This window comes from Salmonella sp. HY31, assembly GCF_042604575.1.
GTDB classification, from domain to species: domain Bacteria; phylum Pseudomonadota; class Gammaproteobacteria; order Enterobacterales; family Enterobacteriaceae; genus Salmonella; species Salmonella diarizonae.
The window spans coordinates 975,371-1,033,041 of the sequence record NZ_CP170479.1 but is presented as its reverse complement, the minus strand read 5'-3'; the positions used below and the strand labels follow the sequence as shown (position 1 = coordinate 1,033,041).

Annotated in this window: 51 protein-coding genes, 3 pseudogenes and 1 riboswitch (2 of these 55 running past the window's edge); of the genes and pseudogenes, 21 read left to right on the top strand and 33 right to left on the bottom strand. The window is 54.1% G+C overall.

Annotation, left to right across the window (positions count from 1 at the left end):
* Both ACE15A_RS04825 and ACE15A_RS04820 read left to right on the top strand, forming a co-directional pair.
* On the top strand, nucleotides 1-1,053 hold the 3' portion of the coding sequence (locus ACE15A_RS04825) for a glycoside-pentoside-hexuronide (GPH):cation symporter (RefSeq protein ID WP_053508803.1). Its footprint begins 354 nt before the window's first position; the window shows 1,053 of its 1,407 coding nt (coding positions 355-1,407); the start codon falls outside the window, past its left edge; its stop codon occupies nucleotides 1,051-1,053.
* Nucleotides 1,053-2,003, top strand: coding sequence for a family 43 glycosylhydrolase (locus tag ACE15A_RS04820; protein ID WP_023245732.1), 951 nt, complete (start codon nucleotides 1,053-1,055; stop codon nucleotides 2,001-2,003). Before ACE15A_RS04825 ends, ACE15A_RS04820 begins: the two co-directional genes overlap by 1 nt.
* A 115-nt stretch (nucleotides 2,004-2,118) precedes the next feature.
* Here the strand turns inward: ACE15A_RS04820 and ampE are convergent, their stop codons facing one another.
* Nucleotides 2,119-2,973, bottom strand: coding sequence for a beta-lactamase regulator AmpE (ampE, locus tag ACE15A_RS04815; protein ID WP_023245731.1), 855 nt, complete (start codon nucleotides 2,971-2,973; stop codon nucleotides 2,119-2,121).
* Nucleotides 2,970-3,533 carry a 1,6-anhydro-N-acetylmuramyl-L-alanine amidase AmpD gene (ampD, locus tag ACE15A_RS04810; protein ID WP_023245730.1) on the bottom strand — a complete coding sequence of 188 codons (564 nt, stop codon included), beginning with the start codon at nucleotides 3,531-3,533 and terminating at the stop codon, nucleotides 2,970-2,972. The genes ampE and ampD overlap by 4 nt, the downstream gene beginning before the upstream one ends.
* A gap of 87 nt (nucleotides 3,534-3,620) precedes the next feature.
* Here ampD and nadC point away from each other — a divergent pair, with 87 nt between their 5' ends.
* From nadC to hofC, 4 genes are all read left to right on the top strand, one after another.
* Entirely contained in the window at nucleotides 3,621-4,514 is an 894-nt protein-coding gene (gene nadC / locus ACE15A_RS04805) for a carboxylating nicotinate-nucleotide diphosphorylase (RefSeq protein ID WP_023245729.1), read from the top strand.
* Nucleotides 4,515-4,735: 221 nt separating this feature from the next.
* On the top strand, nucleotides 4,736-5,173 hold the full coding sequence (ppdD, locus tag ACE15A_RS04800; protein ID WP_053508807.1) for a prepilin peptidase-dependent pilin: 438 nt from the start codon (nucleotides 4,736-4,738) through the stop codon (nucleotides 5,171-5,173).
* Nucleotides 5,174-5,182: 9 nt separating this feature from the next.
* Nucleotides 5,183-6,568: a type II secretion system protein GspE gene (gene gspE / locus ACE15A_RS04795; protein WP_064055699.1), complete on the top strand. Its 1,386-nt coding sequence runs from the start codon at nucleotides 5,183-5,185 to the stop codon at nucleotides 6,566-6,568.
* Nucleotides 6,558-7,760: a protein transport protein HofC gene (gene hofC / locus ACE15A_RS04790; RefSeq protein WP_129382370.1), complete on the top strand. Its 1,203-nt coding sequence runs from the start codon at nucleotides 6,558-6,560 to the stop codon at nucleotides 7,758-7,760. Before gspE ends, hofC begins: the two co-directional genes overlap by 11 nt.
* 31 nt (nucleotides 7,761-7,791) lie before the next feature.
* Here the strand turns inward: hofC and ACE15A_RS04785 are convergent, their stop codons facing one another.
* Nucleotides 7,792-8,835, bottom strand: a complete 1,044-nt coding sequence (locus ACE15A_RS04785) for a GMP reductase (RefSeq protein ID WP_023245725.1) — start codon at nucleotides 8,833-8,835, stop codon at nucleotides 7,792-7,794.
* A 225-nt stretch (nucleotides 8,836-9,060) separates the two neighbouring features.
* Between ACE15A_RS04785 and coaE the strand changes: the two genes are divergently transcribed.
* Genes coaE through yacG form a run of 3 tightly spaced genes read left to right on the top strand, consistent with a single transcriptional unit; the run spans nucleotide 9,061 to nucleotide 10,625 of the window.
* Complete coding sequence (coaE, locus tag ACE15A_RS04780; RefSeq protein WP_064055698.1) at nucleotides 9,061-9,681, top strand: dephospho-CoA kinase; 621 nt, start codon at nucleotides 9,061-9,063, stop codon at nucleotides 9,679-9,681.
* Nucleotides 9,681-10,424, top strand: a complete 744-nt coding sequence (gene zapD / locus ACE15A_RS04775; RefSeq protein ID WP_023245723.1) for a cell division protein ZapD — start codon at nucleotides 9,681-9,683, stop codon at nucleotides 10,422-10,424. Before coaE ends, zapD begins: the two co-directional genes overlap by 1 nt.
* A 9-nt stretch (nucleotides 10,425-10,433) precedes the next feature.
* A complete protein-coding gene (gene yacG, locus ACE15A_RS04770) occupies nucleotides 10,434-10,625 on the top strand; it encodes a DNA gyrase inhibitor YacG (protein WP_023245722.1) in 192 nt (63 codons plus the stop codon).
* Here yacG and ACE15A_RS04765 read toward each other — a convergent pair.
* Nucleotides 10,622-10,735 (bottom strand): annotated as a pseudogene (locus ACE15A_RS04765) (LysR family transcriptional regulator); the annotation flags it as partial. The gene yacG and the pseudogene ACE15A_RS04765 sit on opposite strands and share 4 nt — an antisense overlap.
* A 42-nt stretch (nucleotides 10,736-10,777) precedes the next feature.
* Between ACE15A_RS04765 and ACE15A_RS04760 the strand changes: the two are divergent.
* A pseudogene (locus ACE15A_RS04760) lies at nucleotides 10,778-10,906 on the top strand (aldo/keto reductase); the annotation flags it as partial.
* 33 nt (nucleotides 10,907-10,939) lie between these two features.
* On the opposite strand, the gene mutT reads toward ACE15A_RS04760, so the two are convergent.
* The 25 genes and pseudogenes from mutT to leuO all read right to left on the bottom strand — a co-directional run bounded on the left by mutT (nucleotide 10,940) and on the right by leuO (nucleotide 40,421).
* Nucleotides 10,940-11,335, bottom strand: a complete 396-nt coding sequence (mutT, locus tag ACE15A_RS04755) for an 8-oxo-dGTP diphosphatase MutT (RefSeq protein ID WP_023245719.1) — start codon at nucleotides 11,333-11,335, stop codon at nucleotides 10,940-10,942.
* Nucleotides 11,336-11,486: 151 nt separating this feature from the next.
* Nucleotides 11,487-14,192, bottom strand: coding sequence for a preprotein translocase subunit SecA (gene secA, locus ACE15A_RS04750; protein WP_023245718.1), 2,706 nt, complete (start codon nucleotides 14,190-14,192; stop codon nucleotides 11,487-11,489).
* Nucleotides 14,193-14,253: 61 nt separating this feature from the next.
* Entirely contained in the window at nucleotides 14,254-14,751 is a 498-nt protein-coding gene (gene secM / locus ACE15A_RS04745; RefSeq protein WP_023245717.1) for a secA translation cis-regulator SecM, read from the bottom strand.
* Between the two features lie 245 nt (nucleotides 14,752-14,996).
* A pseudogene (locus ACE15A_RS04740) lies at nucleotides 14,997-15,162 on the bottom strand (3,4-dihydroxy-2-butanone-4-phosphate synthase); the annotation flags it as partial.
* Between the two features lie 12 nt (nucleotides 15,163-15,174).
* Nucleotides 15,175-16,449, bottom strand: a complete 1,275-nt coding sequence (locus tag ACE15A_RS04735; protein WP_053508814.1) for a hypothetical protein — start codon at nucleotides 16,447-16,449, stop codon at nucleotides 15,175-15,177.
* A 569-nt stretch (nucleotides 16,450-17,018) separates the two neighbouring features.
* Entirely contained in the window at nucleotides 17,019-17,936 is a 918-nt protein-coding gene (lpxC, locus tag ACE15A_RS04730) for a UDP-3-O-acyl-N-acetylglucosamine deacetylase (protein WP_000595487.1), read from the bottom strand.
* A 100-nt stretch (nucleotides 17,937-18,036) separates the two neighbouring features.
* Complete coding sequence (gene ftsZ, locus ACE15A_RS04725; protein WP_000462785.1) at nucleotides 18,037-19,188, bottom strand: cell division protein FtsZ; 1,152 nt, start codon at nucleotides 19,186-19,188, stop codon at nucleotides 18,037-18,039.
* Between the two features lie 60 nt (nucleotides 19,189-19,248).
* On the bottom strand, nucleotides 19,249-20,511 hold the full coding sequence (gene ftsA / locus ACE15A_RS04720; RefSeq protein WP_000588463.1) for a cell division protein FtsA: 1,263 nt from the start codon (nucleotides 20,509-20,511) through the stop codon (nucleotides 19,249-19,251).
* Nucleotides 20,508-21,338: a cell division protein FtsQ gene (gene ftsQ / locus ACE15A_RS04715; RefSeq protein WP_058799149.1), complete on the bottom strand. Its 831-nt coding sequence runs from the start codon at nucleotides 21,336-21,338 to the stop codon at nucleotides 20,508-20,510. The genes ftsA and ftsQ overlap by 4 nt, the downstream gene beginning before the upstream one ends.
* Nucleotide 21,339: 1 nt before the next feature.
* A complete protein-coding gene (locus ACE15A_RS04710; RefSeq protein ID WP_053508818.1) occupies nucleotides 21,340-22,260 on the bottom strand; it encodes a D-alanine--D-alanine ligase in 921 nt (306 codons plus the stop codon).
* Nucleotides 22,253-23,728, bottom strand: a complete 1,476-nt coding sequence (gene murC / locus ACE15A_RS04705; protein ID WP_023245714.1) for a UDP-N-acetylmuramate--L-alanine ligase — start codon at nucleotides 23,726-23,728, stop codon at nucleotides 22,253-22,255. Before murC ends, ACE15A_RS04710 begins: the two co-directional genes overlap by 8 nt.
* Before the next feature lie 118 nt (nucleotides 23,729-23,846).
* Nucleotides 23,847-24,914 (bottom strand): undecaprenyldiphospho-muramoylpentapeptide beta-N-acetylglucosaminyltransferase, encoded by a 1,068-nt coding sequence (gene murG, locus ACE15A_RS04700; protein WP_023245713.1) that lies wholly within the window; start codon nucleotides 24,912-24,914, stop codon nucleotides 23,847-23,849.
* Nucleotides 24,911-26,155 (bottom strand): cell division protein FtsW, encoded by a 1,245-nt coding sequence (ftsW, locus tag ACE15A_RS04695; protein WP_001239803.1) that lies wholly within the window; start codon nucleotides 26,153-26,155, stop codon nucleotides 24,911-24,913. Before ftsW ends, murG begins: the two co-directional genes overlap by 4 nt.
* Nucleotides 26,155-27,471 carry a UDP-N-acetylmuramoyl-L-alanine--D-glutamate ligase gene (murD, locus tag ACE15A_RS04690; protein WP_053508820.1) on the bottom strand — a complete coding sequence of 439 codons (1,317 nt, stop codon included), beginning with the start codon at nucleotides 27,469-27,471 and terminating at the stop codon, nucleotides 26,155-26,157. Before murD ends, ftsW begins: the two co-directional genes overlap by 1 nt.
* 2 nt (nucleotides 27,472-27,473) lie before the next feature.
* A complete protein-coding gene (gene mraY, locus ACE15A_RS04685) occupies nucleotides 27,474-28,556 on the bottom strand; it encodes a phospho-N-acetylmuramoyl-pentapeptide-transferase (RefSeq protein WP_000964138.1) in 1,083 nt (360 codons plus the stop codon).
* Nucleotides 28,550-29,908, bottom strand: a complete 1,359-nt coding sequence (gene murF / locus ACE15A_RS04680; protein WP_023245711.1) for a UDP-N-acetylmuramoyl-tripeptide--D-alanyl-D-alanine ligase — start codon at nucleotides 29,906-29,908, stop codon at nucleotides 28,550-28,552. The genes mraY and murF overlap by 7 nt, the downstream gene beginning before the upstream one ends.
* Nucleotides 29,905-31,392, bottom strand: coding sequence for a UDP-N-acetylmuramoyl-L-alanyl-D-glutamate--2,6-diaminopimelate ligase (gene murE, locus ACE15A_RS04675; RefSeq protein ID WP_053508822.1), 1,488 nt, complete (start codon nucleotides 31,390-31,392; stop codon nucleotides 29,905-29,907). Before murE ends, murF begins: the two co-directional genes overlap by 4 nt.
* Nucleotides 31,379-33,133 carry a peptidoglycan glycosyltransferase FtsI gene (gene ftsI, locus ACE15A_RS04670; protein WP_000196885.1) on the bottom strand — a complete coding sequence of 585 codons (1,755 nt, stop codon included), beginning with the start codon at nucleotides 33,131-33,133 and terminating at the stop codon, nucleotides 31,379-31,381. Before ftsI ends, murE begins: the two co-directional genes overlap by 14 nt.
* A 152-nt stretch (nucleotides 33,134-33,285) precedes the next feature.
* The gene (gene ftsL, locus ACE15A_RS04665; protein WP_000625651.1) at nucleotides 33,286-33,651 is read right to left on the bottom strand and encodes a cell division protein FtsL; all 366 of its coding nucleotides are present in this window, start codon (nucleotides 33,649-33,651) and stop codon (nucleotides 33,286-33,288) included.
* On the bottom strand, nucleotides 33,648-34,589 hold the full coding sequence (gene rsmH / locus ACE15A_RS04660) for a 16S rRNA (cytosine(1402)-N(4))-methyltransferase RsmH (RefSeq protein ID WP_023245708.1): 942 nt from the start codon (nucleotides 34,587-34,589) through the stop codon (nucleotides 33,648-33,650). Before rsmH ends, ftsL begins: the two co-directional genes overlap by 4 nt.
* Before the next feature lies 1 nt (nucleotide 34,590).
* Entirely contained in the window at nucleotides 34,591-35,049 is a 459-nt protein-coding gene (mraZ, locus tag ACE15A_RS04655; RefSeq protein WP_000488294.1) for a division/cell wall cluster transcriptional repressor MraZ, read from the bottom strand.
* 596 nt (nucleotides 35,050-35,645) lie between these two features.
* On the bottom strand, nucleotides 35,646-36,650 hold the full coding sequence (cra, locus tag ACE15A_RS04650; RefSeq protein WP_023245706.1) for a catabolite repressor/activator: 1,005 nt from the start codon (nucleotides 36,648-36,650) through the stop codon (nucleotides 35,646-35,648).
* A 286-nt stretch (nucleotides 36,651-36,936) separates the two neighbouring features.
* Complete coding sequence (gene ilvN / locus ACE15A_RS04645; protein WP_023245705.1) at nucleotides 36,937-37,428, bottom strand: acetolactate synthase small subunit; 492 nt, start codon at nucleotides 37,426-37,428, stop codon at nucleotides 36,937-36,939.
* Nucleotides 37,429-37,430: 2 nt separating this feature from the next.
* Complete coding sequence (ilvI, locus tag ACE15A_RS04640; protein WP_053508828.1) at nucleotides 37,431-39,155, bottom strand: acetolactate synthase 3 large subunit; 1,725 nt, start codon at nucleotides 39,153-39,155, stop codon at nucleotides 37,431-37,433.
* A gap of 321 nt (nucleotides 39,156-39,476) precedes the next feature.
* Entirely contained in the window at nucleotides 39,477-40,421 is a 945-nt protein-coding gene (gene leuO / locus ACE15A_RS04635; RefSeq protein ID WP_023245703.1) for a transcriptional regulator LeuO, read from the bottom strand.
* A gap of 655 nt (nucleotides 40,422-41,076) precedes the next feature.
* On the opposite strand from leuO, the gene leuL reads away from it, so the two are divergent.
* The 5 genes from leuL (at nucleotide 41,077) to leuD (ending at nucleotide 45,934) form a co-directional block, all read left to right on the top strand.
* The gene (gene leuL, locus ACE15A_RS04630; RefSeq protein WP_023245702.1) at nucleotides 41,077-41,163 is read left to right on the top strand and encodes a leu operon leader peptide; all 87 of its coding nucleotides are present in this window, start codon (nucleotides 41,077-41,079) and stop codon (nucleotides 41,161-41,163) included.
* An 88-nt stretch (nucleotides 41,164-41,251) separates the two neighbouring features.
* A complete protein-coding gene (gene leuA, locus ACE15A_RS04625; RefSeq protein WP_053508830.1) occupies nucleotides 41,252-42,823 on the top strand; it encodes a 2-isopropylmalate synthase in 1,572 nt (523 codons plus the stop codon).
* On the top strand, nucleotides 42,823-43,914 hold the full coding sequence (leuB, locus tag ACE15A_RS04620) for a 3-isopropylmalate dehydrogenase (protein WP_023245700.1): 1,092 nt from the start codon (nucleotides 42,823-42,825) through the stop codon (nucleotides 43,912-43,914). The genes leuA and leuB overlap by 1 nt, the downstream gene beginning before the upstream one ends.
* Nucleotides 43,915-43,916: 2 nt before the next feature.
* The gene (leuC, locus tag ACE15A_RS04615; protein ID WP_023245699.1) at nucleotides 43,917-45,317 is read left to right on the top strand and encodes a 3-isopropylmalate dehydratase large subunit; all 1,401 of its coding nucleotides are present in this window, start codon (nucleotides 43,917-43,919) and stop codon (nucleotides 45,315-45,317) included.
* 11 nt (nucleotides 45,318-45,328) lie between these two features.
* Nucleotides 45,329-45,934 carry a 3-isopropylmalate dehydratase small subunit gene (leuD, locus tag ACE15A_RS04610; RefSeq protein ID WP_023245698.1) on the top strand — a complete coding sequence of 202 codons (606 nt, stop codon included), beginning with the start codon at nucleotides 45,329-45,331 and terminating at the stop codon, nucleotides 45,932-45,934.
* Between the two features lie 138 nt (nucleotides 45,935-46,072).
* On the opposite strand, the gene ACE15A_RS04605 is transcribed toward leuD, so the two are convergent.
* Nucleotides 46,073-47,251: a sugar efflux transporter gene (locus tag ACE15A_RS04605; RefSeq protein ID WP_023245697.1), complete on the bottom strand. Its 1,179-nt coding sequence runs from the start codon at nucleotides 47,249-47,251 to the stop codon at nucleotides 46,073-46,075.
* Between the two features lie 118 nt (nucleotides 47,252-47,369).
* Nucleotides 47,370-47,492 (bottom strand): glucose uptake inhibitor SgrT, encoded by a 123-nt coding sequence (gene sgrT / locus ACE15A_RS04600; protein ID WP_023245696.1) that lies wholly within the window; start codon nucleotides 47,490-47,492, stop codon nucleotides 47,370-47,372.
* Between the two features lie 92 nt (nucleotides 47,493-47,584).
* Between sgrT and sgrR the strand changes: the two genes are divergently transcribed.
* The 4 genes from sgrR (at nucleotide 47,585) to thiQ (ending at nucleotide 52,672) form a co-directional block, all read left to right on the top strand.
* Entirely contained in the window at nucleotides 47,585-49,243 is a 1,659-nt protein-coding gene (gene sgrR, locus ACE15A_RS04595; RefSeq protein ID WP_053508833.1) for an HTH-type transcriptional regulator SgrR, read from the top strand.
* Nucleotides 49,244-49,289: 46 nt separating this feature from the next.
* A riboswitch (TPP riboswitch) is annotated at nucleotides 49,290-49,389 on the top strand.
* A 31-nt stretch (nucleotides 49,390-49,420) separates the two neighbouring features.
* Entirely contained in the window at nucleotides 49,421-50,404 is a 984-nt protein-coding gene (thiB, locus tag ACE15A_RS04590) for a thiamine ABC transporter substrate binding subunit (protein WP_023245694.1), read from the top strand.
* A complete protein-coding gene (gene thiP / locus ACE15A_RS04585) occupies nucleotides 50,380-51,990 on the top strand; it encodes a thiamine/thiamine pyrophosphate ABC transporter permease ThiP (RefSeq protein WP_053508834.1) in 1,611 nt (536 codons plus the stop codon). Before thiB ends, thiP begins: the two co-directional genes overlap by 25 nt.
* On the top strand, nucleotides 51,974-52,672 hold the full coding sequence (gene thiQ, locus ACE15A_RS04580; protein ID WP_023245692.1) for a thiamine ABC transporter ATP-binding protein ThiQ: 699 nt from the start codon (nucleotides 51,974-51,976) through the stop codon (nucleotides 52,670-52,672). Before thiP ends, thiQ begins: the two co-directional genes overlap by 17 nt.
* A gap of 103 nt (nucleotides 52,673-52,775) precedes the next feature.
* Here the strand turns inward: thiQ and ACE15A_RS04575 are convergent, their stop codons facing one another.
* Both ACE15A_RS04575 and araC read right to left on the bottom strand, forming a co-directional pair.
* Complete coding sequence (locus ACE15A_RS04575; RefSeq protein WP_023245691.1) at nucleotides 52,776-53,543, bottom strand: DedA family protein; 768 nt, start codon at nucleotides 53,541-53,543, stop codon at nucleotides 52,776-52,778.
* Between the two features lie 118 nt (nucleotides 53,544-53,661).
* Nucleotides 53,662-54,507, bottom strand: a complete 846-nt coding sequence (araC, locus tag ACE15A_RS04570; protein ID WP_023245690.1) for an arabinose operon transcriptional regulator AraC — start codon at nucleotides 54,505-54,507, stop codon at nucleotides 53,662-53,664.
* A gap of 340 nt (nucleotides 54,508-54,847) precedes the next feature.
* On the opposite strand from araC, the gene araB reads away from it, so the two are divergent.
* Complete coding sequence (araB, locus tag ACE15A_RS04565; RefSeq protein ID WP_053508836.1) at nucleotides 54,848-56,557, top strand: ribulokinase; 1,710 nt, start codon at nucleotides 54,848-54,850, stop codon at nucleotides 56,555-56,557.
* Between the two features lie 10 nt (nucleotides 56,558-56,567).
* Nucleotides 56,568-57,671: the 5' portion of an L-arabinose isomerase gene (gene araA / locus ACE15A_RS04560; RefSeq protein WP_023245688.1), read on the top strand. The gene runs 399 nt beyond the window's last position; only the first 1,104 of its 1,503 coding nucleotides appear in the window; it begins with the start codon at nucleotides 56,568-56,570; its stop codon lies off the right edge, out of view.

Genomic DNA, 57,671 nt, shown 5'->3' with positions numbered 1-57,671 from the left:
CTTTCCGTAACCTACACCGCCATCAATATTCCCTATTGCTCGCTGGGCGGCGTGATCACCAACGATCCAAAAGAGCGCGTGGCCTGTCAGGCTTATCGTTTTGTGTTAGTCGGCATCGCGACGCTACTGCTATCGTTAACGCTACTGCCGATGGTGGACTGGTTTGGCGGCGGCGACAAAGCCAAAGGCTATCAGTTGGCGATGACCGTGCTGGCGATTATCGGTATGGGTATGTTTCTGTTCTGCTTCGCCAGCGTCCGCGAACGCGTTCGCCCTGCCGTTCCGACACACGATGATATGAAGAATGATTTCAAGGACGTGTGGAAGAACGATCAGTGGGTACGTATTCTGCTATTGACCTTATGCAACGTCTGTCCGGGGTTTATCCGCATGGCGGCAACCATGTATTACGTCACCTGGGTGATGGGGCAAAGCACCCATTTCGCCACGCTTTTTATTAGTCTCGGCGTGGCCGGTATGATGATCGGCAGTATGCTGGCAAAAGTCTTAACCGATCGCTGGTGTAAATTGAAGGTATTTTTCTGGACCAATATCGCGCTGGCGATTTTCTCCTGCGCGTTCTATTTCTTTGATCCGAAAGCCACCGTGATGATTGTGGCGCTCTATTTCCTGCTCAATATTCTGCATCAGATCCCTTCCCCATTGCACTGGTCGCTGATGGCGGACGTCGATGATTATGGCGAATGGAAAACCGGCAAACGGATTACCGGTATTAGCTTCTCCGGTAATCTGTTCTTCCTGAAACTGGGCCTGGCGATTGCCGGAGCGATGGTCGGCTTTTTGCTTTCCTGGTACGGTTATGACGCCAGCGCTAAAGCGCAAAGCGCCTCGGCAATGAACGGTATTATGCTGTTGTTTTCCATTATCCCCGGGGTTGGCTATCTGATTACCGCAGGCGTTGTACGTCTGCTGAAAGTTGACCGTGAACTGATGAAACAAATCCAGGACGATTTGGAAAAACGTCGCACTAATTACCGCGAATTGAGTGAGTTGCAGGAAGTTAAAGCCGCTGAAAGCGTAAGGAAAGCCTGATGACAAACTGGCCAAACCCGTTCATTGAACAACGTGCCGATCCGTTTATTTTACGCGACGGCAGCGATTACTACTTTCTTGCCTCCGTACCGGAATATGACAGGCTGGAAATCCGCCGGGCCGATTCGCTGGAAGGGTTGCGCGCCGCCGACCCCGCCGTGGTATGGCGCAAGCCGAAAACCGGCCCGATGAGCGAACTGATCTGGGCGCCGGAAATGCACCGCATCAACGGTAAGTGGTACCTCTATTTTGCCGCGGCGCATACCCGGGCGCTGGATAAATTAAATATGTTCCAGCACCGCATGTTTGCCCTTGAGTGCGCCGATGCCGACCCGCTCACCGGCGTCTGGACTGAAAAAGGTCAAATTAAGACGCCGTTTGATACCTTCGCCCTCGATGCAACCACTTTTTATCATCAGGGAAAACAGTGGTATCTGTGGGCGCAAAAAGCGCCGGATATCGCCGGTAACTCAAATATTTATCTGGCTGAACTGGAAAATCCGTGGACCCTTAAAGGCGAACCGGTAAGACTCAGTAAGCCAGAGTACGACTGGGAGTGTCGGGGTTTTTGGGTTAACGAAGGCCCGGCTGTACTGGCGCACGGCGATAAACTGTTTATCAGCTACTCCGCCAGCGCCACCGATGAAAACTACTGTATGGGCTTATTGTGGATTGATCTGCGCGCCGATCCGCGCGATCCGGCCAACTGGCATAAGTCACCACGTCCGGTTTTTACCACCAGCATTGAAAATCGTCAGTTTGGTCCCGGTCACAACAGCTTCACTACCACGCCAGACGGTGAAGAGGTATTGGTTTATCACGCCCGAAACTATACTGAAATAGAAGGCGATCCGCTGTACGATCCCAACCGCCATACCCGCCTGAAGCTGATTCGCTGGGATGAGCATGGAATGCCTGATTTCGGCATCCCTCCGGCCGATACGCCCTGACCCCTTTACCCGCCATCCGGCACAACTCGCGTCTGCCGGGGGCGCTGCGCTTACCCGGCCAACAATGCGCACCGTAAGCCGGATAAGGCGCGTGCGCCACTCCGGCAAAACCGCGTTACACCAGCGCGCCGTAAAGGGTCAACACGGCAATAATCACTACCACGACAAATGAGGCCTTCTTCGCCATCGACACCGCCGCTTTGGGCGTTTCCACTTTGTCTGTATGCGGTTCGCGCGCCAGTGAGAACTGTGCCAGACGTGTGAGTACCTGATATTGCGAAGTATGCAGATCCGCCAGCGAGGCAAACCAGGCCGGTAACGCTTTCTCGCCATGCCCCAGTAATGCATACACTACGCCCGCCAGACGTACCGGAATCCAGTCCAGCACATGAAGAATAGCGTCAATGCCGGATTGCAAACGTTGGTGCGGCGTCTGATAGCGCGCCTGCCAGGTCTGCCAGGCCCGTAAAAACGCATAGCCCACCAGCGTTACCGGCCCCCACGGACCACCAACGATAAACCAAAATAGCGGCGCGAGGTAAAAACGGAAATTTATCCATAACAACGCGTTTTGCAGCTCACGCAGAAACTCACGCTCATTACAATCCGGCGGCACACCGTGAATTAGCGTAAGCTCGCTGGCCATCGCCTCGCAAGGATGCGGATCGTTACGGGACGCCGCTTTCAGCCAGGCGTGATAATGTACTCGCACTTTACCCGCGCCGATACACAGCACGCCCAGGAGAATCCACACCACCAGCGTCGGCACGTTAAATAGCAGCCCTTTCAACGCCTGAAGCAGTATAAAAGTCACCGCCATCGCGATCGCCGTCATTCCCATCGTGCGCAGCATCGAAAAATGCGTAATCCGACGGAATAGCGCCTCCAGCCGGTGATCGAGCTGCCAGTGCTCGCCCAGCTTAAACAGGCGCTCGACAATCAGCACCAGTAATGTCGTAAACAACGTCATGTCATCTCCTTGTGCGACGAAGGGGCTACCAAAGCACGAAACCGCGGCCAGTCAAAGGCGGGGCCAGGGTCCGTTTTGCGGTCAGGCGCAATGTTGCAGTGTCCGGTCATATTGTCGGCGATCGCCGGATAGCAAGCGATGAGCGTGCGCGTCACGGCGGCTAACTGCTGATACTGCGCATCGGTATAGGCCAGCGTATCCGTCCCCTCCAGCTCAATACCAATGGAAAAATCATTACAGCGTTCCCGCCCTTGATAGTTTGACACGCCCGCATGCCACGCACGCTTATCAAAAGGCACATACTGGACGATTTCACCGTCACGGCGAATCAGACAATGGGCCGAAACGCGAAGATGAGCGATTTCCGCAAAAAAAGGATGGGCATCTGGATCTATTGTTCCAGTAAATAACGCATCAATCCACGGACCGCCAAACTCGCCGGGAGGCAGGCTGATATTATGCACCACCAGCAAAGACGGTTTTTCGTCATCCGGACGGCAATCATAATGCGAGGAAGGGACGCGTCGCGCCTCTACCAACCAACCCTTGTCTAGCAACATGCGGAGCCTCCTTTTGAGTGGTGCTTATAGCTGCTTCAGAGTAGCATGTTTCTACCTTATGATTCGTTAGCAATTTGGAGTTTTATCATGCCGCCTCGCCGTTATAACCCAGACGACCGACGTGACGCGCTACTGGAACGCATTAATCTGGATATCCCTGCCGCCGTTGCTCAGGCGCTGCGTGAAGATTTAGGTGGAAAAGTCGATGCCGACAACGATATCACCGCGCAACTTTTGCCGGCAGATACGCGGGCCCATGCCGCGGTGATCACCCGTGAAGACGGTGTTTTCTGCGGCAAGCGCTGGGTTGAAGAGGTTTTCATCCAACTGGCGGGCGATGATGTGTGCCTCACCTGGCATGTCGAGGACGGCGACGCTATTCACGCCAACCAAACATTGTTTGAGCTGGACGGCCCTGCTCGCGTATTGCTGACCGGCGAGCGCACGGCGCTCAACTTTGTCCAGACCCTTTCCGGCGTCGCCAGCGAAGTACGCCGTTACGTTGAACTGTTGGCTGGCACCCAAACCCAGTTGCTCGACACGCGTAAAACGCTGCCGGGTCTGCGCACTGCGCTAAAATACGCGGTCTTATGCGGCGGCGGCGCCAATCATCGTCTTGGCCTTACTGACGCCTTCCTGATTAAAGAAAACCATATCATCGCCTCCGGTTCTGTTCGTCAGGCGGTGGAAAAAGCGTTCTGGTTACATCCGGACGTGCCGGTAGAAGTCGAGGTCGAAAATCTGGATGAACTGGACGATGCGCTGAAAGCGGGCGCGGATATCATCATGCTGGATAATTTCGACACCGACCAGATGCGCGAGGCGGTGAAACGCGTCAACGGCCAGGCGCGGCTGGAAGTGTCCGGCAACGTCACCGTGGAAACCTTACGCGAATTTGCTGAAACCGGGGTGGATTTCATCTCCGTTGGCGCACTGACCAAGCACGTGCGCGCGCTCGATCTCTCCATGCGTTTTTGCTGATCCTCTCCACCCGATGGCGCTGCGCCGTCGGGTTTATAAATCACCTGTCCGTAGATCCGCATCGTTATTCGGTAAAATATTCGTAGCGCCTCGCAATAACGTTGCCGTGTCATGTAACGCAACAAAAATCTTCAGAATCCGCATTCCCGTTTTACCTTTTGCCGCTCGCCCGTTATTCCCTCGTTTGCCAAAGTAGCGCCAGCTAACTCAAGGAGCGAACAATGGAAAAACAACGCGGTTTCACGCTTATTGAACTGATGGTCGTTATAGGCATCATCGCCATTTTAAGCGCCATCGGCATTCCGGCTTACCAGAACTATCTGCGTAAAGCGGCGCTGACGGATATGTTGCAAACGTTTGTCCCCTACCGTACCGCCGTCGAACTCTGCGCTCTGGAACATGGAGGGACGAGCACATGCGATTCGGGCGTCAACGGTATCCCCTCGCCCGTCGTCACCCGTTATGTTTCGGGCATGAGCGTGGAAAAAGGCGTCATCACGCTTACCGGCCAGGAGAGCCTGAACGGGCTTAGCGTCATCATGACGCCCGCCTGGGACAATGCTAACGGCATTACCGGCTGGACGCGTAACTGCAATATTCAAAGCGACAGCGCGTTACAACAGGCTTGTGAAGATGTCTTCCGTTTTGACGCCAACTAAGGAGACAAGATGAAAGACGCACAGCTCAACACATTGTGTCAACGTCATCAGGCTGTACTGATAAATAGCGCCAGCAACAGCATCACTGTTGCGGTGGTCGACGCGCCCTCTCATGCGTTACTGGACGCTCTGCATTTCGCCACGCAAACACAGATTGATATTGTGTGCTGGACTCGTCAGCAAATGGAAAGTCATCTGCATAAGCCGGATCAGGCACCCTCGGCAAACGCCGCGAAAGGCGGAGAAACCGCGGCCCAGCTTCTCAATCAGACATTACGCTCGGCAATGACGAAACGCGCCTCTGATATCCATCTCGAACCAGGCGCCAGCCGCTACCGGATAAGGCTCCGCATCGATGGCGTTCTTCATATCCTGCAGGACATCCCCAAAGAGACGGGGCTTGCGCTGACAGCCAGATTGAAAGTTCTGGGAAATTTGGATATCGCCGAACATCGGCTGCCGCAGGACGGGCAATTTACCGTTGACCTGACGGGCGACAGCATCTCTTTTCGTATCGCCACGCTTCCCTGTAAAGAAGGCGAAAAAGTCGTCTTACGGTTATTGCATCAGGTTGAACAAACGCTGAAACTGGACACGCTGGGCATGTACGGGGCGCAACTTACCGCTTTTAGACAAGCCCTACAGCAACCTCAGGGACTGGTACTGGTGACTGGCCCCACCGGCAGCGGAAAAACGGTCACGCTATACAGCGCGCTACAAACCCGGAATACGCCGGGTATCAACCTCTGTAGCGTTGAAGACCCGATAGAAATTCCACTGGACGGGATTAACCAGACCCAGATCCATCCCCGCGCCGGGCTCACCTTTCAAAATGTGCTACGCGCGCTATTACGCCAGGACCCCGACATCATCATGGTGGGTGAAATTCGGGACGGCGACACCGCGGAAATCGCCATTAAGGCGGCGCAAACGGGCCATCTGGTGCTTTCAACACTCCATACGAACTCCACCAGCGAAACCCTAATACGTTTGCAGCAAATGGGCGTAGCACGCTGGATGATCTCATCAGCGCTTACGCTGGTGGTAGCGCAACGTCTGGTAAGGAAACTTTGCCCGCACTGCAAACAGTGCCTGAGCGATCCCGTGGTGCTATCGCCCAATCTTTGGCCCAGCGCGCTACCGCGCTGGCAGGCTAGCGGCTGTCAGCATTGCTACCACGGCTTTTATGGCCGAACTGCGTTATTCGAAGTATTAACCGTTACCCCGGCATTACGTCAGTTAATTGCGAGCGGCGCATCGGCGCAAGCACTGGAAGCCCACCTCCAACAGACCGGTATAGGAACGCTTTTTGAAAATGGCTGTCGCGCCGTTGAGCAAGGCATGACGTCCTTTGAAGAGATACTGCGCGTTCTGGGAATGCCCCATGACCGTTAAACAGCTCTGGCGCTGGCAAGGCGTTAACGATAAAGGTCAACTGGAACAAGACGTTGTATGGGCAGACAATCGTCTGGCGCTGATCATCACCCTACAACATCAGCGCATTATGCCGCTTCGCATCAAGCGCATGGGCGTTAACGCCGCATTGTGGAAAGAAGAGAAAAGCGCTGAAATTATTCACCAGTTGGCAACGCTCCTTCATGCCGGGCTTACGCTTTCTGAAGGGCTGGAACTTCTTGCAAAACAGCATCCCCACCGACAATGGCAAGCACTGTTGCGCACGCTGGCTCAGGAGCTTGAACAGGGCGTCCCTTTTTCCAGCGCATTAGTCTCCTGGCCGCAGGTATTTCCGCCGCTCTACCAGACGATGATTCGCACCGGAGAACTGACCGGTAAACTGGCCGAATGCTGCTTTGAACTGGCCCGTCAGCAGAAAGCGCAACGGCAGATTACGGTTAGCGTGAAAAAGGCACTGCGCTATCCCGCCATTATTCTGACAATGGCCGCCCTGATCGTTTTCGCCATGCTGCACTTTGTCCTGCCGGAATTTGCCGCCATTTACCGTAGCTTCGATACGCCGCTCCCTCTTCTGACACGCGGTATTATCGCGATAGCGCAATGGGGGGCGACATGGGGTTGGCTCATCTTGCTCCTGACGATTCTCGTTGCTATCGCTCACCGCAGGGTAAAACAAAAACCATCCTGGCAGGCGCAGCGCCAGTGTCTTCTGCTACGACTCCCCATCATGGGTCGCCTGATAAGAGGCCAGAAGCTAGCGCAAATATTCACCGTACTGGCATTAACCCAAAGCGCAGGCATTCCTTTTCTTCAGGGGTTGGAAAGCACTATCGACAGTCTCGGCTGTCCCTACTGGTCACCGCGTTTAACGCAGGCACATCAGGAGATCGCCGCGGGCAACCCGGTCTGGTTGGCGCTAAAAAATACCCAGGAATTTAGTCCGCTATGCCTGCAACTAGTCAGAACTGGCGAAGCGTCCGGTTCACTCGATATCATGCTGCATAACCTTGTCCGTCACCACAGTGAAACTACGTTGGCGCTGGCCGATAATCTGGCGTCGCTGTTGGAACCGGCATTATTGATCATTACTGGTTTAATTATCGGTACGCTAGTGGTGGCGATGTATTTGCCGATTTTTCATCTGGGAGACGCGATGAGCGGGATGGGATAAGGCTGGCGCGCATTTTACGCCAGCCAAAATATTAGAGATTATTAAAAATGCGGTTTTCTTGTTCCTGCACCCGAATAAAGGTGGTGCGTTTGGTCAACTCTTTCAGGCGAGACGCGCCGACATAAGTGCAGGCTGAGCGCAGACCGCCCAGGATATCGCGGGCGGTATTGCCCACCGGCCCGCGTAGCGGCAATTTAACCGTTTTACCTTCTGCAGCACGGTATTTCGCGACGCCGCCGACATGACGGTTCATCGCGGATTCCGAACTCATGCCGTAGAACAGCATAAATTTCTCGCCGTTTTCTTCCACCACGCTGCCGCCGCTCTCTTCGTGGCCCGCCAGCATGCCGCCCAACATAACGAAATCCGCGCCCCCGCCAAAGGCCTTTGCTACGTCGCCTGGCATGGTGCAGCCGCCATCGCTGACGATCATACCGCCCAGGCCATGCGCCGCGTCAGCGCATTCGATAACCGCTGATAATTGCGGATAGCCGACGCCGGTTTTTACACGCGTCGTGCATACGGAACCGGGACCAATGCCCACTTTCACGATATCGGCGCCGGAGAGGATAAGCTCTTCGCACATCTCGCCCGTTACCACATTACCTGCGCAGATTGTTTTTGTCGGCCATGCTTCACGCGCTTTCGCGACGAACTGCGCAAAATGTTCTGAATAGCCATTGGCCACATCAATGCAGACAAAGTTCAGCACAGGACTCAGCGCCAGAATCTGCGCGGTTTTTTCGAAATCAGCATCAGAGGTCCCGGTGGAAACCATCACATGCTTCAAAACATCAGCCGAAGCAGTGTTGATAAAAGCCGCCCATTCTTCAACGGTATAATGTTTATGTACAGCGGTCAGAATATCGAACCCGGCCAACGCTTGCGCCATTTCAAACGTCCCGACGGTATCCATATTTGCCGCGATAATCGGTACGCCAGACCAGGTCTGACCTGAGTGTTTAAAGGTGAATTGACGTTCCAGTTCGACATCGGAACGGCTTTTGAGGGTAGAACGCTTAGGACGGATAAGAACGTCTTTGAAACCTAACTTCAGATCTTCTTCGATACGCATGTACGGATTCCTGGGGTTAATGGCGAAAAATCGAAACTCACAACTCCAGTGACGCTATCATACGCACTAATCATGGCCGTACAAGACTGCGAAATTCTCTTTTTTTACGTTACAATCCCATAAATTTACCTGGCGAATAGTAGGTTAATGCTCAGACCGTATCGTCTTTGCATGCTTAAAATTTAACCTTTTGATTATCAAATTAAAATTCCGGAAGCTGGAGATATGAGGTATACCGTAGCCTTAACCGGCGGTATTGGCAGCGGTAAAAGTACCGTCGCTGATGCCTTCGCTGACCTCGGAATAACCGTCATCGACGCGGATATTATCGCGCGCCAGATGGTTGAGCCAGGGCAGCCTGCCCTGAACGCAATAGCGGAACATTTTGGTTCTGAACTTATCACCTCCGACGGCACGTTACGTCGCCGGGCGCTGCGTGAGCGTATTTTTTCGCATCCGGAAGAAAAAGCCTGGCTTAACGCTCTGCTTCACCCCTTAATTCAGCAGGAAACCCAACGACAGTTTCAACAGGCAACGTCGCCCTATGTGTTATGGGTTGTGCCTCTGCTGGTTGAAAATAGGCTGTATCAAAAGGCCAACCGCGTTCTGGTGGTTGACGTTACGCCCGAAACGCAGCTCATGCGCACAATGCAGCGTGATGATGCTACACGCGAGCATGTTGAACACATTCTCGCTGCGCAGGCGACGCGTGAAGCGCGCCTTGCCGTAGCGGACGATGTTATTGATAATAACGGCGCACCGGATGCTATCGCATCAGATGTGGCCCGCCTGCACGCCAGTTATCTTAAGCTCGCGTCGCAGTTTGTCTCACAGGAAAAACCGTAATGCACACCCAGGTCCTATTTGAACACCCTCTCAATGAGAAGATGCGTACGTGGCTGCGCATAGAGTTTTTGATCCAACAGCTCTCCATCAACCTGCCAATTGCAGACCATGCTGGCGCACTGCATTTTTTCCGTAATATCAGCGACCTACTGGATGTTTTCGAACGGGGCGAAGTCCGTACCGAACTGCTGAAAGAACTGGAGCGCCAGCAGCGTAAATTACAGGCCTGGGTTGAGGTTCCCGGCGTCGATCAAGACCGTATTGAAGCCCTGCGCCAGCAGTTAAAATCCGCGGGCAGCGTGCTGATCTCTGCCCCGAGGATTGGCCAGCAGCTACGCGAAGATCGCTTGATTGCCCTTGTGCGTCAACGCCTAAGTATTCCGGGCGGCTGTTGCAGTTTCGATTTACCCACTCTGCATATCTGGTTACACCTACAACAGCCGCAGCGCGACGCCCAGATTGACACCTGGCTTGCCAGCCTGAAGCCCCTCACGCAGGCGCTGACTCTGGTGCTTGATCTGATCCGCAATTCAGCGCCTTTCCGTAAGCAAACCAGCCTGAACGGTTTTTATCAGGATAACGGGGACGACGCCGATTTGCTGCGTCTTATACTGACGCTCGATTCTCAACTTTATCCGCAAATTTCCGGTCATAAGAGCCGTTTTGCCATTCGCTTTATGCCGCTGGATAGTGAGAATGGTCTGGTGCCGGAGCGTCTTGATTTTGAACTGGCCTGTTGCTAAGGAATAAAAATGTCTGACGTGACCGTCGTAAGCTGTCCGACCTGCGGTAAACCGGTCGTCTGGGGGGAAATTAGCCCCTTCCGCCCATTTTGTTCTAAACGCTGTCAGTTAATTGATTTGGGCGAATGGGCCGCCGAAGAGAAGCGAATCGCCAGCAGCGGCGACCAGTCTGATAGCGACGACTGGAGCGAAGAGCGCTAACGGCGATGGTTCTCTGGATACGGCAATATCGCCTTATGACAAAAATAATCAATAAATACGCGTAGTTTTGGCGCCATATGCGTGCGGCCGGGATAATACAAATAAAACCGGTGAGATTAGGCTGTAACAGAAGTGTAGCCGCCATTGCACCAGAAAACCCTGGCGCGTTATCACTGACCCTAAGTCCGCAGGAGCTGGCGGCAATTGAGGCGGTTTTTCCTCACGACGCCGCGGCCGGCCCCCGCTACTGGCCGGAAATTATGTCCACATTAAATCGATAATAACATCGAGGGGGATCGTGTTGAGATCCCCAACTAATGCGCAAATTGGCGTAATTTGCGAATAATCGGTTCATTGGCTGGCGGAAAATCGTCCGTATTCAACGCGCTTTGCGCGATCCACTGTCCCGGCTGCCCTTCTTTCCCCCACGGTTCGCCCTCCCAGCGTTCAACCAGCCAAAACCACAGCGTGATGTGTCGGTCCGGGAATTGATATTCCAGAGTATCGAATAAGGTCACCTGTGTTGGCGTAATCCCTACCTCTTCCTGTAGCTCACGGATCAACGCCTGCTCTGGTGTTTCTCCGGCTTCAATTTTTCCGCCGGGAAATTCAAGCTTGTTCGCCATATGCGCATCCGCGGCGCGTCGGGTAATAAAAATTTCGTCGTTCGGGTTGCGGATAATCCCAACCGCAATTTGCAGTTTTTTCATCTTGTTGCATCCATAAAAAAGGCGCAGTCGCCTGCGCCTTTTTATCTGTGTTCAATGCCAGGCCGAATAAGCGTAGTGCCATTCGGCAATAATGCCAGCATCGGCCTGATGGCAACACATTATGTCTTATCAGGCCGATAACTTTATCGCATTAGCTCAGGCGACCGTGACACTGTTTGTATTTCTTACCGGAACCGCAAGGGCAAGGATCGTTACGTCCAATCTTACGTTCGCCTGTTTGGGCGGCCAGATCGGCAGCCACGGCGGCATCGTCATCCTGATGGCTTAGCTGCTGCATCTGCGCCAGGCGCTCCGCCTCTTCGCGACGCTGCATTTCCATCGCTTCGACCTCTTCCGGCATACGTACCTGGACTTTGCTCAGGGTACTGATCACTTCATATTTCAGCGATTCCAGCATCGCAGCGAACATAGCGAAGGATTCGCGCTTGTACTCCTGCTTTGGATCTTTTTGCGCATAGCCGCGCAGGTGAATACCCTGACGCAGGTAATCCATTGCCGCCAGATGCTCTTTCCACAGGGAATCGAGAGTTTGCAGCATCACGCCTTTCTCGAAATGACGCATCATTTCAGCGCCAACCACCTCTTCTTTACGCTGATACACCTCAATAGACTGCGCCAGGATGCGCTCACGCAGCGTCTCCTCGTGCAGTTCCGGCTCTTTATCCAGCCATTCGGCAATCGGCATCTCCAGGTCGAAGTCGTTTTTCAGGCGTTCCTGCAAACCCGGGATGTCCCACATCTCTTCCAGCGACTGCGGCGGAATGTAGGCGTCAATGGTCGCCTTAAAGACATCTTCGCGAATGCTGTTAATGGTGTCGCTTACGTCAGACACATCCAGCAGTTCGTTACGCTGGGTATAAATTGCACGGCGCTGATCGTTCGCCACATCATCATATTCCAGCAGTTGCTTACGAATATCGAAGTTACGGCTTTCTACTTTACGCTGCGCGTTAGCAATAGCTTTAGTCACCCACGGGTGCTCAATCGCTTCGCCCGGCTTCATCCCCAGTTTACGCATCATACCGGAGACACGATCGGAGGCGAAAATACGCATCAGCGCATCTTCCATCGACAGGTAGAAACGGGAAGAACCTGGATCGCCCTGGCGACCGGAACGGCCACGTAGCTGGTTGTCGATACGGCGAGACTCATGGCGCTCGGTACCAATGATATGCAGACCGCCTGCAGCCAGAACTGCGTCGTGGCGTACCTGCCAGTCAGCCTTAATCTGCGCAATCTGTTCTTCCGTCGGCGCTTCCAGCGCGGCGACTTCCGCCTGCCAGCTACCACCCAGCATAATATCGGTACCACGACCCGCCATGTTAGTAGCGATAGTGACCGCCGCAGGATAACCGGCCTGCGCAACGATGCCTGCTTCGTTGGCGTGGAATTTAGCGTTCAGTACGTTATGTTTGATGCCCGCTTTGGTCAGCTCTCTGGAGACCACTTCAGACTTCTCGATAGAAATCGTCCCGACCAGCACTGGCTGACCGTTCGCGGTACGCTCTTTAATATCTTCGATAATGGCCTGGATTTTTTCCGCTTCGGTCATGTAGACCAGATCCGGCAAATCTTTACGGATCATCGGACGGTTAGTCGGAACAACGACGGTGTCCAGCTTATAGATAGAGCTAAATTCGAAGGCTTCAGTATCCGCCGTACCGGTCATACCGGCCAGCTTTTCATACAGACGGAAGTAGTTCTGGAAGGTGATAGACGCCAGCGTCTGGTTTTCATTCTGAATTTCAACGCCTTCTTTCGCTTCTACCGCCTGGTGCAGGCCGTCAGACCAGCGACGCCCCTGCATGGTACGACCGGTATGCTCATCAACAATGATGACTTCACCGTCTTTCACAATGTAATCCACGTCGCGGGTAAACAGCGCGTGCGCGCGCAGCGCGGCGGTAACGTGATGCATCAGCATAATGTTGGCAGGGGAGTAGAGCGACTCGCCTTCATCCATGATGCCTTCTTGCACCAGTAGCTCTTCAATCAACACCAGACCGCGTTCGGTCAGGTTAACCTGGCGCGCTTTCTCATCAACGGAGAAGTGGCCTTCGCCCTGGAAAGTGTCAGAATCTTCTTTCTCCTGACGAATCAGGTGCGGAATGATTTTGTTCACTTTTTTGTACATTTCCGAGCTGTCTTCCGCCGGGCCGGAAATAATCAGCGGGGTACGCGCTTCATCGATCAGGATGGAGTCAACCTCATCCACCAGCGCATAATGCAGTTTACGCTGCACGCGCTCTTCCGGGCTGAACGCCATGTTGTCGCGCAGGTAGTCAAAACCGTATTCGTTGTTAGTGCCGTAAGTGATGTCGGCAGCGTAAGCTTCACGCTTGGCTGGCGCAGGCATACCTGGCAGGTTGATGCCAACGGACATACCGAGGAATTCGAACAGCGGACGGTTGTTTTCGGCGTCACGCTGAGCCAGATAGTCATTCACAGTCACCACGTGAACGCCTTTGCCGGACAGCGCGTTCAGGTAGGCTGGCAGCGTTGCGGTCAACGTTTTACCTTCACCGGTACGCATTTCCGCGATGCAGCGATCGTTGAGCACCATACCACCCAATAGCTGAACGTCGAAGTGACGCATCCCAAAGACGCGTTTACTGGCTTCACGCACCACCGCGAACGCTTCCGGAATCAGGCTCTCTACGCTTTCGCCTTTTTCAATACGTGCGCGAAATTCATTGGTTTTCGCTTTCAGTTCGTCATCGGAGAGTTTTTCCATCTCCGGTTCCATCGTATTAATAAGGCTGACGGCCTTACGCATACGACGCAGTGTACGATCGTTACGGCTACCGAATACTTTCGTTAATAGTTTGATTAGCATAATAAAGTCTCAAACGCCCCGCGCCGCGGAGCTACAAATAAAGTTAAAAGGTCTTTTTTCGTTAGCTGAGACGTTGAGGCCCTGCGCGGATACCCTGTGCCTGACTTATCCAGGCCGGGATGCTAAACGCGGTTCGCGGCGCGAAATATGCCAGGGAGACGTGACGAACAATAGCAGGCGGCGTCCGCTCCTGCGTGAGCATCGCGCTGAGCGTATTCAGTAAGGCGATATGATGCGCCTGTAATGGCGACGGCGCGTCGGCAACGGGCAGCGTTTGCGGCGCCATTGCAAAAGAAAGGTGGCGAATCACCGTGCGAATAGCGTGCTGATGCCAGTAGTCTACGGTGAAATTAGGACGACGGTTAGAGGCTTCTAACAGCGCAAGATGGCTAAAGTTAACTTTAGACGCGGTGCTGGCGGTCGCCCTTGCAGGCGTATTGGTTTCGGCGGCGTTACTGAGCGCGGGCAAACCAAAACTCGCCGCGACCATCCCTAATAAGAGATGCGGCCAGAAGTATCGTCTGCCTAACTGTCGCCAGCGCGTCAGTATTCCACTCACGTCATTGCCACCTGATATGCCCCTCGTGGGCTTACGAAATCAAAACAATTTGCGCACACATCTTATCATTAAAGCGTACGCGCTACAGCAGTAATGACGAGAAACAAAGATAAAAAATGGCTAAGAAAACAGCGAACGCGCCGTATTTCGATTTAATCCTGCTAAACAGGCGCGGATATAGAGAGAAACATTGTCTTCCGGCACCAGGCTACCTTGACCAAAAAACAGCGTTGGCGTTGTTTCCCCACTATCATCGGCAGATCAAACAGTTTACAACGTTCTTCGGTCAGGTATAGACGCTACCGTGGCGGATGGTTAGCGTCATCTGTTCAACCGTCATGATTTCAGCGGCGAAAATTATATTGCCTCGTTGGTACGATTTTCATCATCCAGCGTCATTACACTGCGGCCTTTATGAATACTCTAACGTCGAGATTCCACAGCGTCCTTAATACTTTCGCGGATAGCAGCTAATCGCTCGCAAATCACTGCATCCCGTTCAAGGATCTTATTTTTACGTCGCTGGTTATCCGGTGTCGGATTCTCTTCGAGATACCCGAGCACCTGTTCATATTCTTTATTCAGCTTGCTATGATACTTTACCAGTAAGGCTTCAATCTTAGACGCTTTTTCAGGTGTTAATCCTTCACTGGCTCTTTCATAATCATAACAAGCAGTGGCTATATCATGAATAGGTAACGAGACCCCTTTTATTACTGAAGAGATAAGGCTAGCCACGAGGATACCGCCCGCCCGCGAGGGTTCCACAACGAGTGACTTTATTTTTGCCCCACACTCCCAGACGGTACCTTTCTCGGCAGATTTTATTTTCCGGTCAATTTCCTGGGTTTTTAAATGCGGGTTAGGATTTATTTTATTGCTTACAACGCCTGCGGCATAATCGTAAAGCTTTTTACCTGCCCACGCTAATCCTGCGCCAATCCCCGCGCCGATGAACGTCCCCAAGCCGGGAACGATTGCCGTGCCGATGACAGCGCCCAACACGCCACCAGCGATACCAATCCCAGTGTGTACCCCCGTTTGCAACAAGAGTTCGAGCGTTTTATTCTCTTTAAAACGCTCAACAGCTTCATGGTTATTAAGCACGTTTAACGATTTCTGAATGGAGTGCAACTCGTGCTTGAAGGCAGATTGTATTTTCTTGAAATTCATCACATCCTTCAACGTCATTTTCTCTTCTTCAAGAGAACTCGTTTCTCCCAGCACAGATACAGGCATGATATAAGGCGAACACAGAACCTTTTCAGCTTTTAAAGTTCCACTTAAATTTTCTTCAGCGAACGTTCTCCATAACGAATTCAGCCCATTACATATATCGGGGAAAGTCATTTTTACATAACCATTGGCATCAACGACATGTTGATAAAGAAAATCTTTCATCAATTCACTAATCTCAGAGACATACAAAGGGAGCTGCCCTGTAGATACCGCCAATTGGTAGGCATTACTCTCACCGCAGCATGGGGTCACCGCGTTTATAGAAACGCACAATGGATCTGCTGTTTCATGTGGATAAAGTTTAAGCTGGTCAAGTAACATACCAAATTGCACTGTTCGTTCTTCATCGCCTCCAATAATAACAGGCTCAACGAACTTATTCTCATCTAAAGGAAAATGAGCGCGCGCAGGTAATAACACACCATCGTTTACGGCAGATATTAGAGAGAAAATCATCATACTGCGTGCTCCCCTTTATTAGAGAAGTTATAATGTAAAAAATTATTCCATATCTTTCCCCTTTTAGTTACCAGGCATTTACCTGATTTATATTTCTCATTTCCAACCATGGCTACAGGTCATCCTGTACCGGTCTGGTCACTGGCTGATTTTCTCTGCTGCTGCAACAGCTCTTGCCCGGAGAGACAGGGCATATCCGCCATGTTCATTTGCCCGGTTTTCAATTTTTACGTTACTTTTTGGCCATTCGCGAAGGATGTGAAGGGAATATCGTTGAGTTCACAGTATTACTGGTCAGTCAGGTTACTGCGCGACAGATAATAACATGTTGTTTTTTATTCAATGGTTCAGCATGGTTTTGACATCAACTGATGCCATCAGAGTTGTGGTTAGAGGCCGCTAATATTATCTGCTGAAATTATTATGAAAAAATGAATTCGCCGGGAGTCCACGCTAAAATGGCCGTATTAAGAGAAACGCAGATAACGAATAGTAAAAAAAACGACTGGCTCGCCTGGCCGGAGAGAGTGCCAGGTTTACCAGTCGAATTTATACGACAGCGTATGTCGTTATGCCAGTACCGTCGAAGGCGCTTTGAAAGCCAACGGCAGTTCTGCGTCGTCCTGGAAGGTCACAAATTCCCAGGCTTCCTGTTTTGCCAGGACTGCCTGTAACAGTTTGTTATTCAATGCGTGACCGGATTTATACGCGGTAAACGCACCAATAATATTGTGACCACACATGAACAAGTCACCGATCGCGTCAAGCATTTTGTGACGAACGAATTCATCTTCAAAACGCAGGCCGTCTTCGTTCAATACGCGATAATCGTCAACAACGATGGCACAATCGAAGCTGCCGCCCAGGCACAGGCCGCGGGACTGCAGATATTCGATATCACGCATAAAACCGAAGGTACGCGCACGGCTGATCTGGCGCATGAACGCATCCGCAGAGAAGTTCATCGCATAGCGCTGGCTGCTGGAATCGATAGCCGGATGGTTAAAGTCGATGGTGAAATCCAACGTAAAACCATTGTACGGTCTGAATTCAGCCCATTTATCGCCATCTTCAACCCGAACAGTCTCTTTGATGCGTACGAATTTTTTGGCGCAGTTCAGTTCATCAATACCGGCATCAAGCAGCAGGTAGACAAACGGAGCGGCACTGCCATCCATGATCGGGATTTCCGGGGCATTAACCTCAATAACGATGTTATCGATACCTAACCCCGCCAGAGCAGCATTCAGGTGCTCAACGGTTGAAATCCGTACATCATGCTCATTCACCAGACACGTACAGAGCATGGTATCACGCACAGATTTGGCATCGGCCGGGAAATCTACCGGTGGATTCAAGTCGGTGCGACGATAGATGACCCCGGTATTGGCCGGCGCAGGGCGTAATGTCAGAGTGACTTTTTTGCCGGTGTGTAAACCGACGCCAGTCGCCTGAACGATACGTTTAAGTGTCCTTTGTTTGATCATCGTATAATCTCGCCAAATTACCTATCCAACCGAAGTGTACTATACATTCGGCGGGCCAGTTTAGCACAAAGAGCCCAGAATCCCAAATTCCAGCTAATTCTTAATCAGCTTGCTTACGCAGGAATGCGGGGATATCCAGATAATCCGGCTCTTTCGCCGCCTGTGGCGTATTGTCGTTAACCACTTTCGCGACCGTTTTTTGCTCCTGCGTCAGCGGCGCCATACCGTGCTGCTGATAACGATCCAATACCGGCTGCTGCACCTGTTTGTTGGTCACCAAAGTGATTTCCGGACGTTTGTCCATACCAATACCGGTCGCCACCACGGTCACGCGCAGTTCATCATTCATATCCGGGTCCAGAGAGGTACCGATAACCACGGTGGCGTTATCCGACGCAAACGCGCGAATGGTGTTACCGACGGTTTCAAACTCGTCCAGACGCAGGTCGAAGCCCGCCGTAATGTTGACCAACACGCCGCGCGCGCCGGACAGGTCGATATCTTCCAGCAACGGAGAAGAAATAGCCATTTCAGCCGCTTCTTCCGCACGGTCTTCACCGCTCGCCACGCCGGAGCCCATCATTGCGTAGCCCATTTCAGACATCACGGTACGCACGTCAGCAAAGTCGACGTTCATCAGGCCCGGACGGGTGATCAGCTCTGCGATACCCTGAACCGCGCCTTTCAGCACGTCATTCGCCGCGCCGAACGCGTCGAGCAGGGAGATACCACGGCCCAGCACTTTCAGCAGCTTGTCGTTCGGGATGGTGATCAACGAATCTACATGTTTGGACAGCTCGGTGATACCCTGCTCCGCAAATGCCATGCGCTTTTTGCCTTCAAAATTGAAAGGCTTAGTCACCACGGCAACGGTCAGAATACCTAAATCTTTTGCCACTTCAGCAACCACTGGCGCCGCGCCGGTTCCGGTACCGCCGCCCATGCCTGCCGCGATAAATACCATGTCTGCGCCCTCAAGCGCCGCACGCAGCGCTTCACGGTCTTCGTCCGCCGCATTACGACCGACTTCCGGGTTTGCGCCGGCGCCCAGACCTTTGGTAATGCCGCTACCAATTTGGATGGTCTGGCCAACCGCCGTTTTACGCAACGCCTGCGCGTCGGTATTCACCGCGAAGAATTCAACACCTTCGATGCGCTCGCGCACCATGTGTTCAACAGCGTTACCGCCGCCGCCACCGACGCCGATGACTTTAATCACCGCGTCGTTGGTTAGTTCCATAGGTTCAAACATAATCTCTCTCCGTCATGTGCCTGTCGCCTGAGGCCGTAATATCTGGCGGCCTCATAAAAATTAAAACTCTTTTCGCAGCCAGCTATTAAGTCGCTTGATCCACGAGCCAACTGATGCCGTAACACGTTTTTCCACTTCTGCCTCACCGTTTAAGTGGGACTCTTTCCCGTAGTGAAGCAATCCCACCGCCGTTGAGTAATACGGTTCCTGGGCATAATCCGTCAGACCAGTGATATTCAGCGGCGCGCCGATACGCACCTGCGTATGGAACACACGCTGAGCGCAAGCAGCAAGCCCTTCGATTTGCGCCGCGCCGCCGGTTAACACAATCCCCGCCGCCAGGTGATGTTTTACCCCTTGTTGGCGAAGCTGTTCCTGTAATTGCAATATTTCTTCGTTGACCAGATTGAGCAGCTCGGTATAACGCGGCTCAATTACTTCCGCCAGCGTCTGGCGTTGCAGGCTGCGCGGCGGACGCCCGCCTACGCTCGGCACTTCAACGCTCTCGTCTTTACCGACGATAGAACCCAGCGCGCAACCGTGGCGGACTTTAATGGCTTCGGCATCGCTCGGCGGCGTACCAAAGGCATAAGCGATATCACTGGTCACCACGTTCCCCGCGTAAGGGATCACTTTGGTATGACGCAGCGCGCCGCCAGTATAAACGGCGATATCCATTGTACCACCGCCGATATCCACGACACAGACGCCCAGTTCACGTTCATCTTCCGTCAACACGGAATAACTGGCCGCCAGTCCGGCAAATATCAGTTGGTCAACTTTCAGACCACAACGTTCAACAGCTTTGACAATGTTTTTTGCCATATCGTTGTGGCAGGTAATCAAATGTACTTTCGCCTGCATGCGCACACCGGAAAGACCGACCGGATTTTTAATGCCCTCCTGGTAGTCAATGGCGTACTCCTGAGGAATCACATGCAGCACGCGATGCTCATCGCGCACGCGCACTGACTTCGCAGTATGCACGACGTTTTCCACATCTTCCTGCGTCACTTCTTCTTCAGAGATAGGCACCATGCCTATCTCATTCTGACAGCTAATATGCTTTCCAGAAAGCGCCAGATATACCGAGGAGATCTGGCAATCGGCCATCAATTCCGCCTGGTCAATGGCGCGCTGAACGCATTTCACCACTGACTCAAGGTCATTCACCCCGCCTTTATCCATACCCCGCGATGGGCAACTGCCCACGCCAATGATATTGACCATACCGTCGGGCAGAACTTCCCCTACTAAAGCGGCAACCTTCGCGGTGCCGATCTCCAGTCCTACTACCAGTTTTCTGTCCGTCGCCTTGATCATTGTTGTTCTGCCTGTGCCTGATTCTGTTGCTGATTAGATTCCTCAGGGGGGAGCGGCGCCCAGCCAACCGCCGCACCTGAGTCATAACGCAAATCAACGTAGCTAATCCGTTTGCCATCGGTTTGCGCCTGCTGCTGTAAAACCGGATAGAGTTCTACAAAGCGAGCCAACCTTTTCATCGTATCGCCCCTGCCGAGATTGAGCTTAATGCCGTTATTAAGCGTCAATTGCCAGGAGCGACGTGCGGTCATCGCCGCTTCCTTCAGAGTGAATTTATCCTTAGCCAGCACCTGCCCCATCTCGCGGTATCCCTGCAACACTTCACTCGCGCTGCCTTCCGGGCCGTACAACATGGGTAAAACCTGTTTGCCGATGCGATCTGACGGCACACTGAAGGTATTCCCTTCAGCATCGACCATATGTTGATCATTCCAACGCGCAATCGGCACATATTCAACCAGATGAATCTTCAATTCATCAGGCCACTGTTTTCTGACGCTGGCCTGTTTAATCCACGGCAAACGCTCAATCTGGATCTGGATAATGTTCACATCCTGCGTCATGAAGGTTCCCGGCGCGCCCAGAGCCAGTATCGCCTGGCGGATATCATCGTTACGCGTGTAGTGACGCTCGCCGGTTAACACCAGCTTTGATAACGGTAAACGCTGCGCATCTTCCATCCACCCTAACACGACCCACCCGCTAACAAACACGGTGCACAGTACCGTCAGCAGGAATAAAATTCCCGCAAGACGCGTTCCATTATTGCGGCGTGAAGAAGGTGTCTCTTCGTCACTGTTTCGCGTGTTCAGCGCAGCCTGCGACATATCAGTCCGCCAACTCCAGTATTCGTACCACTAACTGCGAGAAGCTCATTCCCGCCTGACGCGCCGCCATCGGCACCAGACTATGGCTGGTCATACCCGGAGAAGTATTGGCTTCCAGCAGATAAAACTGACCATCGCTGTCCAGCATGACGTCAATACGCCCCCATCCCGTGCAGCCTAAAGCTTTCCATGCCTGCAGGACGAGCGACTGTAGCGCGGCTTCCTGAGGCGCTTCTAAACCGGCAGGGCAGAAATACTGTGTCTCATCAGAGAGATACTTCGCCTCATAATCATAGAAGGTTCCTGCCGGTTGGATACGAATTGACGGTAAAATTTCTTCGCCAACTATCGCCACCGTAAATTCCGGACCGCACAGCCATTTTTCAATCAGTATTTCGTCATCATGCTGAAAAGCCAATGATAACGCACCCTGCAAAGCATTTTCTTCTACCACTTTCGTCATACCGACGCTGGAGCCTTCACGGCTGGGTTTGACGATCAGCGGTAAACCCAGCGCCAAAATTCGCGCTTTTTGTTCTTCGCTAAGGCCTTTTTCAAACCCGGCGCGCGTCAACGCGACCCACGGCGCGACGGGTAACCCTGCGCCCTGCCACAGCAATTTACTGCGCAGTTTATCCATTGAAAGCGCCGAGGCCATCACCCCGCTGCCGGTATAAGGCAGGCCGAGCAGTTCAAGCATTCCCTGTAAGGTGCCATCTTCACCGCCACGGCCATGCAACGCAATAAAGACCTTCTGAAAGCCCATTGCTTTAAGCTGCGCGACATCGACCTCTTGCGGATCGACGGGATACGCATCAATGCCGCCTTCACGTAACCCTGCCAACACTGCCGCGCCGGAATTTAACGAGACCTCCCGCTCCGCAGAGGTTCCGCCCAACAGGACCGCGATTTTATCAGCCATGTTGCTCTTCCTCCTGGATTTGCGGCTTCAGCTTGATTTCAGATAAGTAACGCGCAATTTTGCCAACATTTCCTGCGCCTTGCACTAATATCAAGTCGTTACCCGTAAGCACCGGTGCTAACATTGTCGCAACCTGAGCCGGATCGGAAACCAGAATCGGGTCAATTTTTCCCCGATTACGAATCGTGCGACATAAAGAACGGCTATCCGCGCCCGGAATCGGCGCTTCGCCCGCCGGGTAAACGTCCAGCATCAGCAGCGCATCGACCTGCGTCAGCACATTAGCGAAATCGTCATACAGATCGCGCGTGCGCGTGTAACGGTGCGGCTGAAACAGCATCACCAGGTTTTTATCCGGCCACCCCGCCCGCGCGGCTTTAATGGTGGCGTCTACTTCGGTCGGATGATGACCATAGTCATCCACCAGCATCGCCGTCCCGGCTTTACCATTCACCGGCTCAAGCGGGAACTCGCCGAGGAAGTCAAAGCGACGCCCGGTCCCCTGGAAGCTTTCCAGCGCCCGCAGGATAGCATCATCGTCGATGCCTTCTTCGGTCGCTACCGCCACTGCCGCCGCGGCATTCAAGGCATTGTGGCGACCCGGCGCATTCAACGTCACGCGCAGATCCGGCATTCCCTGGCGCAGCAGCGTAAAGTGCCCCTGCGGCCCTATCTGCTGATAATCTTCTACGCGGACATCAGCATCCTCGCTAAAACCATACGTCGTGGTCTGACGCCCCACCCGCGGCAGCAGCTCGCGGATAACCGGATCGTCGACGCACATTACCGCGCGACCATAGAACGGCAGGTTATGCAGGAAGTTAATAAACGTCTGCTTTAAATTTTCAAAGTCGCCATGATAGGTATCCATATGGTCAGCTTCGATGTTGGTGACAATCGCGACCATCGGCTGCAAATGCAAGAAAGACGCGTCGCTCTCATCCGCCTCGGCAATCAGGTAACGACTATGGCCCAGACGCGCATGAACGCCTGCGGCTTTCACCAGTCCGCCATTCACGAAAGTCGGGTCCAGCCCCGCTTCGGCATAAATACTGGACACCATTGCGGTCGTTGTGGTTTTACCGTGGGTCCCGGCAATGGCAATACCGTGGCGAAAACGCATCAGTTCCGCCAGCATTTCCGCACGGCGAATAACCGGAATACGCGCCTCATGCGCCGCGACAATTTCCGGGTTATCCGCGGAAATCGCGCTGGAAACCACAACCACGCTGGCATCGCGCACATTTTCCGGACGATGGTTAAAGAAAATCGTCGCCCCCAGGCTCGTCAACTGCTGGGTCACCGGATTCGGCGCTAAATCGGAACCACTGATCTGATACCCTTCATTGGCCAGAACTTCGGCAATACCGCCCATACCAGCACCACCGATGCCGACAAAGTGAATGTGCCGAACGCGACGCATTTCGGGCACGATGGAACGCAGTTTTGCCAGTTGTTGTGTATTCATTCTTTACGCCATTAACTCCAATACCCGTCATACTTCAAATTGCAGGTGCGTTGGCTTTCCTGCAACCCAAATTATTGAGGGTAGAAAAACCCTACGATGCAAAAGGCACCGCTACAAATTATGTCCGGGCAACCCGGCTGACTTCACTGGCGACGCGCTCGGTGGCATCCGGAATAGATACCGCGCGGGCACGCTCCGCCATGGTTAATAACGTCGCGCGCGACCACCCCGCCAGGGTGTCGGCGACAGCCTCTACAGTAAACTGCGGCTGCTCAAAAATCTTAGCTGCGCCAGCGTTTTCTAACGGCAGCGCATTCCAGTACTGCTGCCTGTCTTTATGTTGAAACGGCACGAATATCGCCGGTAACCCGGCGGCGGCGATCTCGCTCACCGTTAAAGCGCCGGAACGACACACCACCACATCCGCCCACGCATAGGCGGCGGCCATATCATCGATAAATTCCGTCACCTTATGCTGCGGTTGTCCCGCCCCGGCATACGCCTGCTCTACCGTGTGCTGCGCGCCTTTTCCACTTTGATGCCAGATTGTAACCGTATCGCCCAGTCTGGCGGCAACCTGCGGCAACGTCTGGTTCAGGACTCGCGCCCCCTGCGAACCGCCGACCACCAACACGCGAATCGGGCCGCCACGACCGGCCAGACGCGTCTGCGGCAGCGGCAACGCCAGTACGTCGGTACGCACCGGGTTACCCACCACTTCCGCGTTCGGAAACGCACCGGGAAACGCCTGCATCACCGTGGTCGCGATTTTGGCCAGCCACTGATTGGTTAGCCCGGCGATACCATTTTGCTCATGCAAGACGACCGGAATACCCAATGACCAGGCGGCAAGACCGCCGGGGCCGGAAACATAACCGCCCATTCCCAGCACGACATCCGGCTTAAACCGTTTCATGATCGCCCGCGCCTGCCGCCAGGCGTTAAAAATCCGCAACGGCGCCGCCAGAAGTGCTTTTACGCCTTTACCGCGCAGGCCGGAGATCCGAATAAAGTCAATGTCGATACCATGCTTCGGCACTAAATCCGCTTCCATACGATCGGCGGTACCCAGCCAGCGAACCTGCCAGCCCTGGGCCATTAAATGATGCGCAACGGCCAGTCCCGGGAACACGTGTCCGCCGGTACCGCCCGCCATCACCATTAACCGCTTCGGTTGACCACTCATCGAGAACCTCGTGTAAACGCCTGCGCTTTTTCCAGACGCGTTTCATAATCAATACGTAATAAAAACATAATGGCCGTCGACATAATCAACAGACTCGACCCGCCATAGCTGATCAGCGGCAGCGTAAGTCCTTTGGTCGGCAGCATCCCCGCAGCCGCGCCAACGTTTACCAGCGCCTGGAAGCTAAACCAGATACCGATAGAACACGCTAAAAAACCGGAAAAACGGTGGTCAATCTCCAGCGCCTTACGGCCAATCGACATCGCGCGAAAAGCGACGAAGAATACCATTAAAAGCGCCAATACCACACCGATATAACCCAGTTCTTCCCCAATAATGGCGAAGATGAAATCGGTGTGCGCCTCCGGCAAATACTCCAGTTTCTGCACCGAATTCCCCAGCCCTTGCCCCCATATCTCACCGCGACCAAAAGCCATCAGCGACTGCGTTAGCTGATAACCGCTGCCGAACGGATCTTCCCAGGGATTCCAGAAAGAGGTGACGCGGCGAATACGATACGGTTCGGCGAGGATTAGCAGAATCACCGCCGAGATGCCCATCCCGATAATGGCGATGAACTGCCATAATTTCGCCCCGGCGAGAAACAGCATCGCCAGCGTGGTGACAAACAGTACGACCACCGTCCCGAGGTCAGGCTGCGCCAGCAGTAACACCGCCAGCACCAGAATCACCCCCATTGGTTTTAAAAAGCCGCGCAGGTTGTTTCGCACCTCATCAACCTTACGCACCAGATAGTTCGCGAGGTAGCAAAACAGCGACAGCTTGGTAAACTCCGCAGGCTGAATACGCAGCGGCCCCAGCGCAATCCAGCGCGACGCCCCGTTGACCGAACTCCCGACGACCAGCACGATAAGCAGCATAATGATCGACGCAATCAGCATCGTCGTGCTGTATTTTTGCCAGAAAGTCATTGGCAAACGCAGCGTGACCATCGCCAGACAAAATGCCAGGAAGATATAGAGCGCATCACGTTTGGCAAACAAAAACGGATCGTTCGCCAGGCGCTGCCCGACTGGCATGGAGGCCGACGTCACCATGACAAAACCAATCGCCGCCAGCCCGAAGGTCAGCCATAGCAGCGTGCGGTCATACATGATCAGGCTGTCGGCGTCTTTATCGCGCGAAGCCATCACCCAGCCTTTAAGCGCCGCAAACAGCCAGGCCAGGAGGCCAAAACCTGGTACGCGCGGCATTCTCAGACGGGGGAGAGATAAACGCATCAACCTAGCTCCTTCGCCAGACGGGTAAAGACATCGCCCCGTTGCTCAAAACTTTTAAACTGATCGAGGCTGGCGCAGGCGGGCGACAACAGCACCATATCCCCCGGCTGAACGCGTGGCGCCAGCAGACGCATCGCCTCTTCCATCGTCTCAGTCTGTTGGGCGATTTCCGGGCGCAGCGCGGCAAGCTGCGCACCATCGCGCCCAAAGCAATACAGACGGATACGGTCGCCGGTCAAATAGCGCGCCAACGAAGAAAAGTCTGCCGACTTACCGTCGCCGCCCAGCAGCAGATGCAGCGTACCGTCCACATGCAAACCGTTTAGCGCCGCTTCGGTACTGCCGACGTTGGTCGCTTTCGAGTCGTTGATCCAACGTACACCGTTATGCTCCAGCGCCAGTTGGAAGCGGTGCGCCAGACCGGTAAATGTCGTCAACGCCTTCAAACTGCTGGCGCGCGGCAGGCCTGCGGCATCCGCCAGAGCCAGCGCCGCTAACGCATTGGTATAGTTATGCTGACCGGAAAGCTTCATCTCTTTCACGTTCAGCACCTTCTCGCCTTTGACTCGCAGCCAGGTTTCGCCCTGCTGACGATTAAGGTGATAATCACCCATATTGACGCCAAAGCTGACACAGCGTTCATCGGCCCCGCGTACCGGCATCGTCAGCGCGTCATCGGCATTCACTACGCACACTTTCGCCTTCTCGTAGACGCGCAGTTTCGCCGACCGGTATTGTTGCAGACCAAACGGATACCTATCCATATGATCCTCAGTAACATTGAGCACCGTTGCCGCCACCGCCTGCAAACTTGACGTGGTTTCCAGTTGGAAACTGGATAATTCCAACACGTACAATTCGCGATCGGCATCCAACAGCATCAGCGCCGGAAGACCGATATTGCCGCCAACACCAACACTGACGCCCGCCGCCTTCGCCATCTCACCCACTAATGTGGTCACGGTGCTTTTGCCGTTAGAGCCGGTGATGGCCACAATCGGCGCTTGCGCTTCGCGGCAAAACAGTTCGATATCGCCGACAATTTCTACTCCAGCGCTGGCGGCAGCGCTAAGAGAGGGATGCGCCAGGGCGATGCCAGGGCTGGCGACGATTAAATCCGCCGCTAAGAGCCACTCGTCGTTCAGACCGCCAACGTGACGCTCAACCTCTTGCGGCAGCTTATCCAGACCCGGCGGCGTCACGCGAGTATCCATCACCCGCGGCGTCACGCCGCGGGCGAGGAAAAAGTCCACGCAAGAGAGTCCGGTTAAGCCCAGACCGATAATGACGACGTTTTTGTCCTGATAATCAGCCATGATTAACGTACCTTCAGCGTTGCCAGGCCAATGAGCACCAGCATCAGCGAAATAATCCAGAAGCGCACAATCACGCGCGGTTCCGGCCAGCCTTTCAGTTCATAGTGGTGATGGATAGGCGCCATACGGAAAATACGCTGTCCGCGTAGTTTGAAGGAACCCACCTGCAGGATGACCGACAGGGTTTCCACCACAAAGACGCCACCCATGATCACCAGCAAGAATTCCTGACGCAGCAGCACGGCGATAATGCCCAACGCGCCACCCAACGCCAGCGATCCGACATCGCCCATAAAAACCTGCGCCGGATAGGTGTTAAACCACAAGAATCCTAATCCCGCGCCGACAATCGCCGTACAGACAATCACCAGCTCGCCCGCATGACGCAAATACGGAATATGCAGGTAATTGGCGAAGTTCATGTTCCCGGTCGCCCAGGCCACCAACGCAAAGCCGGCGGCAACGAAAACAGTCGGCATAATCGCCAGACCATCAAGCCCATCGGTCAGGTTCACGGCGTTACCCGTACCGACGATGACAAAGTAGGACAGCAGAATGTAAAACAGCCCCAATTGCGGCATAACATCTTTAAAGAACGGTACCACCAACTGGGTCGCGGGCGTGTCTTTCCCGACGAGATAAAGCGCAAAGGCCACGCCGAGCGCGATAACCGACATCCAGAAATATTTCCAGCGCGCAATCAGCCCTTTGGTATCTTTCCGCACCACTTTGCGGTAGTCATCGACAAAACCGATAATGCCGTAGCCAATCAGTACCACCAGCACGCACCAGACGTACGGGTTAGACGGGTAAGCCCATAACAGAACGGAAATCACAATCGCCGTCAGGATCATGATGCCGCCCATCGTCGGCGTACCACGTTTACTGAAGTGCGATTCCGGGCCATCATTACGTACCACCTGGCCAAAAGAGAGTTTTTGCAGACGAGCGATCATACGCGGGCCCATCCATAAAGAGATGAACAGCGCGGTCAGCAGGCTGACGATGGCGCGAAACGTCAGATAAGAAAAGACGTTAAAGCCGGAATAATATTTGACCAAATGCTCGGCCAGCCAAACTAACATGAACCTTTCTCCTGTAACGCATGAACCACGTCTTCCATCGCGGCGCTGCGTGATCCTTTCACTAAAATAGTCATCATCGGTTGCTCCTGAAGCAGAGCGTGTAAACGCGCAATCAGCGCGGCTTTATCGGCAAAATGTTCGCCGACGCCGCTGGCGTGACTGATAGCCTGACTGAGTTTTCCGGTACTTAACACGCGATCAATACCCGCCGCCTTTGCGGCCTCGCCAACCTGGAGGTGGCACGCTTCGCTTTCTGCGCCCAGTTCGGCCATATCGCCTACCACCAGCACGCGGTAGCCTGGCATTTCAGAAAGGACCTGCACTGCGGCGGTCATCGAACCGACGTTGGCGTTATAAGCGTCATCCAGCACCAGTTGTTTTTCACTTAGCTGAATCGGGAACAGACGCCCGGGTACGGCTTTTAACGTTGCCAGCCCTGCTTTAATCGCCGTAAGCGTCGCCCCCACCGCCATTGATAAAGCAGAGGCCGCCAGCGCGTTAGCAATATTATGCCGCCCCGGCAACGGCAGTAGCACATCAATGCTGCCCATCGGCGTTTGCAGGGTAAATTCGGTACCGTGTGACGTAACGTGGATATTCGCGGCAGTAAAGTCGCTGTTTGCCGCATTCGGCGAAAAGCGCCACACCTGGCGATCGCCAATAATGCTTTGCCAGTTCAGCCAGTCATTATTATCGGCATTCATAATCGCGATACCGTTCTCAGGCAAACCGGTATAGATTTCGCCTTTCGCTTTCGCCACGCCGGCCAACGAGCCGAAGCCTTCCAGATGCGCCGCCGCCAGGTTATTGACCAGCGCCGCTTCCGGGCGCGTCAGGCTAACGGTCCAGGCGATTTCCCCCTGGTGATTAGCGCCTAACTCGATTACCGCATAGTCATAATCATGGTTTAAGCGCAGCAGCGTTATTGGCACGCCGATGTCGTTGTTAAAATTGCCCGCGGTATACAGGGTATTTCCACACTGGCTAAGCATCGCGGCGGTCATCTCTTTGACCGAGGTTTTGCCGGACGAACCGGTTAACGCCACCACCCGCGCCGGTACCTGCATACGCACCCAGGCGGCCAGTTGGCCAAATGCCTGACGCGTGTCGTTTACAATCACCTGCGGAAGATCGATATCCAGAGGACGGCTGACCAACAGTGCGCCAGCGCCGTTCGCTTTTGCTTTATCGGCAAAATCATGTGCATCAAAGCGTTCCCCTTTCAGCGCCACGAACAGGCATCCCGGCGTCACTTTCCGTGTATCGGTAATGACCGTATCGAGAGTGAGATCCGCCCCGCGATGTTCGGCGCCAAGGACATCGGCAATTTTGCTGAGCGTTACGCTAATCATGCGATCACCCCCAGCAAACGCGCTGCGGTCACGCGGTCTGAATAATCAAGACGCTGCGTGCCGACAATCTGGTAATCCTCGTGCCCTTTACCTGCAATCAGCACGACGTCATTGTCTTTTGCCTGCATAATGGCGTTGGTTACCGCCTCAGCGCGGCCTTCCATTACCCTGACCTGCCCGGCGTCCAGCATTCCAGCCAGAATATCGTTGATAATGGCGCGCGGCTCCTCGGTACGCGGGTTATCGTCAGTCACCACGACGATATCCGCGAACTCTTCGGCAATGGCCCCCATGAGTGGGCGCTTACCTTTGTCACGATCCCCGCCACAGCCAAAGACGCACCATAATTTTCCGGCGCAGTGCAGACGCGCCGCCTGCAACGCTTTTTCCAGCGCATCAGGCGTGTGCGCGTAATCGACAACGACAGTGGCTTTGCCTGGCGCGCTAAAGACTTCCATCCGCCCGCAAACCGGCTGCAAACGCGCGGCGGTTTTCAGCAAATCCGTTAACGGATAGCCCAGCGCCAGCAGCGTCGACAATGCCAGCAGTAAGTTGCTGACGTTAAACGCGCCCATCAGGCGGCTTTCTATTTCGCCTTCACCCCAGCTTGAAGCAAAACGAATCGTCGCTCCGCGGTCGTGGTAGTCCACCGCCTCCGCTTTCAGCCAACGGCCGTGACAGTTAGGATTGATATGCCCTTCCATCGATACTGCGACCGCATCGGGTAGCGACGCCAGCCAGCGGCGTCCAACTTCATCATCGGCGTTGACGATTGCCTGCCCGTGATGGTGAGTTGAATAAAGCATCCATTTTGCCGCCTCGTAATGCGCCATATCGCCATGATAGTCGAGATGGTCGCGGCTCAAATTAGTAAATACGGAGGCAGCAAATTTCAGCGCCGCCACGCGATGCTGCACCAGGCCGTGAGAAGAGACTTCCATCGCGCCGAAGGTCGCGCCCTGCGCAACCAGACTGGCCAGCACATGCTGAACATCCACAGCGGAACCGGTTGTGTTCTCCGTCGGGATCACTTTGCCCAACAGTCCGTTGCCTACCGTTCCCATCACCGCGCTGGTTTCGCCGAGCAACTGGCTCCACTGCGCCAGCAGTTGGGTGGTGGTGGTCTTGCCGTTGGTGCCGGTCACCGCCACCAGACGCATGTTTTCAGATGGCTCATGGTAAAAGCGGCCCGCCAGCGCCGATAAACGCTCATTGAGCTGGCTGAGATAGACGACCGGTACGCCGTGCATTTCGCGAATCTCACCGTCGGTCGCCTCGTCTTTCGCCTCTGCAATAATGGCAGCTACGCCTTGCGCTATCGCCTGCGGGATATATCGACGCCCGTCCGCCTGATGACCCACCACTGCCACAAAGAGATCGCCCGCCGCAGCCACACGGCTGTCGAGCGTCATCTCTCGCAGTTCTCGCGCGGGTAGTCCAGCTACCCACGGAGCAAGAAGGTCGCGCAAATTACGATCTGCCACCTGTTCCCTCGCCTTGATTAATTACGAATTCATTTTTTTCGCCCGTTGCCAGCGCGTCCGGTTCGATGTTCATGGTGCGCAGAACGCCGCCCATGATGGCACCAAACACCGGCGCGGAAACGGCGCCGCCGTAGTATTTACCCGCCTGCGGATCGTTGATTACAACTACCAGCGCGAAGCGCGGCTGACTCGCAGGCGCTACGCCTGCGGTATAAGCAATGTATTTGTTGATGTAGCGACCGTCCGGCCCCACTTTTTTCGCCGTACCGGTTTTGATAGCGATACGGTAGCCTTTAATTGCCGCCTTCACGCCGCCGCCGCCAGGCAGCGCCACGCTTTCCATCATATGCACCACGGTGCGCACGGTGGATTCAGGGAAGATGCGTTCGCCGGGTACAGGCGGATCGACTTTGGTAATCGACAGCGGGCGATAAATGCCATAGCTACCGATCGTTGCATAGACTCGCGCTAACTGTAACGGCGTTACCATTAGCCCGTAGCCGAAAGAGAAGGTGGCCCTCTCTATGTCGGACCACCGTTGTTTTTGAGGATATAAGCCACTGCGTTCTCCGACCAACCCCAAATTGGTCGCCTTTCCTAGCCCAAAACGTGAGTAAGTATCTACTAACGCTGAGGACGGCATCGCTAACGCCAGTTTGGATACGCCGACGTTACTCGACTTCTGTAGAACCCCGGTCAGGGTTAATTCGCTGTAGCGCGCCACGTCTTTGATTTCGTGGCCGTTAATTCGGTATGGAACGGTATTCAACACCGTATTTTCGTTGACGATACCGCGCTGAAGCGCGGTCATCACCACCATCGGCTTAACCGTAGAACCCGGTTCAAACACGTCGGTGATGGTGCGGTTACGCATCGCGTCTTTCGGCGTACCGGCAAGGTTGTTGGGGTTATAGGAAGGGCTGTTCGCCATCGCCAGTACTTCACCGGTATTGACATCGACCAACACCGCGCTACCGGATTCCGCCTTGTTAAACGCCACCGCATTGTTCAGTTCGCGGTAAACCAACGCCTGTAAGCGTTCATCAATGCTTAACGCCAGGTTGTGCGCCGCCTGGCTGTCAGTGGAGGAGATATCCTCAATCACGCGGCCATAGCGGTCTTTACGCACGATTCGCTCGCCAGGCTGACCGGTAAGCCACTTATCGAAGCTCTTTTCAACGCCTTCAATCCCCTGACTGTCGACGTTGGTAAAACCGATGAGGTGAGCGGTTACTTCTCCTGACGGGTAGTAGCGGCGTGATTCTTCACGCAAATGAATACCCGGCAGTTTGAGTTTTTTGATGTAGTCTGCCATGTCGGGATTTACCTGGCGCGCCAGATAAATAAAACGCCCTTTCGGGTTGGCGTTGATACGGGCGGAGAGCTGATCGAGCGGAATATTGAGCGCAGTAGAAAGCGCTTTCCAGCGATCGCCGACGCTGATGCCGCCAGCGTCATGAACTTCTTTCGGATCGGCCCAGATCGCCTTAACCGGTACGCTGACCGCCAGTGGACGCCCGGAACGGTCAGTAATCATACCGCGTGAGGTGGAGACTTCCTGAACACGCAGCGAACGCATATCACCCTGACGCACCAGCATATCCGGAGCGATAATCTGTAGCCACGCCGCGCGCCCGAGTAAAAAAACCAGCGCCAGTAAAATACAGCCGCACAGCAACGCAAAACGCCAACTGATGAAGTTGGTCTGTTCTTCCTGGCGTTTCGATTTTATACGCGTCATCCTTCAAGCTGCCTCTGCGTTGCCTGCGCATACTCGCCCCTGTCACTTACCTGAGTAAGCTCCTGAGGATTCATACGCTTGCCGCTTTGATGCACCATGAATGCTTTCGCGTATAGCGTTTTTGCCGCTGCTTTCATGCGTCGCGTTTATCCTTATTTTTGCACTACGATATTTTCTTGGGACGGATCAACATGCTGCATTTGCAGCTTTTCCGTTGCGATCCGCTCCACCCGGCTATGATCGCCGAGCGCGTTTTCTTCAAGGATCAGGTTGCGCCATTCAATGTCCAATGCATCGCGCTCCAGAACCAGTTGTTCACGTTGCGCGGTGAGTAAGCGAGTATGGTGCGCCGTCGTGACCACCGTCACCGCCGTTAAAATAATGCAAATGAACAAGCAGAGTGGCAGCTTCCCGAACCGCAAAAGATCGTCACCGATCACGCCAGGCAAGGCATGGCGCTCGTTGCTTCCTATCGATCCCTTAACTTTGCTTAGGGCTTCTGTCACTCTGCTGATCATGCGTTCGTCCTCTCTGCGATACGCAGAACTGAACTACGGGCCCGAGGATTTTCAGCTACCTCTTTTTCACCCGGCATCAACTTGCCTAACGCTCGTAACTCACGACCGCCCAGTTTTTTGAGCTGCGCTTCCGTCATCGGTAATCCGGCCGGCACTTGCGGACCGCGGCTTTGCTCACGCATAAAGCGTTTCACAATACGGTCTTCCAGCGAGTGGAAACTGATGATTGAAAGCCGCCCGCCCGGGGCCAGCACGTTGAGCGAGCTTTTTAGCGCCTGCTCTATCTCCTCCAGTTCACTGTTTACCCAGATGCGCACCGCCTGGAAGGTACGGGTCGCGGGATGTTTGAATTTGTCTTTTACCGGGGTCGCCGCCGCAACCACTTCCGCCAGCTCTTTGGTGCGGGTCATCGGCTGTTCGCGATTGCGCTCAACAATGGCGCGAGCAATACGTTTGGCAAAACGCTCCTCGCCGAATGTTTTTAACACCCAGGCGATATCCGCCTCTTCCGCCGTTTGTAACCACTCGGCGGCAGACTGGCCGCGCGTCGGGTCCATTCGCATATCCAGCGGACCGTCGCGCATAAATGAAAAACCGCGCTCCGCATCATCAAGCTGCGGAGAAGAGACGCCAAGATCGAGAAGGACTCCGTCAATCTTGCCGGTAAGCTCGCGCTCGGCCACATAATCAGCCAACGCGGAAAAAGGTCCATGAATGATGGAGAAGCGAGGATCATTAATGGTCTGCGCAACGGCGATCGCCTGAGGATCGCGATCGATCGCCAACAAACGCCCCTCTTCGCCCAGTTGCGAGAGGATCAGGCGCGAGTGGCCGCCGCGACCAAATGTGCCATCAATATAGATACCATCCGGACGAATATTCAGCCCATTAACGGCTTCATCCAACAGTACCGTAGTGTGTTTAAAATTTTCCATCATCTTATAGAGACAAGTCCTGCAGCCGCTCCGATAACGTTTCGGTAGCTGACTGTTCAGCGTCGATATCTTCCTTGACCTGTTGATACCAGGTCGTTTCATCCCACAGCTCAAATTTGTTGAACTGTCCAACCAGCATCACTTCTTTCGTCAGTCCGGCATGTTGCCGCAGAACTGGCGCGATCAGTAATCGACCTGCACCGTCCATCTGACATTCGCTGGCATGGCCCAACAGTAACCGCTGTACGCGACGTTCTACCGGGTTCATGCTCGACAGACGAGATAACTTTTGCTCAATAATTTCCCATTCAGGCAGGGGGTAAAGCAGCAGGCATGGGTGATGAATGTCAATGGTACATACCATTTGACCGGTAGCGCTCTCGATCAGTTGCTCCCGATAACGGGTCGGCACGGTCAGGCGCCCTTTACTGTCGAGATTGACTAACGTTGCCCCCCGGAACATGCCAGTCTCACCCCTTCTTACCACTTTATCCCACAAATTCCCACTCGAAGGAGTTTACGGAGCGGAGGAAAAGCTTGTCAAGCAAGTCACAACGCTTACCGAAGTAAAAAAGCCAATGTTTATGACGAATATCTGCGTTGATTAATTTCCGTCCAGCGCACCAGACAAATTAACGTTATGAATATTTGTAAGAAAAAAACCAAAGACCCACCACCGTTTAAAACGGACTCAATATAATCCGAGAAAAATATAAAGTGTCAGTTTGCGACGCGAGCGGCATTTTAGGACATATTGCACTGTGTTAACAATGTCTGTTTAACGTGTGCGGCACCTGCTATACCAGCGCCTACGGGCGTCTGTTGCGCCAGAGAGAGAAAGTGGCTGTTAATTCGACGATTTCTTGCCCACCTGTAACAAAACAAGACAAAGGAAAACACTTGTTACGTCTTAATTATCGGAATGCGGACAAAAGAAAGGTAATAAAAAAGAATTTTCGGATAATTTTAAGGAATAATCTTAATTATTCGAGGGATATTTTTACTGATACGCTTTTTGTTTGACGGCGGCAGAAGAGAGGGTCTTTTACCGCCGGTCCGTTAGGTACGGCTTAGAATGCCACGACGATACAGGTTTCGCCGAATACGCGTTAAGCCCGGTTTCGGTTTACGCGGTTCATCAAGGCTTGCCAGCACAATCTCCAGCACGCGTTCCGCGACATCGCGATGACGCTGCGCCACCGCCAGCACCGGACATTGCAGAAAATCCAGCAGCTCATGATCGCCGAAGGTCGCAATCGCCAAATCCGAGGGCAGTTTTCCATCGCGCCGCAGCGTAACGTCCATCACACCCTGTAATAGCGCGAACGATGTGGTAAAGAGCGCCTGCGGCATAGGATGCGTTTCCAGCCATTTCTCAAATAGCTGTGCGGCGGCTTCGCGTTCATAGCTGTTGGCATATAAGAAATTCACCTCCCGCGGATCGTCTTTCCATGCGGTACGGAATCCCTGTTCGCGCAGGAAGCTGACAGACAACTCCGGCAGCGCGCCCAAATAAAGCACCGTTTCCGCCGGGAATTTACGCAGTTCTTCCGCCAACATCTCGGCATCATCCTGATCGGCGCCGACCACGCTGGTGAAATGTTCACGATCCAGCGCACGGTCGAGCGCGACGATGGGGAACGGATCGTTAGCCCAGCGCTGATAAAAGGGATGTTCCGGCGGTAACGAGGTTGAAACAATGATTGCATCCACCTGGCGTTGTAAAAGGTGCTCAATACAGCGCATTTCGTTATCCGGCTGATCTTCAGAACAGGCGATCAGCAGTTGGTAGCCACGCTGGCGCGCCTGGCGCTCAAGATAGTTTGCGATACGGGTGTAGCTCGTGTTTTCAAGGTCCGGGATCACCAGACCAATGGAACGTGTGCGTCCAGCACGTAGCCCGGCAGCCACAGCATTAGGATGGTAATTGTGCTCACGCACCACCGCCATGACTTTTTCTACGGTTTTGTCGCTCACGCGGTATTGCTTTGCTTTACCGTTTATAACGTAGCTTGCAGTTGTACGCGAGACACCGGCCAGCCGAGCGATTTCATCCAGTTTCACAATTGCCCCTTGTGTAAATTGTACAAACCATAACCTTTATGTCGGCATGGGTTAAAATCTTTAACATCTAAGCGCAGTTTGATCACTCCGGCAACCGCTTTTATTCCGGGTTACCACGGATTTCGCAAAAAAAAAGCCCAACCGGTGATATTGGGTTGGGGGCGATAATTCCTGTTGGCTGATATCCGGCAAATCTGCCTGATGGCGCTACGCTTATCCGGCCTGGGCCAGATATCAGCCTGTAGGCCGGATAAGACGCGACCGCGTCGTCATCCGGCAAATCTGCTCAGCGCATAATCTTATCGCCGCGCGAAAGCCCGACGACGCCTGAACGCGCCACTTCAACAATTTTCGCCACGTCTCGCAGCGAGGCCAGAAAAGCATCCAGTTTATCGCTGGTGCCCGCCAGTTGGACGGTATACAGCATTGGCGTGACATCAATAATCTGGCCACGGAAAATTTCCGTATTACGCTTCACCTCTTCTCGTCCGTAGCCGCTGGCCTGGATTTTCACCAGCATGACCTCCCGCTCAACGTGCGCTCCCTGTCCCAGCTCGCTGACGCGCAGCACATCAACCAGCTTGTGCAGTTGCTTTTCAATTTGCTCAAGCACTTTTTCATCGCCTACCGTCTGGATTGTCATGCGTGACAACGTCGGATCGTCTGTCGGCGCGACGGTCAGGCTTTCAATATTATATCCGCGTTGCGAAAAGAGGCCGATAACCCGCGATAACGCCCCAGATTCGTTTTCCAGTAATACCGATAATATCCGGCGCATCATCAGGTCCTCTCCGTTTTGCTTAACCACATTTCGTCCATCCCGCCCCCGCGAATCTGCATCGGATAGACATGCTCGCTGCCATCAACAATGACATCGACGAACACCAGCCGGTTATTACGTACCTGCTCAAGGGCTTCGCTGAGTTTGCTTTCCAGCTCATCCGGACGGTTAATCTGAAGTCCGACATGGCCATACGCTTCCGCCAGGCGCACAAAATCCGGCAACGACTGCATATAAGACTGAGAATGACGACCGGAATAGATCATGTCCTGCCACTGTTTCACCATCCCCAGATAACGGTTGTTCAGGTTCAGAACCAGCACCGGCAGTTCATACTGTAAGGCTGTCGACAGCTCCTGAATGTTCATCTGTATACTGCCATCGCCGGTCACGCAGACCACCATTTCTTTCGGCAGGGCCATTTTAACGCCCAGCGCAGCCGGTAGGCCAAAACCCATCGTGCCGAGCCCGCCGGAATTAATCCAGCGACGCGGTTTATCGAACGGGTAGTAGAGGGCGGCAAACATCTGGTGTTGTCCTACATCGGACGTCACGTACGCGTCGCCCTTCGTCAGACGCCAGAGGGTTTCAATCACCGCCTGGGGTTTAATGCTTTCGCTTTCCGCGTCATATTTCAGGCACTGACGGGCGCGCCAGATCTCTATCTGCTGCCACCAGTCGCGAATATCATCCCGCGGCTGAGACGGCGCATCCTGCGCCAGCATCTCCAGCATTTGTTCGAGTACCAGACGGGCATCGCCTACCACCGGGATATCAGCATTCACCGTTTTGGATATAGAAGTCGGGTCAATATCGATATGTAATACCGTCGCGTTCGGACAATATTTAGCGAGATTATTCGTCGTCCGGTCGTCAAATCGTACGCCAACAGCAAAAATTACGTCAGCGCTATGCATGGTCATATTGGCTTCATAAGTGCCATGCATTCCCAGCATTCCTAACGACTGGCGATGAGTAGCAGGAAACGCGCCCAGTCCCATTAATGAAGAGACCACCGGCAGGTTAAAAGTTTCGATTATGTGGCGCAGCGGCGCATAGCAGGCTGCGCTTATCGCCCCTCCCCCGACATAGACCACCGGTTTTTTCGCCGACGCCAGCGTTTGCAACGCACGCTTAATTTGTCCTTTATGTCCTGACGTTGTGGGATTGTAAGAGCGCATACTGACCGTTTCCGGCCAGGCATACGGCATTTTTTTCGCCGGATTCAAAATATCTTTCGGCAGATCCACAACCACCGGCCCGGGACGCCCGCTTGCCGCCAGCCAGAAGGCTTTTTTAAGTACCTGCGGAATATCTTCCGTCTGTTTGACCAGGAAGCTATGTTTGACCACTGGTCGGGAAATCCCCACCATATCGCACTCCTGAAAGGCATCATAGCCAATCAATGAGGTAGCGACCTGGCCGGAAAGAATCACCAGCGGAATGGAATCCATATAGGCCGTAGCAATCCCGGTAATCGCATTGGTCGCCCCCGGCCCGGAAGTCACCAGCACCACGCCAACGTCGCCAGTGGCTCGCGCCAGACCATCCGCCATATGCACCGCGGCCTGTTCATGGCGAACCAGTACATGCTCGATCCCCCCGACGGTATGTAGCGCATCATAAATATCAAGCACTGCGCCTCCAGGATAGCCGAACACCTGTTTTACGCCTTGATCGATAAGCGATCGGACGACCATCTCGGCTCCAGACAACATCTCCACGGCTTGCCTCCACTTTATACCTGTCATCACGGTTTGATGGACACCTTAACCGCTCGCTATCACGCCTGGCAATTGGGGGGAATGACGTAAAGGGGAAGAAGATTAGAATAATCAGGAAGCAATAAGAGAAGAAGTGGAGAAATACTCCGTCTGAATCACACCAGGTAATAAATAATCGCTTATAAATGCAGACTTACAGCAATTCATCTATTTTTCATAGTGACGGAAAGAATCGCCAGGCGCTAATTCAGCATAAAATTTTTGATATACGACAAAAAGCAGAATAAACCAGAAAGTATTTCTGATTTATTCTGCCCGGTTTTATCGCTTACAAACAGAGACTAATAACTCTTCCATCCATTGGTGCCCTTTATCACGCCCAGCCGCTTCATGCCAGGAAAGGTAGCATGTCCGGCTATTCAGTTTTAAAGGCAACGGCAATATTTGCAGATCCAGCGACTCCGCAAACTCTTCCGCCAACCAACGCGGGGCAATTGCGACCAAATGTGTCTGCGAAACCACATTCAGAACGCTGATAAGCGCCATGCCCTGATAAGCCACGCTCGACTGTTTATCCGACGTGTCATACCATGGCTGACTAAATGAAGCATAACGTTCGAGAGAAACAACCGCATGTTGTTCACTATAAACATCGCTTTCCAGCAGGGGGCCGCTAATACGCGGATGTTTCCGGCTGGCGACTAATACCATTTCATCTTTAAATAGCGGTACGCTGGTAAATTCAGGGCGACGGAATTCTTCATAACTAATAACGAACTCGGTTTCCTGATAGCGTAGCTGATGCTCGGTATTCTGATTCAACGATGCTTTAAAAACGACATGAATATTCGGCGCAATTTGTTCTACGTGATTATAAATCTGTGACGTCAGGATATTATCCAGCGGACTGCACACGCAAAGGTTGAATACACGTTCGCTACTGGTCGGCTCAAACCCCGATCCCGGCAATTCATTTTGTACCAATTGCAATGCCTGACGGACTGAACCAAATAATTGAAATGCACGGGCAGTCGGCTGAATTCCTCGTCCATACCGAACAAAAAGTTCGTCATTAAACATAACCTTCAGACGCGCCACGGCGTTACTGACCGCAGGCTGCGACATTCCGAGCGTGTGGGCGGCGCGCGTAATATTCTGCTCTTGCATCACCGCATCGAACACGGTTAATAGGTTCAAATCAACCATGCGAAGCTGCGGTTTGCTCATCTCTAAAAAATGCGGCTTTTCGGTTTTGACCTCTGGCATATCTAACTCCACTGTCACGCTTAACTCCCTTTTTCTGGCTGAAAGCAGAAATAATTCCTGAAAATATGATTTACCATGCATATAAAATAAGAAAAAGGGAAAGCGTTAAAATTCGGAAAACATAAAGACGCTGACAGAGACAAATAGAATGCCAGCGCAAGCGTAATGTACCCTGAGCCACATCATCGCAATTCATAATGTTTAAATTACGGAAGCAATATAACCATAACCATGGCGAATACACAATCATACGCCAAGTGAATGATAATTTAAGTTTCAATTAAATGTTTATATTATTAATGCCGGAAAAGTTAACATTAATTTATCAATAACATTATCTTTACCCATTAAGTAAACAAGGTTATTTACTAAAAAACAAAATAAATCAAAAAGATAAACCTAACCTTTAGCATACCTTTAGCTGACCGCTCCTCTAACCAATTTGCAAACAAAAATGCCTAAATATTTCAAACAATGAAAAGTATGAATGTCTACCCATTCTTTTATCCTTTATTGGACGCCATACCTAGCACAATTAGCTAAAGTAAGTATCGGATACGACCAACAAAATGCAATGGCGCTAGAAATCAGAGTTGACATCAAATGGCATATCCAGTACCACTAAAAGCATATCGCATTCGCTGGAGTTGAATTAATGTCACATATTGTTCGTTTCACTGGGCTACTACTACTAAACGCATTTACTGTGCGCGGTAGACTGGTGGGCGGCATTCAGCATTAAGTCAGCTCGAAGTCAAACAAAAACCCGCGCCGTTGCGCGGGTTTTTTTATGCCTGACGCAAGGCGCTCCAGGAGACAAGGACCACATCATGAGCCAGCAAGTCATTATTTTTGATACGACCTTACGCGACGGCGAACAAGCGTTACAGGCCAGCCTGAGCGCGAAAGAGAAGCTGCAGATTGCCCTGGCCCTTGAGCGCATGGGTGTTGATGTCATGGAAGTGGGCTTCCCGGTCTCTTCTCCGGGTGATTTTGAGTCCGTACAAACCATCGCGCGCACCATCAAAAATAGCCGCGTTTGCGCCCTGGCCCGTTGTGTAGAAAAAGACATCGACGTCGCGGCACAGGCGCTGAAGGTCGCCAACGCGTTTCGTATCCATACTTTTATCGCCACCTCGCCAATGCATATCGCCACCAAGCTGCGCAGTACGCTGGATGAGGTCATCGAACGCGCGGTATACATGGTTAAGCATGCGCGTAATTATACTGATGACGTGGAGTTCTCCTGCGAGGACGCTGGCCGGACGCCTGTTGACGATTTAGCGCGCGTGGTGGAAGCCGCCATAAACGCCGGCGCGAGAACCATCAACATTCCCGATACCGTGGGCTATACCATGCCGTTTGAGTTTGCGGGAATCATTTCCGGCCTGTATGAACGTGTCCCCAATATCGACAAAGCCATCATCTCTGTTCATACCCACGACGATTTAGGGATAGCGGTAGGCAACTCACTGGCGGCGATACATGCGGGCGCGCGTCAGGTCGAAGGCGCGATGAACGGTATCGGCGAACGCGCCGGTAACTGCGCGCTGGAAGAAGTCATCATGGCGATTAAAGTGCGCAAAGACATTATGAACGTGCATACCAACATCAATCACCACGAAATCTGGCGTACCAGCCAGACCGTCAGCCAGATCTGTAATATGCCAATTCCGGCCAACAAAGCCATTGTCGGCAGCGGCGCTTTCGCCCACTCTTCCGGCATCCACCAGGACGGCGTCCTCAAGAACCGCGAAAACTATGAAATCATGACGCCGGAGTCTATCGGTCTGAACCAGGTACAGCTGAATCTGACCTCCCGCTCTGGCCGCGCCGCGGTCAAACACCGCATGGAGGAGATGGGTTACAAAGACACAGACTACAACATGGATCACCTGTACGACGCGTTCCTGAAGCTGGCGGACAAAAAAGGCCAGGTGTTTGACTACGACCTGGAAGCGCTGGCGTTCATTAATAAACAGCAAGAAGAGCCAGAGCATTTCCGTCTGGACTACTTCAGCGTGCAGTCCGGCTCCCGCGATATCGCCACCGCTTCCGTGAAACTGGCCTGTGGTGAAGAGATCAAGGCCGAAGCGGCGAATGGCAATGGCCCGGTCGATGCTATCTATCAGGCGATTAACCGCATCACGGGCTACGACGTTGAGCTGGTTAAATACGACCTGAACGCCAAAGGCCAGGGCAAAGACGCGCTGGGTCAGGTCGATATCGTGGTGAACCATCATGGTCGACGCTTCCACGGCGTCGGGCTGGCGACGGATATCGTCGAATCCTCCGCCAAAGCGATGGTGCACGTGCTGAACAATATCTGGCGCGCCGCCGAAGTTGAAAAAGAATTGCAACGCAAAGCTCACAATAAAGAGAACAACAAGGAAACCGTGTAATGTCGAAGAACTATCATATTGCCGTATTGCCGGGCGACGGCATCGGCCCGGAAGTCATGGCGCAAGCCCTGAAAGTCATGGACGCGGTGCGCAGCCGTTTTGGTATGCGTATTACCACCAGCCGCTATGACGTCGGCGGTATTGCTATCGACAATCATGGTCATCCACTGCCGAAAGCCACCGTTGAAGGGTGTGAGCAGGCGGATGCCGTTCTGTTTGGCTCCGTCGGCGGCCCGAAATGGGAAAATTTGCCTCCCGAAAGCCAGCCGGAGCGCGGCGCCCTGCTGCCGCTGCGCAAACATTTCAAATTATTCAGTAACCTGCGCCCGGCGAAACTGTATCAGGGACTGGAAGCGTTTTGCCCGTTGCGCGCCGATATCGCCGCTAACGGTTTCGATATCCTGTGCGTGCGCGAGCTGACTGGCGGGATCTATTTCGGTCAGCCAAAAGGCCGCGAAGGCAGCGGTCAGTACGAAAAAGCCTTTGATACCGAAGTTTATCACCGCTTTGAGATCGAACGTATTGCCCGTATCGCCTTTGAATCGGCGCGTAAACGCCGCCGTAAAGTCACCTCTATTGATAAAGCCAACGTACTGCAAAGCTCTATTCTGTGGCGTGAGATCGTCAATGACGTCGCGAAAGCGTATCCCGACGTGGAACTGGCGCACATGTACATCGATAACGCCACCATGCAGTTGATTAAAGACCCGTCGCAGTTTGACGTACTGCTGTGCTCTAACCTGTTCGGCGACATTCTGTCCGACGAATGCGCCATGATCACCGGCTCAATGGGGATGCTGCCGTCCGCCAGCCTGAACGAGCAAGGGTTTGGTCTGTATGAACCGGCTGGCGGCTCCGCGCCGGATATCGCCGGGAAAAATATCGCCAATCCGATTGCGCAGATCCTGTCGCTGGCGTTGCTGCTGCGCTACAGCCTGGACGCCGATGAGGCGGCAACAGCCATTGAACAGGCGATCAATCGCGCATTAGAAGAAGGCATTCGCACCGGCGATTTAGCCCGGGGCGCTGCCGCGGTCAGTACCGATGAGATGGGCGATATTATCGCCCGCTATGTCGCAGAAGGGGTGTAATCATGGCGAAGACATTATACGAAAAATTATTTGATGCCCACGTGGTCTTTGAGGCGCCAAACGAAACGCCGTTGCTGTACATCGATCGCCACCTGGTACACGAAGTCACCTCACCGCAGGCGTTTGACGGTCTGCGCGCGCACCATCGTCCTGTACGTCAGCCAGAGAAAACCTTCGCCACGATGGATCACAACGTCTCGACGCAGACTAAAGACATTAACGCCTCCGGCGAAATGGCGCGTATCCAGATGCAGGAGCTGATTAAGAACTGTAACGAGTTCGGCGTTGAACTGTATGACCTGAATCACCCGTATCAGGGTATCGTCCATGTGATGGGGCCGGAACAGGGCGTCACCCTGCCGGGCATGACCATCGTCTGCGGCGACTCCCACACCGCCACCCACGGCGCGTTTGGCGCGCTGGCCTTCGGCATCGGCACTTCTGAGGTGGAACATGTACTGGCGACGCAAACCCTGAAACAGGGGCGCGCTAAAACCATGAAGATTGAAGTCACGGGCAACGCCGCGCCGGGCATTACCGCCAAAGACATCGTGCTGGCGATCATCGGCAAAACCGGCAGCGCCGGCGGTACCGGACACGTGGTTGAATTTTGCGGCGACGCGATCCGCGCGCTGAGTATGGAAGGCCGCATGACGCTGTGCAATATGGCGATTGAGATGGGTGCCAAAGCCGGTCTGGTCGCCCCGGATGAAACCACCTTCAACTACGTAAAAGGGCGTTTGCACGCGCCGAAGGGCCGCGATTTTGACGACGCCGTTGAGTACTGGAAAACGCTGAAAACCGATGACGGTGCGACCTTTGATACCGTCGTCACCCTGCGGGCGGAAGAGATCGCGCCGCAGGTGACCTGGGGCACTAATCCGGGCCAGGTGATTTCCGTCACCGACATCATCCCCGATCCCGCCTCCTTTAGCGATCCGGTTGAACGCGCCAGCGCTGAAAAAGCGCTGGCTTATATGGGCTTACAGCCGGGCGTACCGTTAACGGACGTTGCTATCGATAAAGTCTTTATCGGCTCTTGTACCAATTCACGCATTGAAGATTTGCGCGCGGCGGCGGCAGTCGCCAAAGGCCGTAAAGTCGCGCCGGGCGTACAGGCGCTGGTGGTTCCCGGCTCCGGCCCGGTCAAAGCGCAGGCGGAAGCAGAAGGGCTGGATAAAATATTTATCGAAGCCGGTTTTGAGTGGCGTCTGCCGGGCTGCTCGATGTGCCTGGCGATGAATAACGATCGTCTGAATCCGGGCGAACGTTGCGCCTCGACCAGCAACCGCAATTTTGAAGGTCGTCAGGGCCGTGGCGGGCGCACCCATCTGGTCAGCCCGGCGATGGCCGCCGCGGCTGCCGTCACGGGCCGTTTTGCCGATATTCGCAGCATCAAATAAGGAGAACAATCATGGCAGAAAAATTTATCCAACATACAGGCCTGGTTGTCCCACTGGATGCCGCCAACGTCGATACTGACGCCATTATCCCCAAGCAGTTTTTGCAGAAGGTAACGCGTACCGGTTTTGGCGCGCACCTCTTTAACGACTGGCGTTTTCTGGACGAACAGGGTCAGCAGCCTAATCCGGCATTCGTCCTGAACTTCCCGGAATATCAAGGCGCGTCTATTCTGCTGGCGCGGGAAAACTTCGGCTGCGGCTCGTCGCGCGAACATGCCCCGTGGGCGCTGACCGACTACGGTTTTAAAGTGGTGATCGCGCCGAGCTTCGCCGACATTTTCTACGGCAATAGCTTTAACAACCAACTGCTGCCGGTGAAGTTAAACGAAGAAGAGGTGAACGAGCTGTTTGCGCTGGTGCAGGCTAATCCGGGGATTCATTTTGAGGTGGATCTGGCAGCGCAGGTCGTGAAAGCCGGCGACAAACGTTATCCCTTTGAGATCGACGCCTTCCGCCGCCACTGTATGATGAACGGTCTGGACAGCATTGGGCTGACGCTGCAACACGAAGATGCGATTGCCGCCTACGAAAATAAACAACCGGCGTTTATGCGGTAATCCTTGACGCCTTACCTGGCCTACAGGTTATGCAATATCACCAGGTTGCCACTATATCCTGTAGGCCTGATAAGCGTAGTGCCATCAGGCTTCGGGGTGGTCATCGGTCGCTAACGCCAGGGGATATTCCGGCATTTTTTATACGTCTTTTACTCGCCCGGTCATGACCAGCGTGACCACAGAAATCGCCGCAATCACCCAGTAAACGGCAAAATGGCCGAAGCTTTGCGCCACCGCGCCCTGAATCACGCCCGCCAGAATAACGCCCGTTGAAATGCTATTGGTGAAAAGCGTCGTGGCAGCCCCTGCCCTGCCTGGCATCAAATCCTGAAACCACAGCATTCCAATCCCGGCGACAATGCCAATAAATACCGCATTAAAAAGTTGCAACAACAGCAGCGCCGTCCGGCTGTGAAAAAAGAGCAAACCGACATAAAACAGCACGCCCGCCGCCACGGCGGCAATCATCATCCGCCGCTTGCCAAAGCGCTTCACATAAAAACCGGCCAGAATCATTGCCGGAATCTCCAGCCCTGCCGCCGTGCCCATCAATACGCCGGCCAGTTTATCCGACAGACCCAGCTCAACGCTTATCCATAGCGGCATATCAATGATGTACATGGTATTGCAGGTCCACATCAATGTGGAGGCGATAAACAACATACGCACATTTCTATCCTGCCAGCCGTTTATCTGAGCGAGCGGCGCATCGACCGGTTGTTCGACGCGTGCCACCGAAGGCAGCATCAGGGCAATCAGAACCAGGCTGACGGCAAAAATAACGGCGGCAATAGAGAACATGACGGTGAATCCGTAATTCAGCGCCAGCATAAAGGCCAGCGGCGGGCCGATCACCCACGCCAGCGAAAGCTGGGCGCGCATCACCGAACTAAACATCACCACTTCGCGCGCCGAACTATCGGCATACTCCCGCGCCAGCGCAAACAGTTGCGGCATGGCGGTATTGGCCAGCGACGCCAGCAGTACGCCGCAGGTAATTAAGGTTAAATAATGACGATTAAAAGCAAACAATAACGCGTTGCCGATCGCCATCAGACAGCAAAACATAATCAGCTTACGGCGATCGCCGCGGCTATCTGAGCGTTTCGCCAGCGCCAGACTGACCCCAATCCCGGCAATGGCGTTGACGGTATAAAATAGCCCCACCCAAAACGGCTGCGCGCCCACTTCGCGACTAAGAAACAGGCTTAACGTCGGCGCCTGAAGCGCGCCAGCGACGCCCATCATAAAAGCGACCAGCATAAACGCCGCATAAATCCCGTTGAGACGCCGTCCCATCGTCGTAATCCAGAGCATAGTAAGTCCTTTAAGCGCAGCCGAAATAAAAAAAGCCAGCAGGTATTATCTGCTGGCGGGTGATTTTAGGCTATAGCCTACACCAATACTCAGTCACACATGATGTCTGCAATTGGCTTCAATCGGTCGCCTCCCACTGCATCAGTTCTGCGAGCATTTTTAAGCGTTGCGGCGCGCTCAGGCAAACCAGCCAGGACGTTTTTTCCGTCGCGGCAAAATATCTCAACCAGAACTGGTACATAGCGACCTCTTCCTCTTGCTTCATCGAAAGGTATTATTGGCCTAATATAGGGATAATAAAATTGCTGAGTTTTTCATCGGAGTTCCCCTTTTATGCCCTCAGGTCGCCTGCAACAACAATTTATCCGTCTCTGGCAATGTTGTGACGGTAAAACGCAAGACACCACGCTTAATGAGCTGGCGGATCTGCTGAACTGTTCCCGTCGCCATATGCGTACGCTGCTAAATACGATGCAGGCGCGCGGCTGGCTAACATGGGAAGCGGAGGTTGGACGCGGAAAGCGTTCGCGTCTGACGTTCCTGTATACCGGACTGGCGCTACAACAGCAGCGAGCGGAAGACCTACTGGAACAAGATCGAATCGATCAACTGGTACAACTGGTTGGCGATAAAAGCGCCGTCAGGCAAATGCTGATTTCCCATCTGGGACGCAGCTTCCGCCAGGGGCGGCATATTCTGCGGGTTCTTTACTATCGCCCGATGCACAATCTCCTGCCGGGAACCGCATTACGTCGCTCGGAAACCCATATTGCCCGGCAGATTTTCAGTTCGCTCACGCGGGTAAATGAGGAAAACGGGGAACTGGAAGCGGACATTGCGCACCACTGGCAGCAAATTTCCCCTTTACTGTGGCGCTTCTACCTGCGCCCCGGCATTCATTTTCATCATGGTCGCGAACTGGAGATGGAAGATGTCATCGCCTCGCTGACGCGTATCAATACGCTTCCGCTTTACTCGCACATTACAAAGATAGACTCCCCTACCGCGTGGACGCTGGATATTCATCTTTCCCAGCCGGATCGATGGTTGCCGTGGCTGCTGGGCCAGGTCCCGGCGATGGTTTTGCCACGGGAGTGGGAAACGCTGACTAATTTCGCCAGCCACCCTATCGGCACCGGGCCTTATGCCGTGCGGCGTAATACGCCAAACCAGCTCAAGATACTCGCCTTTGATGACTACTTCGGCTATCGGGCGTTGATAGACGAAGTGAACGTCTGGGTACTGCCGGATATCAGTGAAGAACCGGCCTGCGGCTTGATGCTGGAAGGGCCGATACAAGGTGGTGAAAAAGCGATAGAAAGCCGTCTGGAAGAGGGGTGCTATTATCTGCTATTCGACGCCAGAACGCCGCGCGGCGCGCATCCACAGGTCAGAGAATGGGTGAGCCATGTCCTCTCCCCCACCAATTTACTCTATCATGCCGATGAGCCACTACAGCAGCTCTGGTTCCCTGCCTATGGGCTTTTACCGCGCTGGCATCACGCCCATCCAGGCCCAGGCGAAAAACCCGCCGGGCTGGAAACCCTCACGCTGACCTTCTATCGCGAACACATTGAGCACCGGGTTATCGCCCGTATTATGAGCGCGCTTCTGGCTGAGCATCAGGTGCATCTGCATATTCAGGAGATCGACTACGATCAATGGCACGCCGGCGAGATCGAAAGCGATATCTGGCTCAATAGCGCTAACTTTACTCTGCCGCTGGATTTCTCGTTGTTCGCGCACCTGTGCGAAGTACCGCTCTTGCAGAACTGTATTCCGCGCGACTGGCAGGGCGACGCCGCGCAGTGGCGCGCTGGCGAAATGAACCTGGCAAACTGGTGCCAGCAACTGCTGGCCAGCAAAGCGATTGTGCCGCTGATCCACCACTGGCTGATTATCCAGGGACAGCGCAGTATGCGCGGGCTGCGTATGAATACCCTCGGCTGGTTCGATTTTAAATCGGCGTGGTTTGCGCCGCCAGATCCTTAACGCCAGCTCTTGATTGCTGCCCGGCAACAAAATCACTACACTAACGCCGAACTCAACGGGGTGCCGCGCCCGTGCGTGCGCTGAGAAAATACCCGTCGAACCTGATCCGGATAATGCCGGCGAAGGGATTTGAGGCTACCTCTCAAGTCCTTTGCCACTCTTTAACTGAGGTGCAAAGTGTTAAAAAAATATCTTCCGCTTTTACTCCTGTGCGCGGCGCCTGCCTTCGCCAAACCCATTCTCACCGTCTATACCTACGACTCGTTCGCCGCCGACTGGGGGCCAGGCCCGGCGGTGAAAAAAGCGTTTGAAGCCGACTGTAACTGCGAGCTAAAACTGGTGGCGCTGGAGGATGGCGTTTCGCTGCTCAACCGCCTGCGGATGGAGGGGAAGAACAGCAAAGCCGATGTGGTGTTGGGGCTGGACAACAATCTGCTGGAAGCGGCTACGCAAACTAAACTCTTTGCTAAAAGCGGCGTGGCGAATGAGGCGGTCAAGGTGCCCGGCGGCTGGAAAAACGACACATTTGTTCCGTTCGATTACGGCTATTTCGCCTTTGTCTACGATAAAAGCAAGCTGAAAAATCCGCCGAAAAGCCTGAAAGAACTGGTCGAGAGCGATCAAAAATGGCGGGTGATTTATCAGGACCCGCGTACCAGTACGCCAGGGCTGGGGCTATTACTGTGGATGCACAAAGTCTATGGCGATAACGCGCCGCAGGCCTGGCAAAAACTGGCGGCCAAAACGGTCACGGTGACGAAAGGCTGGAGCGAAGCCTACGGTTTATTTCTGAAAGGTGAAAGCGATTTGGTGCTCAGTTACACCACCTCGCCGGCATATCACATTATTGAAGAGAAGAAGGACAATTACGCCGCCGCGAACTTCAGCGAAGGTCATTACTTACAGGTAGAAGTAGCGGCGCGTACCGTCGCCAGTAAGCAGCCGGAACTGGCGGAGAAATTCCTCAAATTTATGGTTTCTCCAGCGTTTCAGAACGCCATACCAACCGGCAACTGGATGTACCCGGTAGCGGACGTCGCCTTACCGGCAGGGTTTGAATCATTGGTAAAACCCGCCACAACGCTGGAATTCACGCCGCAGCAGGTTGCAGCACAACGCCAGGCATGGATTAGCGAATGGCAACGCGCCGTCAGCCGTTAATTCCCGGCTGGCTAATTCCGGGGCTGTGCGCCGCCGCGCTGATGATAACCGTCGCTCTGGCGGCCTTTCTGGCGCTTTGGCTGAGCACGCCGTCGGGCGCATGGTCGACAATCTGGCGGGATAGCTACCTGTGGCATGTGGTGAGCTTCTCATTCTGGCAGGCGTTTCTGTCCGCGGTGCTGTCTGTGGTCCCGGCGGTTTTTCTCGCCCGCGCGCTTTATCGACGCCGTTTTCCTGGACGTCTGGCACTGCTGCGTCTGTGCGCCATGACGCTGATTCTGCCGGTACTGGTTGCCGTGTTCGGCATTCTTAGCGTGTATGGCCGCCAGGGCTGGCTGGCCTCGCTGTGGCAGATGCTGGGGCTTCAGTGGACATTCTCCCCCTACGGCTTGCAGGGCATTTTACTGGCGCACGTCTTTTTTAATCTGCCAATGGCGAGCCGCTTGTTGCTGCAATCTTTGGAAAGCATTCCCGGCGAGCAGCGCCAGCTCGCCGCCCAGCTCGGTATGCGCGGCTGGCATTTTTTCCGTTTTGTCGAATGGCCGTGGCTGCGCCGCCAAATTCCGCCCGTCGCGGCGCTGATTTTTATGCTCTGCTTCGCCAGTTTTGCGACGGTCCTGTCACTCGGCGGCGGCCCGCAGGCCACCACTATCGAACTGGCTATCTATCAGGCACTCAGTTATGACTACGATCCCGCCCGCGCGGCGATGCTGGCATTAATCCAGATGGTCTGCTGCCTGGCGCTGGTGCTGCTAAGCCAGCGGTTGAGCAAAGCGATTGCGCCGGGGATGACGCTGACGCAGGGCTGGCGCGATCCTGACGATCGTCTCCACAGCCGTCTGACGGACGCCTTATTAATCGTGTTGGCGCTGCTGCTGCTGCTTCCGCCGCTGGTCGCCGTGGTGGTCGATGGCGTCAACCGCAGCCTGCCGGAGGTGCTGGCGCAACCTATTCTGTGGCAGGCTGTCTGGACATCACTACGCATTGCGCTGGCGGCGGGCATTCTGTGTGTGGTACTGACCATGATGCTGCTGTGGAGTAGCCGCGAATTACGCCAACGCCAGCAGGTATTCGCCGGACAAACGCTGGAACTCAGCGGGATGTTGATCCTCGCGATGCCGGGGATCGTGCTGGCGACGGGCTTCTTTTTATTGCTCAATAATAGCCTCGGCTTACCGGAATCCGCCGACGGCATCGTGATTTTCACCAATGCGCTCATGGCGATCCCCTACGCGCTAAAAGTCCTGGAAAACCCAATGCGCGATGTTACCGCCCGTTACGGAATGCTGTGCCAGTCATTAGGAATTGAAGGCTGGTCGCGGTTAAAGATCGTGGAGCTGCGAGCACTGAAACGTCCACTGGCGCAAGCGCTGGCGTTTGCCTGCGTACTTTCTATCGGTGATTTTGGCGTCGTCGCGCTTTTCGGCAACGACAATTTCCGCACGCTGCCGTTTTATCTGTATCAACAGATCGGCTCCTACCGTGGCCAGGACGGCGCGGTGACCGCGCTGATACTGTTGCTGCTCTGCTTTACGCTATTTACCCTCATAGAGAAACTACCGGGCCGACATGCTAAAACTGATTGATATCACCTGGCTTTACCATCATTTGCCGATGCGTTTTACGCTGGCGGTAGAACGCGGCGAGCAGGTGGCGATTCTTGGCCCCAGCGGCGCGGGGAAAAGCACTCTGCTGAATTTAATTGCCGGTTTTCTCACCCCTGCCCGCGGTACGCTACTGATTGCAGGCGAGGATCATACGCTTACGCCGCCCTCACGCCGTCCGGTCTCAATGCTGTTTCAGGAGAATAATTTATTCAGCCATCTGAATGTGCAGCAAAATATCGGTCTGGGGCTAAATCCCGGGTTAACGCTCAACGCCAGCCAGCGGGAAAAACGGGACGCTATCGCACGTCAGATGGGCATTGAGAGTCTGATGACGCGTTTGCCGGGCGAACTGTCCGGCGGCCAGCGTCAGCGGGTAGCGCTGGCGCGCTGCCTGGTACGTGAACAGCCGATGCTACTGCTGGATGAACCGTTCTCGGCGCTCGATCCCGCGCTGCGCCAGGAGATGCTGACGTTGGTCAGCGATATCTGCCGCGAGCGACAGCTCACGCTGTTGATGGTCTCGCACAGCGTGGAAGATGCGGCGCGGATCGCGTCACGCGCCATTGTCGTGGCCGACGGGCGTATCGCGTGGCAGGGAAAGACGACAGAATTACTCAGCGGACGAGCCAGCGCCTCAGCGTTGCTGGGGATTAACGGCTGATCGTGCGACTCGCTAAGCGCAGCGCCATCAGGCCCCACAATGCCGGATGGCGGCATTAACACCTTATCCGGCCTACAAGCTCCCGGCGAGTGGAACAGCGTTATCAGAAGCCGACGACCTTGTGAAGAATATCAATATACACCGGCATCAGCGGATGGCGAACCAGCACCACCAGCGCAATAACCCCCACGCCAGATGCCATCGGCGCCAGCCATAACAGACGGGTGCGCGGTAAAAACGCCGCGAGTCGATCGGTCGCCGCTTTGCCGCTGCGCCACCATCGCCAGCACAGCCAACCGCCAATCCATAATAACAATGCGGTCGCCAGCAATAGCCATTTGAAGCTGCCGCTTTGTTGATCGGCGGGGATATCAATGGCGGCGCCAGCCAGAATGCCCGGCAGGAAATAAAACGGCGGCCACAGCAAACAGCCAATCAAGTTCGGCACAATAAATTTCGCCACGGGAAGATCCAGCATCCCTGCCACCATCGGTACCAGCGGCCGCGTTGGCCCGACAAAACGTCCGACCAGGATCGTGAACATACTGTGCTGATGCAGCGCGTGTTCGGTTTTATCCAGCAGCGACTTGTTCTTTTTCATAAAAGACCAGCGGTGTAGCGGCTTTTTAAAGCGCCACCCCAGCCAGAACGAAATCCAGTCGCCCATCAGACAGCCGATAATGCCCACCAGCCAGGCATGCCAAAAATTGAGCTCGCCGCTGCCGATAAGCGCCCCCAGCCCCGCCATCAGCACCGTGCCGGGTAAAATCAACCCCACCAGCGCCAGCGATTCCAGGAAGGCAACCAGCAACACGGCGATAAGCGAATACAGAGTGGATTGGGTGATAAAGTGTTCCAGCAGTGCTTGCATAGTGTGTCCGTCAGCGTGATGAAGCAGGGATTCTGCTTACCCCGCCCCTCTTCGTCAAGCCGTCAATTATCTGAATAGTTACGACTTATGACACCTTTGTGGACACATCATTCACTTTTTATTCACATCCGGCCCTGAACTCGCTAGGACTTGCCCCGGTGCATTTTTTAAATACCCGCGAAAAATAGAGCTGGTCGTCAAATCCAACATTGCGCCCGACGGTCGCTATCGGCATTCGCGTGGTACTAAGCAGGAGTTTTGCCTGACTGATACGCTGATCTTCGCGCCAGCTCAATACGCTAATGCCTAACTGCTGACGGAACAGATGCGACAACCGGGAGGGCGACAGGCAGACATGTTGGGCGACGCTGGCGATATCGAAATGGCTGTCCGCCAGATGGTCGCTGATATACTGGCAGGCATCGCGCACACGGCTATCCATCGGCGGATGCAACGACTCATTAATTACCGCCATACGTCTGAGCAGCAACTGTTCCAGCAAATTGATCGCCAGTAGCTCAGAATAGCGACCTTCCTCTTGCCCGGCGCTGATGATCTGCCCGAACAGTTCGCTGAAATGCGGCTGGCGCGCCTCGTCCGGGCGGAAAAACCCTGTCTGGGCAAAGATTGTCGGCCAGGCAAGCCACTCCTGCCAGTAGGCGCGAGGCCGGAAGTAAACCCACTGGTGATACCACTCGCTGGCGTCCGGATGACGTCCATAGTGATGAATCTCGCCTGGCGGAAACAATAGTATATCGCCAGGCCGACAGACAAACTTCTCGCCATTATTATTAATGACGCCCTCTCCGCGGATGGTCAGGTTAAGAATATATCCCTTCATGCCCAGCGGACGATCGATAAAAAAATCCAGATATCCATTCGCTTCAATCGGCGTCAGCCCGGCGACCAGATGGGCATTAAATGAATATCCCGGCAATAGCGGATCATTTTGCGTTTCAGCCATTATTTCTCTACCCCCCGATGTTCAAAGAAGAAACAAATTGTCCATATTGACCAGGACGACAGAGCTTACGTCTCCGCAAGACCTTGTGCTTGATGAAAGCACGCATCAACCCCGCTTGTGAAGAGCGCTTTGTAACAAAAGCGTACAGTGCAGGCGATAAAATTAAGTAACAGAAGTGTCTATAACTATGGCTGGAATGTCCACATTGAATATTTGCACAGCGTCACACTTTGCAAAGCATTAGCATTTTTGTCCATAAGATTAGCGGTTCCTGCCTGACGGTTTTTGCCGCGACTCTCTACTGTTTCTCCATACCTGTTTTTCTGGATGGAGTAAGACGATGGCAATTGCAATTGGCCTCGATTTTGGCAGTGATTCAGCGCGCGCTCTGGCAGTGGACTGCGCCACCGGCGACGAGATCGCCACCAGCGTAGAGTGGTATCCGCGCTGGCAAGAAGGCCGTTATTGCGACGGCCCGAACAACCAGTTCCGTCATCATCCGCGCGACTACATAGAATCAATGGAGGCCGCGCTGAAAGCCGTTGTGGCACAATTAAGCGCCGCGCAACGCGCCAATGTCGTTGGCATTGGCGTTGACAGTACCGGCTCTACGCCAGCGCCAATTGACGCCGACGGTAACGTCCTGGCGCTGCGTCCGGAGTTCGCCGAGAACCCAAATGCGATGTTTGTGCTGTGGAAAGATCACACCGCGGTGGAAGAGGCCGACGAAATCACCCGTCTGTGCCATAGGCCAGGTAAGGTCAACTACTCCCGCTATATTGGCGGTATTTACTCCAGCGAATGGTTCTGGGCGAAGATTCTGCACGTCACCCGTCAGGATAGCGCCGTCGCGCAGGCCGCCGTGTCGTGGGTTGAACTGTGTGACTGGGTGCCAGCGTTACTTTCCGGCACCACTCGTCCGCAGGATATCCGCCGTGGTCGCTGTAGCGCCGGGCACAAATCACTGTGGCATGGAAGCTGGGGCGGTCTGCCGCCCGTGAGCTTCTTTGATGAGCTCGATCCATGTATTAACCGTCATCTGCACTACCCGTTATTTAGCGAAACCTTCACCGCCGATCTGCCTGTGGGCAATCTGTGCGCTGAATGGGCACAGCGCCTCAGCCTGCCGGAAAGCGTGGTGATTTCCGGCGGCGCGTTCGACTGTCATATGGGCGCGGTCGGCGCAGGCGCGCAACCCAATGCGCTGGTGAAAGTGATAGGCACCTCAACCTGCGACATTCTGATTGCGGATAAACAGAGCGTCGGGGATCGCGCCGTGAAAGGGATTTGCGGTCAGGTTGACGGCAGCGTGGTGCCAAACTTTATCGGTCTGGAAGCGGGCCAGTCCGCTTTCGGCGATATCTACGCCTGGTTTGGTCGCGTACTCAGTTGGCCGCTGGCACAGCTTGCCGCGCAGCATCCGGAACTAAAAGATCAGATTAACGCCAGCCAAAAGCAACTACTGCCTGCCCTGACCGACGCGTGGGCGAAAAATCCGTCGCTGGACCACCTGCCGGTTGTACTGGACTGGTTTAACGGTCGCCGCACGCCAAACGCTAATCAGCGTCTGAAAGGCGTGATTACCGATCTCAATCTCGCCACCGACGCTCCAGCGCTGTTTGGTGGTCTGATCGCCGCGACCGCCTTCGGCGCGCGCGCCATTCAGGAGTGTTTTACCGATCAGGGTATCGCGGTCAATAACGTGATGGCGCTTGGCGGCATCGCCCGTAAAAATCAGGTCATTATGCAGGTCTGCTGCGACGTACTGAATCGTCCGTTGCAGATCGTCGCTTCCGACCAGTGCTGCGCATTAGGCGCCGCTATCTTTGCCGCCGTCGCCGCGAAAGTACATGCCGATATTCCCACCGCCCAGCAAAGCATGGCGAGCGCGGTAGAACGCACTCTGCACCCCCGCCCTGAACAGGCGCAACGCTTCGAGCAGCTTTACCGCCGTTACCAACAGTGGGCGCTAAGCGCAGAACAACATTATCTTCCGACTGCCGCGCCGGCGCCAACCACCCCGGCGAATCAGGCAATCCTGACTCATTAAGGACACAACAATGACGATTTTTGATAATTATGAAGTATGGTTTGTGATTGGCAGCCAGCATTTGTATGGAGCAGAGACCTTGCGTCAGGTCACTCAACATGCCGGGCATGTGGTAAACGCGCTGAATACCGAAGCCAAACTGCCATGTAAACTGGTATTAAAACCGCTGGGCACCTCGCCGGATGAGATTACCGCCATTTGTCGTGACGCCAATTATGACGATCGCTGCGCGGGGCTGGTGGTCTGGCTGCACACCTTCTCCCCGGCCAAAATGTGGATCAACGGGCTGAGTATCCTTAACAAACCGCTGCTGCAATTCCATACCCAATTTAACGCCGCCCTGCCGTGGGACAGCATCGATATGGACTTTATGAACCTGAACCAGACCGCGCACGGCGGCCGCGAGTTCGGTTTTATCGGCGCGCGGATGCGCCAGCAGCACGCGGTCGTCACCGGTCACTGGCAGGACAAAGAGGCCCATACGCGTATCGGCGCCTGGATGCGCCAGGCGGTCTCTAAACAGGATACCCGTCAGCTAAAAGTCTGCCGTTTCGGCGACAATATGCGTGAAGTCGCGGTGACTGACGGTGATAAAGTAGCCGCGCAAATCAAATTTGGCTTTTCGGTCAATACCTGGGCGGTCGGCGATCTGGTACAGGTGGTGAATTCCATCAGCGACGGCGATATCAACGCTCTGATTGACGAGTACGAAAGCAGCTATACCCTGACGCCCGCCACCCAGCTCCACGGCGATAAACGCCAGAACGTGCGGGAAGCGGCGCGTATTGAACTCGGTATGAAGCGTTTCCTGGAACAGGGCGGCTTCCACGCATTCACCACTACCTTTGAAGATTTACACGGTCTGAAACAGCTTCCGGGTCTGGCCGTACAGCGTCTGATGCAGCAGGGCTACGGCTTTGCGGGCGAAGGCGACTGGAAAACCGCCGCTCTGCTTCGCATTATGAAAGTGATGTCAACTGGTCTGCAGGGCGGCACCTCATTTATGGAGGATTACACCTACCACTTCGAGAAAGGCAACGATCTGGTGCTCGGCGCGCACATGCTGGAGGTGTGTCCGTCCATCGCGGTAGTAGAGAAACCGATCCTCGACGTC

Coding starts and splice junctions, on each gene's coding strand:
- mraY (WP_000964138.1), bottom strand. CDS start 28,556: ATGTTAGTTTGGCTGGCCGAGCATTTGGTCAAATATTATTCCGGCTTT.
- sgrR (WP_053508833.1), top strand. CDS start 47,585: ATGCCCTCAGGTCGCCTGCAACAACAATTTATCCGTCTCTGGCAATGT.
- murD (WP_053508820.1), bottom strand. CDS start 27,471: ATGGCTGATTATCAGGACAAAAACGTCGTCATTATCGGTCTGGGCTTA.
- thiQ (WP_023245692.1), top strand. CDS start 51,974: ATGCTAAAACTGATTGATATCACCTGGCTTTACCATCATTTGCCGATG.
- ftsI (WP_000196885.1), bottom strand. CDS start 33,133: ATGACGCGTATAAAATCGAAACGCCAGGAAGAACAGACCAACTTCATC.
- murG (WP_023245713.1), bottom strand. CDS start 24,914: ATGAGTGGTCAACCGAAGCGGTTAATGGTGATGGCGGGCGGTACCGGC.
- rsmH (WP_023245708.1), bottom strand. CDS start 34,589: ATGATGGAAAATTTTAAACACACTACGGTACTGTTGGATGAAGCCGTT.
- ftsZ (WP_000462785.1), bottom strand. CDS start 19,188: ATGTTTGAACCTATGGAACTAACCAACGACGCGGTGATTAAAGTCATC.
- ppdD (WP_053508807.1), top strand. CDS start 4,736: ATGGAAAAACAACGCGGTTTCACGCTTATTGAACTGATGGTCGTTATA.
- lpxC (WP_000595487.1), bottom strand. CDS start 17,936: ATGATCAAACAAAGGACACTTAAACGTATCGTTCAGGCGACTGGCGTC.
- gspE (WP_064055699.1), top strand. CDS start 5,183: ATGAAAGACGCACAGCTCAACACATTGTGTCAACGTCATCAGGCTGTA.
- ftsA (WP_000588463.1), bottom strand. CDS start 20,511: ATGATCAAGGCGACGGACAGAAAACTGGTAGTAGGACTGGAGATCGGC.
- ACE15A_RS04710 (WP_053508818.1), bottom strand. CDS start 22,260: ATGGCTGATAAAATCGCGGTCCTGTTGGGCGGAACCTCTGCGGAGCGG.
- ftsQ (WP_058799149.1), bottom strand. CDS start 21,338: ATGTCGCAGGCTGCGCTGAACACGCGAAACAGTGACGAAGAGACACCT.
- ampD (WP_023245730.1), bottom strand. CDS start 3,533: ATGTTGCTAGACAAGGGTTGGTTGGTAGAGGCGCGACGCGTCCCTTCC.
- ACE15A_RS04820 (WP_023245732.1), top strand. CDS start 1,053: ATGACAAACTGGCCAAACCCGTTCATTGAACAACGTGCCGATCCGTTT.
- coaE (WP_064055698.1), top strand. CDS start 9,061: ATGAGGTATACCGTAGCCTTAACCGGCGGTATTGGCAGCGGTAAAAGT.
- leuB (WP_023245700.1), top strand. CDS start 42,823: ATGTCGAAGAACTATCATATTGCCGTATTGCCGGGCGACGGCATCGGC.
- leuC (WP_023245699.1), top strand. CDS start 43,917: ATGGCGAAGACATTATACGAAAAATTATTTGATGCCCACGTGGTCTTT.
- sgrT (WP_023245696.1), bottom strand. CDS start 47,492: ATGTACCAGTTCTGGTTGAGATATTTTGCCGCGACGGAAAAAACGTCC.
- ACE15A_RS04735 (WP_053508814.1), bottom strand. CDS start 16,449: ATGATGATTTTCTCTCTAATATCTGCCGTAAACGATGGTGTGTTATTA.
- nadC (WP_023245729.1), top strand. CDS start 3,621: ATGCCGCCTCGCCGTTATAACCCAGACGACCGACGTGACGCGCTACTG.
- yacG (WP_023245722.1), top strand. CDS start 10,434: ATGTCTGACGTGACCGTCGTAAGCTGTCCGACCTGCGGTAAACCGGTC.
- thiP (WP_053508834.1), top strand. CDS start 50,380: ATGGCAACGCGCCGTCAGCCGTTAATTCCCGGCTGGCTAATTCCGGGG.
- ACE15A_RS04605 (WP_023245697.1), bottom strand. CDS start 47,251: ATGCTCTGGATTACGACGATGGGACGGCGTCTCAACGGGATTTATGCG.
- ilvN (WP_023245705.1), bottom strand. CDS start 37,428: ATGCGCCGGATATTATCGGTATTACTGGAAAACGAATCTGGGGCGTTA.
- leuO (WP_023245703.1), bottom strand. CDS start 40,421: ATGCCAGAGGTCAAAACCGAAAAGCCGCATTTTTTAGAGATGAGCAAA.
- murF (WP_023245711.1), bottom strand. CDS start 29,908: ATGATTAGCGTAACGCTCAGCAAAATTGCCGATGTCCTTGGCGCCGAA.
- ftsL (WP_000625651.1), bottom strand. CDS start 33,651: ATGATCAGCAGAGTGACAGAAGCCCTAAGCAAAGTTAAGGGATCGATA.
- ftsW (WP_001239803.1), bottom strand. CDS start 26,155: ATGCGTTTATCTCTCCCCCGTCTGAGAATGCCGCGCGTACCAGGTTTT.
- leuA (WP_053508830.1), top strand. CDS start 41,252: ATGAGCCAGCAAGTCATTATTTTTGATACGACCTTACGCGACGGCGAA.
- leuL (WP_023245702.1), top strand. CDS start 41,077: ATGTCACATATTGTTCGTTTCACTGGGCTACTACTACTAAACGCATTT.
- mraZ (WP_000488294.1), bottom strand. CDS start 35,049: ATGTTCCGGGGGGCAACGTTAGTCAATCTCGACAGTAAAGGGCGCCTG.
- ampE (WP_023245731.1), bottom strand. CDS start 2,973: ATGACGTTGTTTACGACATTACTGGTGCTGATTGTCGAGCGCCTGTTT.
- ACE15A_RS04785 (WP_023245725.1), bottom strand. CDS start 8,835: ATGCGTATCGAAGAAGATCTGAAGTTAGGTTTCAAAGACGTTCTTATC.
- araB (WP_053508836.1), top strand. CDS start 54,848: ATGGCAATTGCAATTGGCCTCGATTTTGGCAGTGATTCAGCGCGCGCT.
- secA (WP_023245718.1), bottom strand. CDS start 14,192: ATGCTAATCAAACTATTAACGAAAGTATTCGGTAGCCGTAACGATCGT.
- zapD (WP_023245723.1), top strand. CDS start 9,681: ATGCACACCCAGGTCCTATTTGAACACCCTCTCAATGAGAAGATGCGT.
- ACE15A_RS04575 (WP_023245691.1), bottom strand. CDS start 53,543: ATGCAAGCACTGCTGGAACACTTTATCACCCAATCCACTCTGTATTCG.
- mutT (WP_023245719.1), bottom strand. CDS start 11,335: ATGAAAAAACTGCAAATTGCGGTTGGGATTATCCGCAACCCGAACGAC.
- leuD (WP_023245698.1), top strand. CDS start 45,329: ATGGCAGAAAAATTTATCCAACATACAGGCCTGGTTGTCCCACTGGAT.
- hofC (WP_129382370.1), top strand. CDS start 6,558: ATGACCGTTAAACAGCTCTGGCGCTGGCAAGGCGTTAACGATAAAGGT.
- murC (WP_023245714.1), bottom strand. CDS start 23,728: ATGAATACACAACAACTGGCAAAACTGCGTTCCATCGTGCCCGAAATG.
- araC (WP_023245690.1), bottom strand. CDS start 54,507: ATGGCTGAAACGCAAAATGATCCGCTATTGCCGGGATATTCATTTAAT.